The following is a 48,570-nucleotide window of genomic DNA, read 5'->3' as shown; positions in this document are numbered from 1 at the left end:
GTTCAGTTTTCAAGGTTCATGTCATCGCCCTTTTGGACAACTATTTAAATTTACCATACAACCAAGAGGTTGTCAACACTTTTTTGGAGCGGGTGATGAGAATCGAACTCACGACATCAGCTTGGAAGGCTGAGGTTTTACCATTAAACTACACCCGCATATATTTTCTTAAAAATGGCGCGCCCGGCAGGAGTCGAACCCACAACCTTCTGATCCGTAGTCAGACGCTCTATCCAATTGAGCTACGGGCGCATATGAAATTAATTAATTGACTTGGTGCGGCCGAGAGGACTTGAACCTCCACGGGGTTGCCCCCACTAGGCCCTCAACCTAGCGCGTCTGCCGTTCCGCCACGACCGCATTCAATTAGTAACTTTTTTATTATACTATGATAATTCAAAAAGTCAACTCTTTTTCTTAAAGAGATGAGCCATGAAGGACTCGAACCTTCGACCCTCTGATTAAAAGTCAGATGCTCTACCAACTGAGCTAATGGCTCGAATTAAGAAATGAATGGCTGGGGTACTAGGATTCGAACCTAGGCATGACGGAATCAAAATCCGTTGCCTTACCGCTTGGCTATACCCCAATAAGTGGCGGTCCCGACCGGGATCGAACCGGCGATCTCCTGCGTGACAGGCAGGCATGTTAACCGCTACACCACGGGACCAAAATATTATTTACATTAAATTATGAAAAATGACCCCTACGGGATTCGAACCCGTGTTACCGCCGTGAAAGGGCGGTGTCTTAACCACTTGACCAAGGGGCCATGGCTCCGAAGGCAGGACTCGAACCTGCGACAACCTGATTAACAGTCAGGTGCTACTACCAACTGAGCTACTTCGGAATAATTCATGTTATGTTGTCGTCGTTATCTTGTCGACTTTTACTATTATAGGGACAACTCAACAAAACGTCAACTATTTTTTAAACTTTTTTTACTCTACTAATTTTAATTTCCCCAAACACTTACTGCAACAATACTTTTCAACATTCATTTTTATTTTCCGTATATATAATTGGTGGCAATTGACACAAGTATATTTATAGCGTCGTCGTTGTTTTTTAACTGTAGCTTTCGGGACATGTAAAACTGCGCAAAATCGAGGGGCATCTACTTTCCTTAATAATTCTCTAAAATCTTTATCTCGATGCTGATACCCTTTACCTTCAATATGTAGGTGATAATGGCATAATTCGTGTAAAACAATACCTTGAATCTCTTTCAAACCGTATAACTCATAGGCTTTAGGATTAATCTCAATATTATGGGATTGTAAAAGATATCGTCCTCCCGTTGACCGTAATCTCGGATTAAAGTAGGCTTGATGCAGAAAAGGCCTCTGAAAGTTTTCTAAAGATAAGCGACGAACAAGCTCTTGTAATTCTTGATTGTCCACAGTAATCACCTCTAACAACAAGAATACCACACTGCGTAGTATAGACAGTGTGGCAAAAATTTAGTACTCAAACTAATGCTTGATTTTTAGGAGGAAGCATCGTTAAAGAGATACGTCCTTTCGTTACATCTATTTGTTCAACCCAGACAGTTACAATATCCCCAAGTGCCACAACTTCTAATGGATGCTTTATACGTTTATTTTGGAGTTTAGAAATATGCACAAGTCCATCTTGCTTCACGCCAATGTCAACAAATGCGCCGAAATCTACTACATTTCTTACCGTCCCCTGCAATTCCATACCTACTTTTAAATCTTCCATTTTTAATACATCAGTCTTAAGCAATGGTTGTGGGAATGCATCACGTGGGTCACGACTAGGTTTCATTAAGGTATCCACGATATCTTGAATTGTCACAACTCCTACTCCAAGCACATCACTTAATTTTTGGATTTTTAGTGCTGCAATAGCATCCTCTGCCATCTGTGTCCCTAACTCTTTTTTATCTATTTGAGCCTCTGCTAATATTTGCTCAGCAAGGGCATAGCTCTCAGGATGAATACCTGTAGCATCAAACGGATTTTTTGCTTCTGGGACACGTAGGAAACCAATAGCTTGTTCATACGTTTTGGCGCCTAACCTTGGAATCTTCTTTAATTGCGCACGTGTAGTAAATTGACCATTTTCCTCTCGCGTCTTTACGATATTCTCTGCAACAGTTTTTGATAGACCAGAAACATATTGTAAGAGTGATGATGAAGCCGTATTTACATCTACACCAACTTGGTTAACAGCTGTTTCTACTATAAAAGATAGCGATTCATTTAATTTTTTTTGAGAAACATCATGCTGATACTGACCTACACCCACAGCTTTTGGTTCAATTTTCACTAACTCTGATAAAGGATCCTGTAAGCGACGTGCAATGGAGACAGCACTACGTTGTTCAACCTGTAAATCAGGAAATTCTGTACGTGCAATTTCAGACGCTGAATAAACAGATGCCCCCGCTTCATTGACAATCACATAGGCTATGTCAGTAGTAAGTTCATTTAATACATCCGCGATAAATTGTTCTGTCTCCCGAGATGCTGTACCATTACCAATGGCAATTATACTTATTGGATACTTTGCCAAAATTCCTTTTACAATAGCTTTGGATTTTGCCACATCTGGTTTCGGTGGATGTGGGTAAATAGCTGTAACCTCAAGCATTTTCCCAGTTTCATCTACAACCGCCAGCTTGCAACCTGTACGGTAAGCTGGATCAACCCCTAAAACATATTTACCTTTCATAGGTGGTTGTAGCAATAGGTTACGTAAATTTTCAGAAAAAATATGAATAGCCTGTGCCTCAGCTTTTTCTGTAAGCTCGTTTCGTAATTCCCTTTCAATTGAAGGCTGAATTAAACGCTTGTACGAATCCTCGATTGCTAGTTTAACTTCTGCAATAGCAGGAGACGAACCAGTTGCAGGTATCCATTCTTTCCACATAATCATTAATACTCGGTCCACCGGCACATGAATAGAAACCTTTAAGATTTCTTCTTTCTCTCCTCGGTTTATTGCTAAAATACGGTGTGGTACAATGCGACTAACAGGCTCTTCATATTCGTAATACATTTCAAAAACATTTTTCTCGTCGATTTCTGTATTTTTCACAGACGTCACAAGAATTCCATCTTTCCATGAATAAGCTCGGATTTTTTCACGAATAGAGGCATCGTCCGCAAAACGTTCTGCTAATATATCTCGAGCTCCTATCAGGGCTTCTTCCGTATTAGCAACTTGTTCGTTGTCCACAAAGTCAGTTGCTAATTGCTCTAATGCATCATCACTAAATGCTAACAGGAGATCTGCAAGAGGCTCTAAACCTTTCTCTTTTGCAATCGTCGCCTTTGTACGTCGTTTTTGCTTATAAGGTCTATATAAATCCTCAACACGTTGTAAGATTGTTGCAGAAAGAATAGCCTGCTCTAATTCTGGTGTAAGCTTTTCTTGCTCTTGGATTAATCGTATAACTTCTTCTTTTCGTTGTTCAAGTTGCTGTATGTAGTGATAACGATCTTCTACAGCTTTAATTTGCACCTCATCAAGTGATCCTGTAACCTCTTTTCGATAGCGCGCAATAAATGGTACCGTATTTCCCTCTTCTAATAAGTTAATAACAGCTTCTACTTGCCCTGGTTTGACTGCTACATCCTTTGCAATGAGCTGTAACATTTGCTTTTGCTCCACATCATCACTACCTTTTTCTTTTCATTTTACCATTACACTTTACTAAAAATGCAAAAAAATAGTCTACTCAGACGAATATGAGTAGACTATTTCCATTCATTTTAAAGGTATTTTTCATTAAACACCCATGAAAGATTAGAGCGAAACACTGCCACTTGCTAGAATAGCCTCTTGTAATTTCTTTATTGCTTTCCTTTGTATCCTCGATACATGCATTTGAGAAATCCCTAATCGTTCTCCAGCTTCTTTTTGACTAAGTTGCTCTAGATATGTAAGCTGAATAATTTGTTTTTCCCTCTCATTCAACACAACCAGCGCCTCTGAAACAATCATTCGTTTATTGGTCATTTCATAGCCATCGTCTTCCCTGCCCAAAATATCGAATAACGTGACTGTACTACCGTCTGAGTCTGACTCTATCGAATGGTCCATAGAAAGAGCTTGATAACTACGGCTCATTTCCATAGCTTCTAGTACCTCTTCCTCTGCTACTTCTAATCGTTCAGCAATATCTTTAATGGATGGAGAACGCTGTAATTCAATTGTCAGCGCCTCCACAGTTGATTTAATCCTCGGCCCAAGTTCCTTTATACGTCTAGGCACATGCACATCCCATGTTTTATCACGTAAAAAACGTTTGATTTCCCCAACAATTGTTGGCACGGCAAAAGCTTCAAAACTACGACCAACATTCGGATCAAAACGTCTTATTGCACCTAACAATCCCAGCATCCCTACTTGAACAATATCATCATAATATGATTTACCATTCGAATATTTACGAGCTATAGATTCAACTAGATATCGATAATGAATCACTAAATTGGTTTGTGCTTCATCATCCTCCGTTGACTGGTACAATTCAATCCACTTAAGTACATCTTCTTTAGATGAAGATTTATGTAGTGATTCTTTCGACATTTTTCTCCACCTGCTCCCTAGTGACATACTTTGTCATGAAGACAGTTACGCCACCATCGTTATTGATCATCACCTCATCCATCAAAGTTTCCATTAAATAAAGTCCCAAACCACCTTCTCTTAGCCCTGCAATACTTTCTTCAGGATGATACGGCCCAATCTTAGACTTAATCTCTTCAAAATTAAAACTATTGCCGTAATCCGCAATCATCATTTCCATTTTATTGTCATACAGCGCACACCCGATGACAATTTCACCCTCTTCTTCGTCTTTATAAGCATGGTGAACAACATTTGTCACAGCCTCACTTGCTGCAATTTTTAAATCTTCAATATCATCATAATTAAAGCCAATCCTACTCGCTAAGCCCGAGACAGTTAATCGAATGACACTGACAAATTGCGGTTTAGCAGGAACTCTAATTTCAATATAGTCAAATTCCTTCATTATCTTAATTCCACCTTTTTATCAGTTTCGATATCCATCAAATCACTAAGACCAGTAATTTCAAATAATCTTTGTAACCTATTCGATAAACCAACGAGCTTTACTTTACCATTTTCACGTAATGCTCTTTTATAAAAGGCAACAAAAATCCCAAGTCCTGTACTATCCATGTAATTTACCTTTGATAGATCAAGCTCAATTTCTAAACCCTCTGTAATCTTTACAGCTTCTAATTCGTCTCGTAATCCTGAAGCAGTAAACGTATCAATCTCACCCTCAACAAAGCCAAATAATTTATGATCAATTTCTTTAAAATGTATCGTTACGTCCATATAGCACACCTCCACCATATTTGTTAGACTATTTTCTCTACCCTGTTCAATTTAAACTTAAACCTATTTTTTTAAAATAACTACAGTAAAATCATCAAATAGTTTAAAATTTTGCACTCTCTCTATTTCCTTATAAAGGAGCTGACACAATTGCTGGGCAGATAAATGTCTATTTTCTTTTATTAAAGTTGTGATTACCTCTCGTGAATTTAATTCTTCTTTCACTCTAAATTCTGTCACACCGTCGGTCATCATAATAATCAAATCATTCTCTTCTAACACAATTTCATGAAACGTATAGTTTGTTTCAGACAATACACCCAATAGTAAACCTTTAGCCTCTAAGGTAAAGAACTGATCGTTCTTTGCACTATAATGTAAAGCTGGTTCATGGCCTGCCGAAGCATAAGAAAAAATGTTTTGCTCTACATTTAAGCAGCCATAAAACATCGAAACAAACATACTGTCATCCACACCTTTTTCTATTACCCTATTAATAACTTCTAAAACATATGAGGGATCTTTATATGCATATACCAATGTTTCAAGTCCATATTTCACCATCGACATACATAAAGCAGCAGGAACTCCTTTACCGACAACATCTGTCACAGCCACACTCAAATATTCTTCTCCATCATGAAAAAAATGTACATAATCGCCATTCATTTTTCGAATAGGTACTGAAATCATACCTATATCAATATTTTTCATATTCGGCACATAAGTTTTCAACAATGTTTTTTGGATGTTTGTCGCTATTTTCATTTCCATTTCATATTCAGCTTGCTTTTGAAGTAAACTTTGATGCTCTCTATGTGCCATTCCATAATGCACCATTACTTCAATCAAAAAATCATAAGCAGGCTGTAATTCATTCATTTGATTCGGAAATATTTGTTCTACAGCATTTTTATGAATGCTAATAACATCCTCGGGAGAGATATTTTTTTGAATTAATTGACGTGTGAAGTTCTGAGCGATATATAAATTTCTTTCTGTTTGGTTGACCATATAATCTGCTAATATTTTTTTATACTGAGCTTCTAATTGTTTCAGTTTTCTTCACGTCCTAACGCAACCATTTTTCCGCTCTTATCGTTGTTCCCTCTCCAACGACAGATTGAATATCTAAACTATCCATCAATCGTTTAACACCTGGCAAACCAGCACCCAGCCCCCCCGAGGTGGAATAACCATCCTCCATTACTTTACGAACATCTTTAATACCAGGCCCTTGATCTGTTGCAACAACAACTATTTTTTTTTCTGTATCTGCTTCAACCCTTTCAATTGCTATGATACCTATACTTGCATATAAATAAATATTTCGTGCTAATTCACTAATTGCCGTGGTGATGCGGGCTTGATCAACAGTGCCAAATCCAAGTGCTTTTGCTTCATTGCGCCCCAGTTGTCTAGCTGCAACAATATCCCACTCTGTAATAATTTCAACCGAAGACCTATATGTCACTGCTGTCCCTCCATTTCCTTTGGAGTTATACTCTTACACTTTTGTTCAAACTGCTTGCCATCATTTAAAATGAATGAATTGCCTCTATAAATGGAATATTCTATGTAAATTTTCATATACCTTTTAAGAATTTTTTCAAAAATCTATTTTTATTAAAAATCTTGTGTATATCTTAAAGCTTTTTGTAATATTTATCAATTACACCTTGGCTTAATTATTTCAGGTACTTCATCTTTCGTAGCAAAATCGTTTGCTGAGCAAGATCTATCGTAATTCAAATTATGGTAAAGACATTTCAAGGATATAAGACAAAAAAGCATCGAGATATCATAATCTCGATGCTTCTATACACATATGTATATCAAAATTTAACTAGACCTAAACTAATCATCAACGCACCATCAACTTTTTCCATCACAGCATGATCCAGTTGCGTAATACGATCCGTCAATCTTGACTTATCAATTGTCCGCACTTGTTCTAGCAAAATAACCGAATCACGTTCAAAACCATACTTTTCAGCATTGATTTCAACGTGTGTCGGTAACTTTGCCTTTTGAATCTGTGCAGTGATAGCTGCGATGATGACAGTCGGACTAAATCGATTGCCAATATCATTTTGAATAATCAGCACCGGCCTAGTGCCTCCTTGTTCAGAACCTATTACCGGTGATAAGTCTGCAAAAAAAACGTCACCACGTTTTACATTCAAAGTGTCATCCCCCGCTAACGAGACGCTCCACCATATGTTGTGCTTCATACTCTGCATGCAAGCATTCGCTCGCAATCATTAAATTAATATGAGACATTTCAACATATCCTTTAATCATAGCTTCCCGTATTTGATTTGGTTGCTCCTGCATTAAATTTTTGCGCGCCAAAATACGCACAAAAGATTCACCTTCAATTACTTCCTTTGTTTGTAGAAATAGCCTGTCTTGAACAGCAATTGTAGCTTCTCTTAACTTTTTCTCGTACACAGCAAGCACCTCCAACGGAACCATACACTTTTCATTACTTCCCATTCTATCATTGAAAGATATTGTTGAAAAGACATGAAATGACAAAATATCTGACAATTTGAAGTACAAATTGTAAAAATATGTTGGTTGTCGAAGGTATATGCTGAATAATTATTATTGCAATGTGTTTTCAAATATGAGCCATTACTATGTTTTGGAAAAGAAATAAGTTCTCCAGTGCTAATTTATTTACCAATTTCAACTTGGAACATTGCTCATGACATTACATTGAGATTTGACTTATTCTAATGAAAGACAACTAAAGATATATTCTAGGAACTCTTGTTGTTATAATGCATGGTATTTCATAATTAATTGTTTCGAGCTTTGTTGCCCATTCATCGATCGATACTCCAGTATTTCCTTGTCGACCAATGAGTGTTACCTTCTCACCTATATCATATGCTTTTGGTAGGGCAACCATACATTGGTCCATACAAATTCGTCCAACAATCGGCATTCTTTGTCCATCAATTAAAACCTCTTGTCCACCTAACTTGCGAATCACGCCATCTGCATAGCCAATTGGAATTGTTCCTATCCACATATCTGTCGGAGCAACATATGTAGCTCCATAGCCAACTGGATCACCTGATTTTATTTGCTTTACATGAACAAGTTCACTTTCAAGCGAGAACGCTGGTAACAAGGGAAAAGGTAATATACTTTTCACATATGAAGAAGGTGATAATCCATACATCGAAATACCAAATCTAACAGCATCATATTGTAAATGCGGATCTTTTACTAATGAGGCTGCTGTATTAGATGCATGAACAAGTCGCGGCTTATTAGGTATTACAGCTAAACATTTCTCAAAAAATTGTACCTGTTGATCAAAATGTAGCGTATCCTCTTCATCAGCTGTCGCAAAGTGTGTAAATATTCCATCCAGCTCCATGTTATCTGTAGACTGTATTGTTTGATAGAGCTCTAATAATTCCTGCTCTGAGCGAATACCTATTCTACCCATTCCGCTATCTATTTTTATATGAAGTCGTAAAGGAAGCGCTTCATCCACTAAAAGAGAAGCAGCTTGCTGAATCCAATCATCGGCAAATGCCGTAAGTATAATACGTTGCTGCGCTGCATAAGGAGCAAATGAAACTGGAGATGCACCTAATATTAATATGTCTGGTTCTTCAAAATGTGCTCGAATATGTAATGCCTCATCGGGCGTTGCCACTGCAAGTACTGTGGCACCAGCTTCAAGAGCTGCCCGTGCAACGGCTACATCTCCATGACCATACGCATTTGCTTTTACTACAGCGATAATTTGAACATTAGGTCGTAAAAATTCTTTTAAGTTTTTTACATTTTGTTGAATTGCTTGTAAGTCTATTATTGCTTTTGTTGGACGAAAAAACTGCTGTGTCTTCATAAGAATACCCTCTTTATTTTTAATTAAAACATTATGTAGGACATACATATTGCAAAGTATGTCGATTTAGCTTGTACACACAAAGTTTTAGTTTTCGGATGAGCCTATACTTTATAGGTTCATTTTAATTATCAATAAGCTACAGCCTCCGTATCCCAGAAGGCTGTAGCCAGAAAAGTTACTTCATACTACTTATCGTCATAGATGTAGCAACTTCAATCATTTCTTCTCGCGTTAATTTACTTGATGCTACAAAGAATTCAACGCCATCTTTTTCCCAACTAATTGATGTATCTGTAATAGCACCAATTGTATAGCCTAAATCAACTGGATCACCAGGTGACGATACAGGTAACATTGAATTTTCCTTCATTACTGGTTGCTGCATAACAGTAAATGCCTTCTCACCATCGTATGTTAAGATTACTCGTTCCATTCCACTTTCCTGCACAACTTTTTCATTCGCTAATTGTGCCCAATTTACAACAGGATAATGTGTTTGGAATTCTTGATATTCAACTTCTGCTCCAACAGCTTCCTTATCCTCATTATCTTCTTGCCCTTCTTTTTCGGCAGGTGTAGCTTGTTCACCTTTCGTGTTATCTTTATCAGTGAATTGTTCAACTGCATACTCTTTTGCAGCATGTTGTACACCTAGCTTAATTTTCTTAAATGTGATTTTGATTTGCTCTTCTTTCACATCATTCATAATCACTACTGAGGTTGGCAATAAAGTTTTCTTATCTACTGTTATAACCTGATGTGGCATACTGTTCTTATAGCTATTTCTAGTAGCCGCTTCAAATATATATGCTTTTTCTTCTTCTTTCATGACAAGATTTTTATCTTCTGCTAAATCTTCTGCTAGTGCTCCAATTAAGTATGCCTGACTATTTTTCTTTGGCCAATCACTTTGGAATTTATACATTTTGTTTAATGTCGGTGTTACGACAAAAACACCATCAGCATTACGTACAATCATTTGAGAAACATCTTTCCCACTTTCAACTACTTCTACTCGATAGAAATCAGGTTTTGTGTGCCATACTGTTACATCATAATTTCTAGGTTCCCCACCCGATTTAATTTCCATCGATGCATTTAATTCATAACCATTCGTCTCTGCCCATTTACCATTCACTTTCTTCAACACTTTTTCCTGTGAGGCTGCACCACATGCCGACAGAAGTAATATCGTACAAAGTAAGACGAGCCATTTAACTATACGGTTGCCCACGCTTTCACCCTTTCTTCTTTCAAATCCACTACGACAATATATGAACCGTATTTGTCAGTTATGTCATTTGAAGAAAGGGCAATATATTTAAATTTACATGCAATCCTTTTAGACAAGTTAAGTACTATTCTAATAAGATTACTTGAGCAGCTGCGTATTGCTTAGAATGCGTAATACTAACAAATCCATTGACAAGTTCATCCTTAAAATATAAAACAGGATTGCCAGCTGCTCCTTTTAACACTTCCAAATCATGAAGCTTACATTGTTCCCCAAGCCCTGTTCCCAGAGCCTTCGAAAATGCTTCTTTTGCAGCAAATCGCCCAGCTAAAAATTCTATTTTGCGAGTTTCCGAATAACCATCAAATATTTTTTTTTCATTTATCGTTAAAATGCGGTCTTTAAATTTATCTGTTCGTTTCATAGCCTTTGCAATACGATCAATCTCTACAATATCGAGGCCAATTCCCTTAATCATGTGAACCTTCTCCTTTACCTATTTCCAACAAGGCATGTATAATAATTGTAAATTGAGGTGGAGCCATGTTTAGTAGAACGGAAAATTTTAAGCAATATACAAAGTATTACCCTGTTGTTTCAACTTTAATAGCAATAAATCTTACTCTTTATGTATTGTCTCTCATACCCAGCATAGGAACACTCTTGTGGAATTACGGAATCCAAGCAAATTTCCTGATTCAAAGTGGGGAATGGTGGCGTGTTTTCTCTGCCATGTTTTTACATGCAGGTTTTATGCATGTATTTTTTAATATGTTTTCCTTATATCTCTTTGGACCAGAGCTAGAAAAAATCGCAGGGAAAGCACGTTTCATTACAATTTATTTAGTATCAGGTATTGTAGGCAACATGGCAACCTATATATTCTATGATAGTAGTTATGCCAGCCTTGGTGCAAGTGGGGCTATTTTTGGAATTTTTGGTGCATTTGGGGCATTAGTTTACTATACTCGACGTACAATGCCCATGCTTCGTAAGCTCATTTTACCAATCATCGTCATCAGTGTCATTATGACCTTTCTCCAACCAAATGTGAATGTCTTTGCTCATTTAGGCGGTCTAGTAACCGGATTTATCCTTGGACTTGTCTATTTACATCCAAAAAGAATTTTAAGCTGGCGCAAACAAAAGATGGCTGGTAGACCATAACATTAAAAAGAGGAGCTGCTCACCTATAGAGCTGCTCCTCTTTCCTTACAATGACCTCCATTATAAAACCACTGTAGCTTCATTTGACATCTTTATTTTTTTCCATTCAGTTGCTGTTAAACCATAAACAACCTGATCTACGTAGTGATCATATAGCCACTCAGCATCCCTTAAACGCCCTTCTTCATGAAAGCCCAATACCTTTGGGATTGTACGACTACGAATATTACCAACTGCAACACGCACTTCTATACGATTTAACTTTAAATAATTAAAGGCAAAATCAATCAATGCTTTCATGGAATTCGTAACGAGCCCCTTTCCTACAAATTCATTCCCTAGCCAGTAGCCAATACTTGTCCATTTATGTTGCCAGTTGATTTGGTGATAACCAATAACACCCGCAAGCTTTCCATCATAGTAAATCCCTGCTTGTATGCCATTGTGATCAGCATATTGTTGCATAGCATTTTTTACGAATTGCTCAGTATCCTTTACTGTTTTGACATCATCTACAAAGGGCAACCATTCACGTAATGTATCCCTTGAACGGTCAGTTAAAGCGAATAACTCTTCTACATCACTTAAATCCAAAAGCTTTAAATAAGCGCTTTCATTAATGTCATATTTAAACAATGTCTCCACCCCTTTTGTTCTATTTATTTTATTATAAACAGCATCTCTATTTATTTATAGTTAAAAAAGCTAATCCTTCCATAAAATTGAAAGGATTAGCTTTTTAGTTCATTAATGTTCGTACCATGTTAAGATCGTCTCGGCATCTTGTTGCTCTAAGCTGGAAACACTCCCCGTTGTACCAGTTGCTCCTGACATGACGGTTGCTTTTACAGACATAACATTCTTTCTTTTTTGAAAGTACGATTGTGTACTTTCAATAGATTGAATTCGCTTCTTCTCCATGGTTAACGTAATTCGACTAAACACTCGATACTGCATAGCCAGTTGCTTGCCATCTATTTGATAGCCTGCTGTTTTATGTTGCCAAATACCAAGTAACATTGTTAATGGAATTAACAGCAACGACAATAGCCCGTATGGATAAAAGAAATAGATAGATGCACCGATAATCGGAACTAGCCAGAAAAAATCAATGCGATAAAAAAATGGTCTTGCCCTTTTTGGTGAGCGAGTAAATGTAGGCTGCCAATTCATTTCTGGGAAAAGCTGTTCTAATGTTTGCATACAATCCGGCTTCTTAATAAGTGGAAATAGCGTAATTTTTTTATCATTTCCATTTTCACCATTACCACCAGCACTTTCAACAACCACTGTAGCATAGCCTGTTAACTGACGTAGTGGATTTTCCACAATACGAATTGCCTGAATTCGATTCAACGGCAAAGTAATACGCTTTTTTTCTAACAGTCCCTTTGTGATAATCAACTTTTCTTCCTCAATGCGGACAGTGTAATCATAATAATTTATCAGTGTGATGACCACTGATACAATCCAAGCAACAATTAAAACAACCATCACCGTCAATGCCACTAAAAATGCGCCGATTTTCACGAAATCAGCTAACTCATGAAATACAGTTTCATAAGGAATAATGTCGGAAAATTGTGAAGCAACGGCTGCAAGACCTGATAACACAACACCAATTCCACCAGATGTTGTTGCTAATACTAGTAAATCTCGCATGGACATATGGTAAATCATCGGAGTTGGTATAGCTTCCTCTACAACCTGCATTTGATCCTGTTGTTGAACTGCTTCGTTTTTAGCATGACGCATTTCTAATTCAATAACATCTGCTGCTGCTTTGCGAATGGCTGTCAGCTCAACCTCAGGTTTTCCCCCTTTACTACCAGCAGTCTCCACCTGAACTTTCACTAAACCAAAAATACGATGAAAAACACCTTCATTGTAATTCAAACTTTGAATACGTTCAAAAGGGATATAACGTTTCTTTTTAACAAATAATCCATATGTCACACGCAACTCCCCATCTTCAAACCAGTAAACAAATGTCCGCCATTTTATGATTCCTCCCACGAGCGCAAGAAGTGCTGCTACTCCCCATACACCGAAAAGTAAAATGGTTTCAAAAAAATGATCACTACGAAAATTCAAAGAAAAATTAAAGCCGTTACTTATGATAATAATGGCAATTGGTAATATCATACTTTTCAATGCTTTTACACTCGTTATAATTGCAGACACTGGGTGTAAACGATTAATTTCCTTAGACATCATCTTCAGCCACCCTTGCTAAATCAGAAATACGCGCACGCAGTACGTCTGCTTCATCCATAACAAGTGCAGGAATCGTATGTACAGTTGCAGCTGTAGAAATAGAGATATTACCTAAGTCGTATTTTTTTAATATCGGCCCTTGTGTTGTATCAACATGTTGCACACGTACCATTGGAATTAATGTGCGTTTCACAACAAATAAACCATGTTGTACTTCGATTTCATGCTCTCGAACTTCATAGCGCCATCTTTCCCATCTTATTTTCGGGAAAATAAAAATAGATAATATCGCACTTAGTAAAACAATTGCACATGCTATGAAGTAAATAAATGAAGGCCATTCAAAATAATAAGTACCATAGCTTACAAGTCCTGCTACAACTAACAGCACCAATGTTTGTATGACTCCATATAAACGCCACACTGTTAGCCCTTTACGAGAAATTTGATGAATCGGTTGTGCTCTCATTGTCGTTCCCCCTCTTTCTTCATTAGGTGTATACGAATTCACTCACCTTTTTGTTTCAACTATAGCCGAAAAAAAACCTTACAGCCATCATGACTGTAAGGTTTACTATAAAAAATTAAGTGTATTTCGTCTAAAATTATCCTTCGTGACGTCTTGGAGAACGAGAACGACCTTGTCCACCTTCACGACGTCCGCCTTCACGGCGTCCACCCTCTCGACGGCTACTGCTACTGCGACGCTCTCCACTGCGAGCATTGTCACGACGTCCGCCGCCAAAGCTACGGTTACCACGGCCACGATCACCGCCACCACGGTTATTGCTAGAACGTTCACGACGCATTGGTAATGGACGTTCTTCTGTGATTGTTACTGGTGTATCGTCTGGCTCTCTCGTTAATGAACGCAGAGCAGCTGCAACAACATCAACAGCATCATGATTGTCTAATAATTCTGCTGCAAGTGTACGGTAATCACCTAAATTGTTATTAGCAATAAGACCTTCCAGTGTTTCAACAGCTAAGCGTTGTTGACCTTCTAATGCTTCGTCCGTTGTTGGTGGGCGAAGAGGTGTCATACGTTTTTTCGTAGTTTCTTCTACAATACGTAAGTAACCCATTTCACGAGGTGTTACAAATGTTACGGCAAGACCTGATTTACCTGCACGACCTGTACGTCCAATACGGTGAACATATGATTCAGGATCTTGAGGAATATCAAAGTTATAAACATGTGTTACACCAGAAATATCAAGTCCACGAGCGGCTACATCAGTCGCAACAAGGATATCGATTTTATTTTCTTTAAACTGACGTAATACTGAGATACGCTTCGCTTGGCTTAAATCACCATGAATACCTTCAGCTAAATAACCACGAATAGATAGTGCCTGTGCAAGCTCATCTACACGACGTTTTGTACGACCAAAAATAATTGCAAGCTCTGGTTGGTGTACATTTAATAAACGAGATAAAATATCGAATTTTTCACGTTCAGCAGACTTAACAAAATATTGATCAATGTTATCAACAGTTAGTTCTTTAGCTTTAATTTTTACAATCTCTGGATCACGCATAAATGTTTCTGCAATTTTACGGATTGCTGGTGGCATTGTTGCTGAGAACAGTAATGTTTGGCGCTCAGAAGGTACGTTTTCTAAGATTGAATTAATATCATCAATAAAGCCCATGTTTAACATTTCATCTGCTTCATCCAATACTAATGTTTGAACATCTTCTAATTTTAACGTACGACGATTAATATGATCAATAATACGACCTGGCGTACCAACAATGATTTGAGGTCTATTTTTCAGTGCACGAATTTGACGGCCTATTTCTTGACCACCGTATACTGATAATAATTTTACGCGTTTGTCATAGCCAATTTTATAAAGCTCTTCTGAAACTTGAATTGCTAACTCACGAGTTGGAGCAATGACTAATGCTTGAATATTAGGGTTTTTTGGATCGATTTTTTCAATTAGTGGAATCCCGAAAGCGGCAGTTTTACCAGTACCTGTTTGTGCTTGACCTAATACATCACGGCCTTCAATCGCAAAACGAATAGTACCTTCTTGGATTGGTGTTGCTTCTTCAAATCCCATACGCTTTACTGAGCGTAATGTAGATTCGCTAATATTTAATTCTGAAAAATTTGTCAAACTTCTCAATCTCCTTTTTTTCCTTTTAAGTTGACAAATGGTTACATTTTCAGATGAAGTTGTCGGCAAATTCGAGCCTGTGTAGTGGAACGTTTCCGTTACTTAAAAATTTTCTCTACATGATAGTCCATATAGAGCTCTCTTATATGAAAAGGAAAGCCCGGTCTTTACCGAGCGGTTCGATTCTGTCGTAATTTTTCACTTTAGAATAAAACCGTTGTGTTCAAAAAAAAGTACTCTTCAACCAAATATGAAGAGTCTTCGCACAAAATGTATCCATTGCTTACACTAGTCTAACATGGCTTTAAATCCTATGCAACGATAACGCATGAGTCGTAATAATCTGACTACTTTATTTACCTTTTAAAAACATTAAAACCTGTGGAAACCATTCAGAGCAATCTTCCTCAAAACATATATGGTGCTTGCCATTATCAGAAAAATACAAAACCTTGTCTGTAGAGGCTAATTCATCAAAAAGAAATTGAGCCGTATGATAAGGCACTATCCCATCCAACTTCCCCTGCACAATATATACAGGAATTTGAATATGCCGATAATACGGCTCCACCATTCTTACCAACTTCATAAATTCTACTGTTGAGGCAAGTGGCACATTGTTAAATTTCTGATGGTATCGTAGATAGAGTTCGTTATTAGTTAAATTATGGTGATAGGCTTCAGTAGCTAACATTTTAAAATCTTTGACTAGCTGTTTAGGGCTCACATACTTTGCAGCAGCACTTAGTAATACAAGCTTTTTCACTTTATAGCGTTTAGCTAAATATAGCGCTATAATTCCTCCCATTGAAAAGCCAACAACGATTACCTCGTCAACTTTTTTTGCCAACGATCGGAAAGCTAATTCGGCATCCATTAACCAGTGTTTCGCCTTAAAACCACTCATATGTAATTCTTCACCATGTCCGGACAATGTTGGCTCTTCAATTATCCAATCTGTATGTGAACGTAAATAACTTGTGAATGGCTTCACTTCATATGGTCCACCTGAAAATCCATGAATACATAGTACACCTACTGACAAATTCTTCACCTCATTTAACAAAGATAAACCTACACAAATAAATCGGTGAGCGTTTCTCTCACCGATTCATTGCTACTATGACGTAAATGCCTTTAAGATTGTCTCTAATTTCATACCACGTGAACCTTTAAGTAAAACAATAGATGATTCATTCGCTTGTTTTAGCTTTTCAATAATAGCCGTATAATCATCTTCTGTATACAATAAACGTTCAGCCTCAAAGCGCTCTTTTAATATTTTGTAAAGATATAGCATCCGAGGGCCAAACAAACAGACATAATCAATTTCATCCTCATTAATATGCTCAACCAGACCCTCATGGAAACGTTGCTCATTTGGTCCAAGCTCTAGCATATCTCCTAACACAAGCCATTTTTCAGGTCGAATAGTTGATGTAGCCATAAATTGAATGGCAGCTTTTACAGAGGTTGGAGCTGCATTATAGGCATCATTGATAAATAGAGCGCCATTCGTTCCTAGTACCTGTTGCATCCTCATATCAGTTAATACGACATGCTCTAAGGATGTACGTATTTGTTCATTGCTTAAACCTAGCTTATGAGAAATTAACATGGCCACAAGTGTATTTTTTACTTGATGCTTGCCAAGCACTGAAATAAAGAAATCACCCTCGATCATACCGTGTGTAGTGAAGTGGCTGCCATCAGCGTTAGCATGAATATTGTCAGCGTATAAAAGATTATTGGATTCTAACCCGAACGGCACTGACTGTAATTGCTGTTCTTTTGCCACTAATTCCTTGAGCAAAGGTTCATCACCATCATAAAATAATAGACCATCTTCTTGCATTCCTTGAATAATTTCAAACTTAGCTTTTGCAATACCTGCACGTGACCCCAAATCCTGCATATGGGCCTCACCAATGTTGGTAATAACCGTCATATGTGGACGAGCAAGCTTCGTTAAAAACTCAATTTCACCAAATCCACTCATGCCCATCTCAAGGACAGCCACATCTGTATCTTCATCAAGCTGTAAGATAGTAATAGGCAAGCCCAATTGATTATTAAAGTTCCCGATCGTTTTTTGTACTTTAAAGAATGGAGCTAGTGTTCCCGCTAAAATATCCTTTGTTGATGTCTTACCATTTGAACCTGTAATGCCTATAAATTTTGCTTTATGTTCATTACGATATGCTCTAGCCATTTCTTGCAAAGCTAATTCTGGATCATCCACAAACAACAACGGGTAACCTTCTGGTGGATTCGGCTCATCCTTTTGCCAAAGAGAAGCTCCAGCACCTTTCTCAAATGCCTGCATTACAAACTTATGCCCATTTGTATGCTCACCACGAAATGGAACAAATAGGTCTCCTTGTTGAATTGTTCTTGTATCAATAGAAATTCCTGACACAACAGTGTCACCCAAAGCCGCCATATCCTCATTTAACCATGCAGCTAATTGTTTTAAAGTTTTTTTCACGATAATCCCACTCAGTCTTTTTTATAGTGAAGCTGTTGTTTTTCTTCATAGCGTTCAATTGCTAGGGTAATTAAACGGTCAATCAGCTCTGGATAACTCACATCTGTATGCTGCCATAATAATGGATACATACTTACAGGCGTAAAACCTGGCATTGTGTTTACTTCATTAATGTAAACGTTATTTTCAGTTGTTACAAAAAAGTCCGCACGAACTAAGCCGCTACCATCTATAGCCTTAAATGCACGCTTTGCCAGTTCTTTTAAGCTTGCCACAGTTTCTACTGGAAGCTCAGCTGGAATAATAAGTGCTGTAGAACCGTCCTTATATTTAGAATCATAATCATAAAAATCAGTAACGGGTTTAATTTCTCCTGGCACTGATACTTCAGGATAGTCATTTCCTAACACCGCTAGTTCAACTTCACGAGCGACAATTCCCTGTTCAACAACGATTTTACGATCATATTGTAAAGCAACCTCAATTGCTTTTACCAATTGCTCGCGATCTGTTGCCTTGCTAATCCCAACACTTGACCCTAAGTTTGCAGGCTTCACAAACATTGGCCAATTCAGGTTATTTTCACAGCGTTCAATGATTGCGTGTTGCTCATTCTTCCACTCACTACGAATAAAATACGTATAGGGCACTTGAGGTAATCCAGCAATTTCAAATAATTGCTTCATTACCACTTTATCCATTCCAGCAGAGGATGCCAATACACCATTTCCTACATACGGTAAATTTAGAACCTCAAGTAAACCTTGCACTGTTCCATCCTCACCATTCGTACCATGTAACAATGGGAAAATGACATCAAACTTTACCTCATTGCCATTTTTATCAAGCAAAAAATCAGTGATATTATTTTCTAAAATTGTAGTATTATCACCAAATTGTAGTTCTTCTATTGCACTGACGGGTTTTTCTAAACGCTCTCCACGGCGCCATTCCCCGTCAGTTGTAATGAAAATCGGATATACTTCATACTCCTCGAAATTCAAAGCTCCTGTGACTGCACGTGCTGTCGATAACGACACTTCGTGCTCCGCTGACTTTCCGCCGTATAATAAACCGATTCTTTTTTTCATTTTTGTGCCCTCCACATACTTCTTGAGTACTATTAGTTTATCATGAAACGTCTTGACAAATGACATAAAAATCTCACCGTATTTTTAACGGTGAGATTTTGCGTGTACATTTCTTCGATTATGCCCCAGCATCAATACTTCCTGCTATTAAATTGTACAGGAATAATGCAACATAAATATTGTCTACCAACATCTTAGTTCTTTGATTGCGTCACCATGAAGTTTAAATAATATAGATTAATTCATCATGCTCTGTTTTTAAAATCGTATTTAAGTCATCCCAAACTTCGTCAGGAAAAGAATATTCAGACAGATTGCGAACTTCTATTCCATACGCTACTTTTGGTTTCTCAATCCGATACAAAGATAGTAACGCTCCATCTTTCGCAAAGGATCGGTAAGAACGTAAAAAATCTGGTGATATAGCAGGAATACTCGCTTTTACTTTTCGACGCCAAAATCCAGTGCTGCGTTCCTTTTCACGAATTAAACTATTAAAAACATTGGCAACCAATAAATCCGAATCACTTAAATGACGAAAATAAATTTTAGTCATTTTCTCTAAGTCTGAAGAATAATAGACGAATCTATTTTGTAATTTATTAAAAAATGCTGACGTAATTGGTTCTTTCTTGTGACTTATGTACAGCAATTCTCCTTGTTCCATCGGTGTTAAATGATCTAGCCTCTTCTCGTCCATAAAATCTACCCAGCATAATTCTTTAGATTCAGCAGATTTTTTCACAAAACGAGGAACATCTTCTTCTAATACATATTCAAATTGTGTATGCATATTAAAAGAACCGTCTTCATAGGAATGTTTTAATAACAGTAAGTGATGTAGTGGTTCAAGTGCAGCCACAAATTGCGAGAATTTTAACCCGCTAAATATAACAAATTTATCGACATCATTCATATGAACATAAATATGATACATAAAATCATCAGCTGACTTTAATTTTTTAGCCACAACCATCACCCCATTCTTCACTACATTATAAGACTAAACATGATTTTTTTGAAACATTTTATGTTAATTGTCGTCACTACTATATACGCAGGCATAAAAGTAATTTTTGCGTTATAATTAGGAATGTTAAACATGCATTTGCATATAAAGTTTAGATTACTCAATGAGTTCAAGTATTTGCTTAAAATTCCATTGACAATATTCAAAGCAAATTGCAAGCTTATCAATAGATATGAGCTATTTTCACACCACTGCTGGTTATTAATTTGCTTTCTTCTTTGACCAATTATAAACGAAATAGGGAGAATCGCATCACATTTACTCATATTGAGATACTATTTTAATTTTAGGTGGCTTTTATGGAAAATAAACGAAATTTCGCAAATCGTTTTGACTGGACACTTGCATTTATACTCTTCACTTTTCTAGTCATTAGTTTGTTAGCTATTGCATCTGCCCAAACTTCAGGACAATATGGCATTAACTACGTACCAAAACAAATGCAATGGTATGTGATTGGTGCAGTAATTATTGGTATAGTCATGTTTTTTGAGCCAGATCAATATAAAAAAATGTCATGGTATATGTATGGAGCAGGGATTGCCTTACTGGTACTGCTTATTTTTATGCCAGAAGGAGAAGGTCAAATCGGTGCACCCGTTAATGGTGCTAAAAGCTGGTATCATACGCCGATTGGAAATATTCAACCTTCTGAGTTTATGAAAACTTTTTACATTTTAGCACTAGCTCGATTAATTAGTAAGCACCATGAAATTTATTCATTACGATCAATTAAAACAGACTTTTTGCTACTAGGTAAAATCGCTATCACCTTAATCGTACCATTAGCTATTATTTTAAAGCAGCCTGACCTAGGCTCAGCACTTGTATTCTTTGCCATTACGGCAGCACTTATCATTGTAGCAGGTATTTCTTGGAAAATCATTCTACCAACATTTTTAGGTGGCATGGTAGCAGGCGGTACCCTACTGTGGATGGCACTCTATATGCAGGACTTTCTAGAAAAAACATTTGGTTTTAAGGCCTATCAATTTGCTCGTATTTATTCTTGGCTAGACCCCTATTCCTATTCATCCAGTGATGGCTATCATTTAATTACCTCTTTAAATGCCATTGGATCAGGTGAAATTTTTGGTAAGGGATTTAGAAATCGTGAAGTATATGTAGCTGAAAACCATACTGATTTCATTTTTACAGTTATCGGCGAGGAATGGGGCTTTATTGGCGCTAGTATTGTTATTTGTATTTTCTTCTTATTAATTTATCATTTAACAAAGACAACCCTATTATTGAAAGATCCCTTCTCGACCTATGTATGTGCTGGGATTATTGCTATGATTACCTTCCACGTTTTCGAAAATATTGGTATGACTATTCAATTATTACCTATCACAGGTATTCCACTTCCGTTCATTAGCTACGGAGGAAGTTCACTTATGGGGAATGCTTTAGCGATTGGGCTAGTCTTTAGTATGCGATTCCATTATCGAACATATATGTTTACCACACATGATGAAGATGAATAACTATAGAAAAAGGGAAGTCTCGCGTATTGAGACCTCCCTTTTTCTATTGGAAACGAGTTAAGCTTGAACTTGCGGAGTTTGCGTTGGTGGTGTTAGCACTTTTAAAAGTTCTAGTCGAGACTTTGTTACAGTGGCTGTTACACCCAACTTAGATAAATTCGAAACAATCTTTTTCAAATCTACTTCTTTTGTCATACATTCCACCTCAATCTTTCCTCGATTTTATATAACGTTTTATTTACGAAAAAGTTTCATTTTTCTACGAGTATGATGTCTGACAAATTTATCATACCATTTAACTTACCTTTAAAATTTTTCAATTTTGTTACATTGTAAATTTTTCACATCATCAAACTTTTCCATCAAACATATTTAAATTACCCAAAATGGCTACATTTTATTCAAAAATCAGAACATAGATTTAAAAAATCTACCTTCATTTCTTTCTTTACTAAATTGTTCCACTTTATTCAAGCTTCCCCTCCCCTATTGTTGTAATCGCAAGAACAAGAGAGGTAGAATATACATATTGAAATATCGTATGAAAGCAGGGAACAGTATGAAAAAGGCTATTTTACTATTGATGTCTGTTCAATTCCTCGTTTATCTAGGGTTCGGCATTATTATTCCCGTCTTACCAGAGGTAATTGTGCAGCAAAATTGGCATGATCTCCACGTGGGTGGTTTATTGACCGTTTATTCACTTGCAAGTTTTTTCACAGCACCGTTATGGGGTATGCTATCAGATAAGGTAGGGCGAAAACAACTAATCCTTACTGGTCTAATTGGCTTTAGCCTTAGTTTTGTTATTTTTTCGCTATTTATAGATAACCTAGCTATATTGTATGTTTCACGTATTATTGGTGGTTTATTTTCAGGTGCATTATATACAGCAGTAACAGGATTTATCGCCGATATATCTAGTGAAGAGGATCGCAATAAGTATATGGGCTTTATGGGCATGTCCATTGGTCTTGGGTTTATTTTTGGTCCAGCAATCGGGGGAATGCTAGGCCATTATAGCTTGCAGTTACCGTTTACTGCATCAGCATCATTAATTGCACTATTATTTATTTATGCAAGTTTCGTCCTAAAAGAACCTAAAAAACGAAAAGATTCAAATAAACGTGCTATAGTGCCAAAGGGTGCTGCAACAATGTTACAATTCCGTGTGCGCTATCTATTTATGTTTTCTTTTTTAGTAACTTTTATGCTAGCTGGCGTAGAGGCTACATTTCAGCTATTTCAAATCGAAAAAATTCACATTACACCATTACAAATTGGTTACTTGTTCATGTTTAGTGGATTTGTCGATGCTGCTATTCAAGGAGGGGTCGTTCGACGCATAAAAAATGGCAGTGAAACGACATGGTTAATCGGTGCACAAATTGTAACTGCTATCGGCATGCTTTTATTTACATTGACAGCTAATCTTTTTATCGCTGGGCTTGCCCTTTGTGTCTTTACAGCAGGTAATGCACTTGCAAGAACATGTGTTGTATCACTCTCCTCTAAAGAATCTGGAGGACAATATGGAACTGCCGCTGGACTGTCCTATTCAATGGATAACTTAGGACGTATTCTTGGTCCACTCTTTTTTACATGGTTATTTACCGTACAAGCAAGTCTTGGTTATTATATTTCGGCTGCAATAGCCATTTTTTCTATAAGCCTAATCTTTATATATAAGGCATCCCGTAAATCATTACGTCTTCCGTAAAATATAGTAGGTTGCATTTTATGAATTTCTAACTATTAGAGAATTACTAATTAAACCATGCGGATTATTCCTATATATCAAAGGGATAATCCTTTTCCATGCTATCTAGCCATTTCATATCTTCTTTCCGCATTTGAAGTAGGCTATACTAAGTATGTTATTAACAATACAAAGGCAGGTGTAGGAATGAGCATTTTTACAGATATAGAATATTTAGTTCCTTTAACTTTGTTTTTTAATATTTTATTAGCCATGACCATCATTTTCTTAGAACGTAAAGATGCTACCTCTACATGGGCATGGATCCTCGTGTTATTTTTCCTGCCATTAGCTGGATTTATTTTGTACTTATTACTTGGAAGACAATTACGAAGAAAGCACCTATTTCGTTGGGAAGGACGCAAGGATATTGGGATTGATAATCTGATTACCTATCAGATGGAAGCGATTCGAGATGAAACGTTTGAGTTTCGTATTGCTAATGCAGAAAATTATCAAGAGATGATTTATATGCACCTCAGAACAAACAATGCGGTGTTAACACAGGACAACCATCTGGATATTTTTGATGATGGTGCCGATAAGTTTGAGCAGCTCCTTAAAGACATTGAAGCAGCTAAAGATCACATTCACATCCAGTATTATATTTTTAGACTTGATGACTTAGGTACACGTATCGTCAATGCATTGATAAAAAAAGCAAAGCAAGGTGTTAAGGTGCGTCTTCTCTATGATGAAATGGGATCACGTAATGTTAAAAGACGCCATTTTAAAGAGTTGCTGCATGCTGGTGGTGAAGTAGAAGTTTTCTTCCCATCCATTTTGCCACTTCTTAACCCTCGTTTAAATTTTAGAAATCACCGAAAAATCGTTGTCATTGATGGTCGAATTGGCTATATTGGTGGTTTTAACGTCGGTGACGAGTATTTAGGTTTACAAAAAAAGTTTGGTTATTGGCGAGATACACACTTACGTATTGAGGGTAGTGCCGTACATCCTTTGCAAACACGCTTTTTACTCGACTGGAACCAAGCTAGTGCACAACAAAAAATGGGGTACTCTGATCGTTACTTCCCTGCCATCCCACAAAAAGGTGATGTGGGTTTACAGATTGTTTCAAGTGGACCAGACTCAGACTGGGAGCAAATAAAGATCGGTTACTTAAAGCTTATTAATATGGCTCAAAAATATATTTATATTCAAACACCATATTTCATCCCAGATGTTAGTTTTTTAGACGCCATTAAAATTGCCACCTTGTCAGGCATCGATGTACGCATAATGATTCCTAATAAGCCTGATCACATGTTTGTATATTGGGCTACTTATTCTTATGTGGGTCAATTATTACGTGCTGGAGCCAAAGTCTACATCTATGAAAAGGGCTTTATCCATGCTAAAGCTATTATTATTGATGACGAGGCTTCCTCTGTCGGAACAGCAAATATTGATGTACGAAGTTTTAGTCTAAATTTTGAAGTCAATGCCTTCATATATGATGCAAATATATCGCACCAATTGGCAGAACTGTTTGAGAAGGATATTTTTGATTGTACGGAATTAACATGGGAAATGTATAAAAACCGTTCAACACTGATTAAATTTAAAGAATCTATTTCCCGTCTATTAACACCCATTTTATAAAAATAAAAAGGAAGAGAGCCTGTTCACAGAATGGCTTCTCTCCCTTTTATTATTTTACGCCTAAATATTCTTCCAACGTAATGTTTTTCTTTGTTATCTCTTTTGCAATCTCTTTGCCCACATAACGATAGTGCCATGACTCATACATATAACCTGTTATCTCTTCTTTGTTTTGAGGGAAACGCAAAATAAAGCCATACTCCTGTGCATGTGCAAATAGCCATTGCCCTGCTGGAGTTTCCCCAAACTCTTCTGTCAGCCACACATCTTCTTTTCCACGCTCTCCTATATCAAACGCTAAGCCTGTTTGATGTTCTGAGTAGCCAGGACGAGCACTATATCGATCTGCCGCTGCCTGTCCATCACGTTTAACATAGTTATCATAAAGGGTTGTTTGATATTCAAAAGATCGGTAGCCACTAAATGCAACTAAATCAAATCCTTGCTGCTTGGCAGCTGCTAACATTTGATTTAACGCTTCTCGTGCTTCTGGATTTTCTTCAGGTGCAAAGGTAGATGGAAGCGGATAAATTTTATTAGCTAACAGAATTCCATTGATATAGGTTGGTTCCGTAGGTAATGTTTGATTTGGGAGATATCCATTTTCGTCTGGTTGTTGCTCTGGCTTTGCAGGAGTTTCAGTATTGTCTGGTTTCTCTGTTACAGTAGAATCTTGTTCAGTTGTTTTGTTTGTTTCTGTTGTTTTTGGCTGCTCATCAGATGCACTATTTACTTGATTATTTTTATAGTTATAGACTACAAAAATTGCTACAATTAACGCGATAGATATGAAAGCACCAACGATAAGCGGAAGACGATTGTTTTTCACTCTTTATACCCCTTTTAAAATATCAGGTATCTAAAAGGATATTTAAAGCATTTCACCTTGAAAATACCTATTTTATTGTATTACTAGTTATAATCTTATTTTAGCACTGTTCACATTTTCAGGTGTAAATTTCCCACGTAAATATTCAATTAATCTGTTAGAACGATGACAAATACTACTATAGATGCAATTGCGAAAAAAATTGCCATATACTGCATCCATTTTGCTTCTTTTACATAACCTTGCTCTTTAAAGCTTTTTGCTCTAAACCCATTTGATAAGGCAAACATGATCGTCATTGCAAGTACAGCAAAATTAAATTTCCCCATAATAATAAATACAAGTGCTGCAATACTAAAAATTGCGACAAGAATAGATGATAGCCATTTTTTGTTCATCTTGCTGTCCTCCTAAAAAAATCGAGGCAGCAAAGGCGCCTCGACATCAATCAATTTATTTTTTTGCTTTCTCAGGATGTTCCGAATAATATTTACGCCCAATATATGTTTGAATAATCAACAATGCACCACTGACAGACCAATACAAAGGCAGTGCTGCCATAGAAGACATGGAGATAAAGACAATCATAATTGGTGAAATATAAATAAACATTTTCATCTGCGCTTTTTGTTGCTCTGGTACCGTCCATAAAGATACACGAGCCTGGATTAGGTAAACAATCCCAGCAACAATAGTCATCACGATATCAGGTGAACCTAAGCTAAACCATAAAAACTCATGGGATTTAACATCGGCAGAATACAAGATCGAGAAATACAGACCCATAATAATCGGCATTTGAATTAACATCGGTAAACAACCCATATTAAGTGGATTAATGCCATGCTTTTGATATAGAGCCATCATTTCTTGTTGATATTGCGTTTGCTCTTCTTTTGTCTTAGCTTCCTTCATTTTTTTCTGAACGGCTTCCATTTCAGGTTTAAAAGCATCCATCTTCGTTTTCATTAATTGCTGTTGACGATAGTTTTTTAGCATAATCGGCATTAATACTAAACGAATTAGAACAGTAATCGCAATGATTGCTAAACCATAGCTCCCTGAAAAGATATCATTCCCGAAAAACTCCAATAAAAATTCCATAGGTTTTACAAAGATACTATAGAAAAAACCTTCTTTGTTTTGCACAGCTTGACAGCCACTAAGAACAAAAACGGCAATACCAAGCATTGAAAATAGCTTCAAATTTTTCATTTTTCCACCTACTATTATTTATCAACTACTGTGAAGTATACCTTATAGGGTCTCTCTTTATCAAATAGCAAGTGCTACTTATTCCTTAAGCTGGTTCCTCAGATGATTCATCAAAAAAGATGCGAGCTTTAGCAACGCTAATATGTTCGCACCTTCTCATTTTCTATGCTCAAAATCTACACATTTTGTAATTCAGCTTCTGCCATTTCAAAACGATAAAATTCATGATGAAGCTCGTCTCTAAAATGTTTTGGCGTAACTCCAGTATATTTTTTGAAAATACGAGTAAAATAACTTTGATTACAGAAATGGAATTGATCTGAGATAGAAGTAATACTTTTGTTTGTATGTCGTAAGTAGTATTGTGATTCTTCTACACGTCTAACATTTAAATACTCAACCAATGTAATGCCCACATGTTCTCTAAAAATACGTGATAAGTGACTAGTACTTATATGAAAGTTATTTGCTATACTTTCAACAGTTAAATCATTTTCAAGCTCGTCATTTATATACATTATCACTTTGTTAACAGTTTGATGTCGGAAAGTCGGTTGTTTGCGATCTGCAATAAAGTAAACAAAGAAATCAATTAAATCATCAGCAAATTGTAAAAACTCTGCGTCTTTCATTTGATTTTCTATCATATCGTTACACGCAATATTGAAAGCAAATGCTTTTTTCGAAGGTACTTGATTGTCCAGCAATTTACGAGCAACAATTGATGACAAAACAGAAAAATAACTTCGAACGATTTTAATGACCTGTTTGCCAAAACGAATTGAGAGAATATCAATTAACTCATGCAAAGATTTTTTCGCTTTTGCAGATTCTAAATGGTAAATTTCAAAAATTAATTTCGACTCAATATTAAAAAATTCTTCGACACCGATATATTGATTAATATTATCGATTTCTTGGAAGTATCTTTTGGATATCGTTTCTGACATAGAATGTTGATGTAGTTGCATAATCTTCCCCATCTTTCCTCAGAGTGCACGAATTGCATGACAATATTTGACACCAATCCCGACGAATTAAAAATAAGAAAATAGTATTTACTTATTCAATATAAGAACTGAGTCCTATTTCACAAATTTTATTAACAAATAAATCAAAAATAACCCTACTAAAACACCAGATATAAAAAAAATAGACTATACAGTGAATTTTACCATATTCTGCGATTTCCTTTCAACCACATTTTAATTGCTACTCTAGTTCTAATTTATCACATATGCATAGTAGAAACCTCGTAAACTTATTCCTAACAATTAAATTTTACCATATACATATCAAAATAAATTAGTCATTTTATAAATTTATTTACAAATTATACAAAACAACTTACATCATTCTAATGGATCATTCGACATTTTTCTATTTTATTCCTAAATCTTCTCTATATAATTTATATGAATATGTAGTAAAATAGATGATAATACTATTTTTAAAAGTTTAGACGAGGTGTTTAAAGTGGATCCAAAACAAATAGAAGAGATCATGGAAATTATTAAGGAATTCTTCCCTGAAAATACGTCCATCGCTATCTCTGATACAAATGAATATTTGTATTACCAACCAAGCAAGAAAGTTGATTTAAAAATTAAACCTGGTGACCCTATCAAAGAAGGTTCAGCCGCACACAAAGCATTAAGCTATGGTCAAAAAATCAGCTCTTATATCGAACCTGATGTCTTCGGTGTCGCTTATTATGGCATGAGTATTCCTTTAATGGAGGAAGGCGAAACAAAAGGAGCTATTACTGCTATCTTCCCGCAAAAACCATCAGCATTCTTAACTAACTACATTACAATCAAAATTGATGATTGCTGGTACCCAATCAAACATGATCAAGTTATTTATTTAGAAACACAACTCCGTAAAACATTTGTTAAAACAATGACACGTGAAGGTTATCACCGTTTAAACTTAAGTGATCTAGAGCTATTTTTAGCACCTGACTCATTTATTCGTTGTCACCGCTCTTATATCGTTAACATTGACTACATCGATGAAATTCAACCAGATTCACACTCAACGTTTTTATTAATTATGAAAGATGGTACACGTATTCCTGTTAGCCAACGCTATGCAAGCTATTTCCGTCGTTCTTTAGGTTTCTAATTTGTATGAACAGCGAGCAATTTTTATAATTGCTCGCTGTTCTTTTTTGCGCACAACTCCGCCTCATTTACCTCAACATTTAACTATTTTTGCACTATTTTTAATATAGAAAACAACTAAATTTATACAGCTCTACAATAAAACGTTTTCTCTGTCGAAAAATCATCTTAATGCTCGATTTTCCTTTTTTTACTCAATTTAATGCTAATTCTAAAGTTTTTGTGACAATTTGGTGATAGTATTATTCAAATGGTTGGAGTCATACTACAACTGAATAAACAGAAAATTCTTAAATGTTTTTTCTAGTTTTGTAATCGGTTTCCATCAAAATTATTTAGGGGAGGATTTTTTTATGGATGCAAATGTTCAAAAACGCCTAGGTTTAAAAGAACTTGAGAGTAAAATTGTAACTGCTGAAGAAGCAGCAGCACTTATTTCTAATGGTGATGTAGTTGGGATGAGTGGTTTTACTCGTGCTGGGGATGCAAAAGTTGTTCCAATGGCATTAGTTGAGCGCGCAAAAAATGAAGAATTCAAAATTGATGTATATACAGGTGCATCATTAGGACCAGAAGTAGATAAGTACTTAGCAGAAGCTGGTGCCATTCGTAAACGTGGACCATTCCAGGGTGATGCGGGTATCCGTAATTTAATTAATTCTGGGGATATCTTATATGTAGATGCTCATCTTTCTCATAATGCTGAGCTAGTACGCCAAGGAATTATCGGACCAATCAAGTATTTAATTCTTGAAGCGGTTGCTATTACTGAAGATGGTTTAATCATTCCAACAAACTCTGTAGGTAACTCACCTATCTTTGCAGAATATGCAGAAAATATTATTATCGAGTTAAATATCTCTCATCCAGAAGCTTTAATCGGTATCCATGATATTTATGTACCTGGAGAACAAGGTAAACGTGAAGCTATTCCAATGACAGATGCTATGCAACGCCTTGGTGATATTGGTATCAAAGTAGATCCAGCTAAAATTAAAGCAATTGTTATCTCTGAAGAGCCAGATGCTCCTTCATTAATCGTACCTCCAGATGAAGAAACACAAACGATGGCAAACATTTTATTAGACTTCTTCCGTGATGAAATTAAAGCGGGTCGTTTAACAAAACAATTAATGCCATTGCAATCTGGTGTAGGTTCTGTAGCAAACGCTGTACTTGATGGCTTTGCAGATTCAGAATTTGAAGATTTAATTGTTGCATCTGAAGTACTTCAAGATGCTGTATTTAACTTAATCGATGCTGGTAAAGTTAAATTCGCTGCTGCAACTTCAATCACACTTACTGAAGAATTACAGCAAAAAGTTTATGGTAATTTAGAAAAGTATGCTGATAAAATTTGCTTACGTCCACAAGAAATTTCTAACCACCCTGAGCTTATCCGTCGTTTGGGTCTAATCTCAATCAACACAGCTCTTGAGTTAGATATCTATGGTAACGTTAATTCGACACATGTTTCTGGTACTCGTATGATGAACGGTATCGGTGGTTCAGGTGACTTCGCACGTAACGCACGCCTTGGTATTTTTGTTACAAAATCATACGCAAAAGGTGGAGCAATTTCTTCTATCGTGCCAATGGTATCTCACGTTGACCATACAGAGCATGACGTTGATGTTATCGTTACAGAACAAGGTATTGCTGACTTACGTGGTCTTGCACCAAAAGAACGTGTACCTTTAATTATTGAAAACTGTGCACACCCAGATTACAAAGAACAATTATGGGATTACTATAACCGTGCAGTTGAAGCAACTGGCAACCACCAAACTCCTCATCTGTTAGAGGAAGCACTTTCTTGGCATGTAAATCTTGCTAAAAACAAAACAATGAAAAAAGAAGTTGCAAAAGCTTAATTATTAAATTCTCTACGTCTAATAAGTTAATACTTATTAGACGTTTTTTATACGTGAAAGCAAAAAACAAGTGAGAAGTATTATCGATTGGAAGATGCTATAATAGGACTATATTAATCTTATTGACTATAATGTTCTATTTCATCGGAGGAACCATGAAGAAATTTATCTATGCTATTATTTTCTTTTCGTTTTTCGACCTTTTTACCCAGCTTCCTGTTATGAGTACTTATGCTGAGTCTTTAGGTGCATCGGCATTCCTCACTGGTCTTGCAGTGGGCATGTATTCGCTTTCCAATACATTCGGTAATATCATTTCTGGCTTCTTAACGGATCGCAAAGGACCTTTCATCATACTCATAATAGGTCTTCTAACAACAGGTCTATCATTAACATTTTATAATTTAGTAGAAGAGCCCATTGCTCTATTAATTGTACGTTTTATCCATGGCCTTGTTGCAGGCTTCATTGTTCCTGCTGCCTTTACATTTCTAGCGAACGCTACAGAGCAGGAAAAAAGAGGTAAGGGCAGTGCTATTTCTGGCGCCTTTGTTGGTATTGCAGCCATTATAGGCCCTGCATTTAGTGGTATTTTAGCTAGCCGGACAAGTGTACCATTTGTTTTCAATATCACAGCAAGCTTTATGCTTCTGCTAGGTATCCTTGCGTTCTTTATATTGAAAGCAAATCAAGTAAAAAAAGAGAAGGCTAAACCAAGTAATTATATTCCGATCAGTGTCTTTTTTAATAATACAGGAACATTAAAAGCCTTTTTAGGAGCCTTTTTCTTAATGTTTTCTCAAGGGGTTATTGCGTATCTACTCCCTCTTAAAGTATATTCCTTAGGCTTCGACTCTCGTTTAAGCGGCACTTTAATGAGTACATTTGGTATTATTGCAGTTCTAGTTTTCCTATTACCTACTAATCGTATTTTTGATAAGGTTAATCCACTCAAAACATTGTCTTTTGGTATAGGTTTAATGGGAATAAGCCAGCTATTAATTAGCCAAGCAAATTATAGCTCTTTACTCTATACAGCAATGGCTTGCTATGGGATCGGATTCGGTTTCCTATTCCCTTCAGTAAATTCGCTGCTAATTGACTCTACAACTGCTGAAGTACGAGGAAAAGCTTACGGTTATTTCTACGCGTTTTTCTCTCTAGGAGTAGTTATAGGCTCTTCTTTATTAGGTTGGCTATCACTTGGTACTGTCAGTGGCTTTGCATTTACTGGCTTTGTATTATTGCTCTTTGCAGGCGCAATTCTTATCCCACACAAAAGACCTTCTCATGCTTAGATGAGAAGGTTTTTTGTTTACTTTTCCTTTTCTTGAATTTCTTCATTATAGAAATGGACACCAGTATGTCCTCCACCTTCAGCTACCATTTCATTCGAGGCAATTTTAGTTGGTGAAGTACCAGCCTCTGTTGCTACCTCTGTTGCTACACGTTCTGCAATATTGTCATGCATATCAGGACCTGTAGTAAGATACGACTCTAATTTTGCTTTCATACTATTAAACATTGTTAGTGCTTTATCACGATTCTCTTTTTTACTGAAATAAGATGCTGCTAGTCCTGCTAATCCTGCAACGACAACACCTGTTCCTTTTCGTTTTGCCATAGTTTATAACCTCCTAAAAATATAGAAACTAGCTCTGTAGTATAGTTTTTCCCTATTCTTAAAAGAATAAACATTATTTTTTTATACCCTCTAGCATATATATTAATGTATGGATAAATACTTGCCCTTTTATCTAGTAAAAACTCCGTCAATCCATTGTAGTTCGTCTAGTTTTTAATGCAGACAATCTCACTCTATTTCCTATTAAAGCCCAGTTATCGTACCCTTATTTTTAGCATTCGTCAAAATTTTGTAACTATTTATGATTATAAAAGGCAAGTAAAGGGAATTAATGAATTAATACTAAAATAGGAGAGTGGTTAAAATGAAAGATTTCGATTTAGCATACGATTGGATAGATATGGCTTCATTAATTGGCGGGGCTGGCTTCTTAACAGTACTAATTTATAGTGTCATTCTATTATAAGGAGCTATTTACATGATTTGCTCTAGCAATTAAAAGGCAATCCGCTTAATTAAAAGCAGATTGCCTTATTTTTTATTGTTTTACATCATTGTATGCATCTGACTTTTCAAATGCTGCCACCACATAGGAACAAACGGCCTTCATTTTATAACCATTTTCGCGTGCATACGATGCTGCTTGATCGAGTAATTGTTTGGCCACACCTTGACCACGGAGCTTATCAGATACATATGTGTGATCCATTACCATTACTGAGCCATTTTGCTGCCAAGTAATTTCTGCTAGTTTTTCCCCTGCTTGCTCATTCAAAAATGCAAACTTATTTTCTGCTAATTGTTGTAATTGGAATTCCATTTCTCACCACTCCTTTTATTCATAGTACCATAGCTTTTTATATTTTCACAAAATTTGTGTACGCTTCTTTTATCAAATCAGCGAAGCTATGTCCAGATATTCGGTTAGCTTTCCTATGTCGAAAACATCACACTTCAAAATCTTTCACTTGTTGCATCAAAAAAAATCTGTACACCTTCTCTAGCAAAGTGAGAAGGTATAACAGATTCCTTTCTATCAACTATAAATTTAGTTAAACCATGAAGAAATAGTATCTTTTAAATTAGCAAAAAAGCTTTTTACGCTTTCCCAGAAACCTTTATCTTCCATAAGTGAGCCGAATTTTTCTTGGATTGTATTACTGATATCATTTAATTGATCAGACCATTTACTAAAATCAATGTCCAACTTGCTTATTTTATCCATTAGATCCACTAGCAATTGACGGTCCTTTTCACTTAAATTAATTTCAAGCTTACTTAATTGCTCTTCTACAATTTTCTCCACATCTTCACGTGTTGCTGGCTTTAGCTCTGCAATTTGCTTTTTAATTTCTGTCAGTAATTCCGCAACCTTTGCATCGTCTACCCCTGCAGATTCTGCAATGGATGTTGCTACTGATAATTCTTCGTTTGCTACATCTGTACGATCAATATCCAGTGTTTCCCCTGTAGTGACCTCATATGCCTTGTAAATACCTACTAATGCTGAATGCCCTGTAACGGCTTTCGGTGCAGCTACTTGTACGGATGCATCCTGAATTCCTGCTGTTAACATCGCATTTGCGTACATCTCTGAAGTTACCTGCGTTATATTTGATGGTGTGACAATTTGTATTACTAGACCCTCTCCTGCTTCTCTGCGTGTAATCTTTGCAGAAGAGTACATACGTGAGCTTGAATTACTATCTTTAATGTATTTTACTAGATCCTCACCAGACACAGTAATTTCTTCAATTTCAGGTTCTTCGCTTACTTTTAATGATTTTTTTACAGACTCTTTTTCAGCCTCAGATAAATTTGTTCCATACACGACGATCGGTACGCCTAGTTTTTCATCAATTGCTTTTGGAGGCGTATTGTCAGATGCAAATCCTGTTGCTGGTGCCATCACTCCAAATACTAACATAGTAGCAGTTAGTATTTTAATCCATGTTTTTTTCAAATCGTGTGACCCCTTTCGCTAAAACTTCATAATTAGCAAGTATAATGTATGCCACTATACAATAATTAGTACGAAAAAAAGACGAGAAGGTTTCAAGGATGTCTCTCGTCACTTTTCCTGTTGTAAATGTTTTGCTAGCTAGTCAAACAAACCATCCTTTAAATTTCTTCAGTCCAACCGTCTTGTTGTTTCACTTTACCAGCTTTCATTAACGTTCCTAAGGCACGTTTAAATGCCCCTTTACTCATATTAAACATTTCTTGAATCTCTTCAGGAGACGATTTATCACCAAATGGCATTTTACCGCCTACATCCTGTATATACTTTAATATTTGTTGCGCATCATTTGAAAGTCGCTCATGTTTTCTTGGTAAAAGTGAGCCATTCATGGAACCATCGTCTTTTACATCAATAATACGTACAACTACATCTTGTCCTAATCGAGGCTCATTATTTCGCTCAGACTCATGCACAAAAATACGGTAAGGAACCTCTACACCTAGCAAAAATGTCCCGATCGGTAACAAACGATATGGGCGTGCTTGGATATTCTTATTGTGCATATCTTCAAATGCACCTTCATATAGCTCCGAAATTTTTTCCTCTGTGGCTAAACGACCAAATAAATCACCGTTACGATCTGTACGTAGTGTCATAAATAAATGATCGCCTGGTTCTGGCCATACCTCTTTTAATGCAGGTAAATCTTCTGCTCTTACTAATACTTCACGAGATGTACCAATATCCACAAAAGCACCTTCACGTTCCACTACTTTCAAGACACGTGCCCAGCCGTATTCACCTTGTGTAAAAGCTGGAATAGCCGTTGTTGCAGCCAAATCTCCACGACGGTCTGCAAATAAAAATACTTCAAGGCGGTCACCTACTGTTAGTGGCTCTGTTACCTCTGAAGCATTTAAAGGTAGTTCTTCAACTCCATTTGTTAAAATCCATTTTGATGCTTGTTGCTCTAATACCGTTAATGTAACGACTTCACCTGATTTTAATGCGTTCATATTGTCTCCCTTTCCTTCACACCATCATTTTAAAGATTGTGCTGTGTCTTAGATGCCTCTAATTTTTTCACGATGTCTGGATTTTCTTCCATTACTTGCACAAGATCTGCAATACGATCGATTGAATTCCAACTTAAATGATGTTCAATTCCCTCTACATCATCATAAATACGTTCTTCATCCACACCAATCATTCGTAAAAACTGCTCGAGCAATTCATGACGCTGCACAAGACGCTTTCCGAGCTTATCCCCTTTAGGCGTCAATGTCAGTCCACGGTACTTTTCATAAACTAAATAACCATCTTTATCTAATTTTTGAACCATTTTTGTAACAGAAGAAGGAAGAACAGATAATGCTTCAGCAATGTCAGACACTCTCGCATATCCCTTGTTGGCAATTAATAAGTATATTTGTTCGATATGGTCCTCCATACTAGGTGTTGGCATATCCTTTTCCCTCTCTTTCCTTTTCTTACTCTCTAGTTTACTACAAGCTTGGCTTAAAAGTTAACTGAAAATACATAGCCTAGAAAAACACTTCCTATACAACTTAAATAGAGCCTCTTCTATTAAGAAGTAGGCTCTATTTTGTGTCGAGGATACTTATTTACCACATGTAACGCATGAATAATCTCTTTATTAATACGCTCAATGTTTCCAGGAGTATTCATTTCTTTAAATGCCTCATCTCTAGCTTCCATAGATGTAACATACTTACTTGGCAATGCATTTAGTGTAAGTGCCACCGTGTCTAATTCACAGATTTCGCATTTACAAAATGTTTGATATTCTGGTCCTCGTAGTAAAAAGCTTACTAAACCACGCACAATTTCTTCTGTAACATTTACTAAAATAGGATCTGACATATTCAAACTTTCGCCTCATTTATATTTAATTGTTACATTACTCCTGAAACTATAATAGCCTTAAAAAAAGTCTTTTTCAAGAATCACAAGTAGCATCTATTCACATAAAATCCCTTGTGTCAAAGCAAGATTAATTTCCTACCTTTTCAGATTGTTCTACACCTTACTTACTACTTTTTTGCTCTAATTAGTCTTAATGAATTAAACACAACTAATAGTGTCGCACCCATATCGGCAAAAATTGCTATCCATAAAGTTAACCAACCAGGTATGACAAGTAGCAATGCAATTAATTTTAAAACTAGGGCAAATATAATATTCTCTTTAATGATACGTAATGTTTTTCTGCTCAATCCAATAGTGTAAGGAAGCTTTGTTAAATCATCACCCATTAAGGCAATATCTGCTGTCTCAAGAGCTGCATCTGTTCCTGCTCCACCCATGGCAATTCCTACATTTGCAGTGGCCAATGCTGGTGCATCGTTTACACCATCTCCAACCATTGCTACAGCACCAAATTGTTTACGTAAATCCTTAATCGCCTTTAATTTTTCTTCTGGTAACAAGCCAGCGCGCACATCTGTCATCTTTAATGAAGTAGCAATGGCTTGCGCAGTAGGCTCTGCATCGCCTGTTAACATCACCATATGCTTTACTTTTAAGGCATTTAATTTGTTCAATACATCCTTGCTTTCATGACGTAATTGATCAGCAATTGCAACCAGTCCAATAAGTTGATTATTCGAAACAGCTGCTACTACTGTTTTACCCTGTTCTTGCAGATTCTTAACCTGACTTTCTATGTTTTGATCTACAGAAGTTAATGAAGTAGCCCATTTCATGCTACCTACATAAATAATCTGATTATCAACGGTAGCATAGGCACCTTTTCCTGTTACTGATTGGAAATTTGTTGGTATTAGCTCAGATAATTTTTTATCGTGTAATCTATTTAAAATTGCTTTAGCTAAAGGGTGCTGTGACTGTTTTTCTACCGCTGCCACTAGTTGTAACACATAGTCCTCTGACCAGTTTTCAGTCGTTACGATATCTGTTACTGCTGGCTGCCCCTTCGTTAATGTTCCTGTTTTGTCAAAGGCAACAGCTTCAATATGTCCTAGCTGCTCTAAATGAACACCACCTTTGATCAGTACACCTTGCCTTGCTGCATTACCAATGGCTGTAACAATGGCGACGGGCGTAGAGACGACCAGTGCGCAAGGACATCCTACTACTAAAACAGCTAGCCCTTGGTAAATCCAATGCTGCCAATCACCTACTATTAAAGGTGGAATTACAGCTACTAAAAAAGCAATAACCATAATCGCTGGTGTATAATACTTTGCAAAGCGATCTACAAATTGCTGAGAAGGTGCCTTTTCTGCTTGTGCTTCTTCCACTAGATGAATTATTTTAGCGATAGTAGTATCTTCTACACGCTTTGTCACACGTACTTCAAGAGCACCCTCTTCATTTAAAGTCCCAGCAAATACTTCATCATTTACTGTTTTATTTACGGGAATCGACTCACCTGTAATAGCTGCCTGATTGACTGCAGACAACCCACTAATGACTATGCCATCCATCGCAATCTTTTGCCCAGGCTTTACAATCAAAATATCTCCTATTTCTATATCCTCAGTAGGTAACTCAACCTCATGGTAGTGTTCACCGTGGGCTCTTTTGATAATCGCTGTTGGTGGAGCAATATCCATTAATTGACGAATAGATTGACGTGCCTTATCCATTGAATACGCTTCAAGTGCCTCACTCACAGCAAATAAAAATACGACAACTGCCGCTTCTTCCCATTCACCGATAATAGCAGCTCCAATGATGGCGATTGTCATAAGCGTCTTCATATCAAATTCAAAGCGAACTAAATTACGGAAGCCTATTTTAAAAATACCCACTCCACCCACAAGGATAGCTATAATGAACATGGAAATCGGTAGCGGGCTCGATTCCCCATTCATACCCGCAAATAGATAACCTAGAATGACAAAAAGCAATGAAATTCCTGCTAAAACGTTTTCCTTTTTACGATAAAAAGGTGTAGTATTTTCAAGTGCTTTTGCTGCCGATTGTGTAACCTTAATGCCATCAAAGGCACCTGCTTCTTCAATTTGGTCTACACTAATAGCACCGATTACTGTAATTTTAGAAGCACCAAAATTCACTTGTGCATCCTGTACTTCTGGTATAGCCTTTACGTTTTTCTCAAACTTTGCAGCACAACTAGCGCAAGATAAATTTTGCAATCTGTATTCTTGTTTAATTGGTGTCGTTGCCATTCGCAATCCCCTCTTTCGCATGTTCGTAGGCAATTGTTACAATTTGATATACATGCTCATCCGCTAAAGAGTAATACATTTGCTTACCTTTGCGGTGTGATCTCGCTAAATTATTATCTTTCAAATATCGTAAATGATGGGATGCTGTAGCAACTGAAGAACCAATAATAGTTGCAACATCACAAACACATAGTTCATCTTCCACCGTTAAAGCATAGGCAATTTTAAGTCTAGTTTCATCAGCTAACGCTTTTAAAAATTTGGCTACACCTGATAAATCAGGCATTTGTTGTTTCACCTTTGTGACTGCCTCTTCATGTACATGCGTCACCTCACATATTTCTTTCGGCATTTTTCTCACCTCATTCAAATATTCGTTTGATTGTATTCAATGTAACATATTATCCCATCATATTCAAACGAATATTTGAATGTTAGGATGTATATCCTTAAATAAAAAAGTTAGCGCACTTTCTGTACGCTAACTCTTTTATTACTTCGCTATTAATTGTAATGTTTTCCCTTTTATCTCTTCCTGTTTAATAAATGTTTGATGGTAATCACCATTTGCCCAATCCAGCACCTGATCTTGATACCAATCAGATTTTACATGACCACTTTGACCAGGACCAACAATATGATAGGCTGAGCTTAAATCACCTACATCCACCACAAAACGCCAAGATGCACCGTGATCTACATTACCAGCTAAATCATTATCTGCTGCTTGTACGGTAACTTTTGATCCACCAATAGGAACCTTTTTAGCATTAAAATAGGCTGCAAGAATAGGCGATGCACTTCCTAGTGTATGGTCAAAAGTAAGCTGATGGTAATCACCCCATTGCCATTTCGAGGAATTTTTTCCGAATTGATCTTCTAATTGTGCAATTGTTAGCTCAAATGCCTTGTATATGGTTTCATCAATGCCACCCTGCTCCTCAATCCAAATGCTTTTCTCTCCTGAATAGGCTGTACGTAAGAGCTGGTCTGTAATATTAAACTTCCCATACATGATGCCATACATATCTTCAGGCATTTGATCTTTAAACAAAACTTCCTGTAGCTTAATCATTAATGTATGGAACACAAGTGGTGCACCTGATTCCTTTGCGTCTACCATATCCCACTTCTCTAGCATGGCAATAATCTCGGCATACTTCCCATCCTGATCTTTTTCTTTTAAAGATGTTAATAAATCAGGCAGAAATTCTCTTGCATAGAGGTTGTGCTGATCCATTTGCAAAGCCATCATATCTTCTACTGTAATCGCATCATTTGCCTCTAACACTTCTTTAATTCTTTCGAAACGATAAGGTTGCGCCCAGAAATCAGTTATGTGATAAGGGTAGTCCTCTCCTATTACTTGGTTATTTGCCGTTGCAATAAAACCTTCTTTTGGATTTACTAGAGTTGGTAATTCATCCCATGGGATAAAGCCCTCCCAGCCATAGTCACTCGAATCACCTGGGACTGGTAATTGGCCCTCACCTTGCTTACGAATAGGTATTTGACCATTAGCTTTATAGGCAATCGTACCGTCTTTTGATGCAAATACAAAATTTTGTGCTGGCGCTTTAAAGTCTTCTAATGCTTTTTCGAAATCACTCCAAGTTTTTGCCTTATTAAAACCAAGCACTGCTCTTAGTTCAGCTGTCGGTTGTAGTGCTGTCCACTGCATCGAAAATTGTGCGGTTGGCTCTGTATCTTTAAAAGCTAAATCTGTCATTATAGGGCCGTGACGTGTAACAACGACTTCAAAATCTACCGTTTCTCCATCTTTTACCTTAATTGATTCGTCGCGCACCTCTGCTTGTTCCCACTTTCCATCGTATCGAAATTGTGTTGGATTATCTGGATTTGGTATTTCAATATATAAATCCTGTACATCTGGACCCACATTGGTTACCCCCCAAGCAATTTCATCATTATGGCCTAAAATAATACCTGGAATCCCTGCAAAGATAACGCCACTAACGTTTTGCTGTGGTGATTGCAGATGCATTTGATACCAAATAGAAGGGGTGCTTAACCCTAAATGTGGGTCATCTGCTAAAATAGGCATTCCTGATTTCGTTTTATCACCTGAAACTACCCAGTTATTACTTCCGTTAAATTCGTTTGGTAGCATTTCCGCACTGAATTGCCCAGCTACTGCTATAGGATTTTGGATATTGGCCTCGATAATCGCCGAAGCATTTTCTGGATATTTAATAAATAATTCTTTTGCCTTTTCTTCATCAAAATTCTGTAGTGCCCAATGACGAAAAGCTAACGTATTCCAATTTCCACCCAGATCATAGGCCATATATTTTCCAATGGTTAAGGAATCAACAACTGTCCACTCCTCGGGTTCATAGCCTAACAAAGCGAATTCATAGCTTAGTGTATTGCTTTCCTTTGCCTGTGCAATAAAAGCATTTACTCCTTCGGCATACCATTCAAGTACTTGTTTGCTTTCGTCATCATAGGCAGCTAATGATTTCTCTGCAGCATCTCGTAAGCTAAATGTACGGAAATGTTTGTCAGTATTAATCGTTGCTTCTCCAATAATTTCAGATAGTCGACCACTTGCCTGCCTTCGTGCCAAGTCCATTTGAAATAGTCTATCCTGTGCTTGGACATAACCTTGCGCACGATACAAATCCGCATCTGTTTTGGCAAAAATATGTGGAACCCCTTTTTCATCTCTCGTAACTGTCACATCCTGATCCAGAATAGTAACAGCTAATTCACCATCAATCACCGGCTTAGATTTATTCATAAACCATGTAAATCCAATAAAAGCCACAAAAGCCAAAGCAGCTATTATCCCAGCTATGACAATTAGCCACTTTTTCCAATTAAACTTTCTCTTCCCCACTGCATAACCCCCTTTTTGCACTATATTCCCGTACTACCTTCCCAAACCCGCTTTGTAACGCAAAATTTTTTAGCGAAATTTCTTATTTTATGTATATAAAATTGTCTCTAAATACAAAATTTTATATTTATCCGCTATTAGAATAGTATAATCAATAGGAATTATGAAGGCTACTGAGTAATGTTAAAAATTCGTATGTTCATAGAGGTATAATGATTCTATAGAGTATATTTTCTTTTATCTTCTCTCGTGGAGCGGACTTATATGGTGGAAGCGGATTCCCACATGATTGGAGCGTTCTTCCCTACTTTAGGGCGGGTTCCCATGTGATTGTAGCGTCTACTCCTCACTTTGAAGGTACCCCCTGGCATTGCTAAATCTCACATTTTTAAAAGTCACCTTATTAAGTTACAAATACAAAAAATCGTATTTCCATTTAGAAAATACGATTTAAGTACTAGCATTGTAATTGCAATTCAATTGGACAATGATCACTGCCCATAATGTGTGGGTGAATTGTTGCGCTTTCAATTTGTTCCTTCAATTGATTGGATACAACAAAATAATCGATACGCCAACCAATATTACGTTCACGCACTTTATTCATATAGGACCACCATGTGTAGTGGTCAGTTTCCTCGGGATGCTTGTATCTAAAAGAATCTACAAAACCGCTTTCCAATAACGCTGAAAATTTTGCTCTCTCTTCATATGTAAAGCCCGAATTTCCAATATTAGATTTTGCATTTTTTAAATCAATTTCCGTGTGTGCAACATTTAGATCACCACAATAAACCACTGGCTTCTGACTATTTAGTTCTTGTAAATAGCTAGCTAAACGATCCTCCCATTGTAAACGTAATGGTAACCGCGCTAAATCACGCTGTGCATTTGGAGTATAAACATTTACTAAATAGAAATTCTTATATTCTAATGTTATAATTCTGCCTTCATCCTGAGAATCTTCGGCGCCCACCCCATACTTAACAGACAATGGCGTGTGTTTCGTGAAAATTGCTGTTCCAGAATACCCTTTTTTCTGCGCGTAATTCCAATACTGCTCATAACCTTCGATAGAGAGCTCAACTTGTCCAGCCTGACATTTTGTTTCTTGGATACAAAAGAAATCTGCATCTATTTGATGAAAGAACTCTAAAAAGCCTTTACCTAGACATGCTCGTATCCCATTAACATTCCATGATATAAATTTCATTTTATCCACACTCCTAAAAAAACGCCCTTCGGCTTATGCGAAGGGCATCCTATTATAGATCGTCACCAACAATTTTGACTTCCGTCTCTAATTCAATGCCAAATTTTTCTTTCACTACACGTTGAACCATTTGGATTGTCTTAATATAGTCTGAAGCAGTAGCATTTCCTTTGTTGACAATAAATCCTGCATGCTTGGTAGAGACTTCAGCATCACCAACACCTTTACCTTGTAGGCCACTATCTTGAATAAGTTTTCCAGCAAAATGACCAGGTGGGCGTTTAAATACACTTCCAGCAGATGGATATTCTAAAGGCTGTTTTGATTCACGTTGGAAGGTTAAATCAGCAATCTTCGCATCAATTTCCTCCTGTACGCCAACTGCTAATTGAAATTCAGAGGACAGCACATAATAACCCTTTTTGGCAATAATGCTTTGTCGGTATCCTAGCTCAAGGTCTTCTTTACCTAATATTAAAATGTCCCCTTCTTTTGTTAACACCTTCGATGAAACAATAATATCTTTAATCTCACCGCCATAGGCACCTGCGTTCATAGCCATTGCTCCGCCAATTGATCCAGGAATACCACATGCAAATTCAAAACCTGTTAAGGATGCTTGCGCTGATAGCTTTGATACATCTTTGATCAGTGCACCACTTTGAGCATATACATGCTCACCAGTAATACGAATCTCATCTAAGCGTGAAAATGTTACAACGATTCCTCTATGACCGCCATCTCGAACAACCATATTAGATCCGTTACCTAACATTAATAAAGGAATATTATTTATATATGCATAGCGAATAACGGATGCCGCCTCTTCTTCTGTTTCAGGAAGAACAAAAACATCTGCTTTGCCACCTAATTTTGTCATTGTGTATTGCTGTAATGATTCATTTAACTTAATATTGGCAGGATTAATACTTTTTGCTAAATCCATCGCCCATTGTTCTTTTGTCATGAGAGCTAATTCCTTTCTAACGTCCTTCTTACTCTACACCAGTATGGATTTACAACCCCAATTTGACAAGTAAAATGAAGGGTATTTTTATCTCATATTAAAAGACAGGTAAGACCTGTGCAGAGATGATGAATATTATAAAGAAAATTGACAGTCATTCCAAGTGTCGTTTTTAGGACACTATTTCATTGTATTATCTAGTAAAATAATCCATTCACCCTAGAGCCAACTACTTGCCCATGTTTCAATATTGCGGATAGCACCTTCAAGTGCCTGACCTTTATCTGTTAATGAATACTCAACGCGTACCGGTACTTCTGAATATACTTTACGTTCAACAAGCCCCTCTTTTTCAAGCTCCTTTAAACGTTCTGATAATAAACGTCCACTGACAGGTAGTGCAGATTCGATTTCATTAAAGCGCTGTGGTCCATCTAGTAATTGATATAATATTAACCCTGTCCATCGTTTTCCGATTAAATCCATTGCTTTAGCTAAACGAGGACACAAAGTTGTCTCATTCATAATTTTTCACCTCTATGTAACTATTGTAACGATTAATGCACTAAATGTAAATTTGAAGTAACTTATTTACGTAAAATAATCTATTAACTTTTATATATTTAATTACAAATAGTAACTCACAATTTCAATGTTGGACATATCTAACAAGGGAACATAAAATGTCTTAGACTAAACGCTATCTTAATAAAATGCACATATTTCCAATAATATGCCTATTCGATTTTAAATATGTTCTGTTTCATGTTCACAGATTACACTTTTATAGAGGGAAATACTTCCACATTTATAAAAAACTCATTGAATATGCGATTTGTTTACTTTATCATTCGTTGTAGAATGCTGTTTTAGGAGGTTTTCAAATGAAAAAATATGCTATTGATTTCAGTCATTCAACGATCGGGTTTTCCGTAAGACATATGATGATTTCTCGTATTCATGGTACGTTTGAATCGTACAGCGGTGAAATAGTTACATCCAATATCGAACAAATGCAGGATGCAAACATTTCTATCACGATTACAGTGGCTAGTGTCTCCACCAAGAATCATGATCGTGATGTCCACCTTGTGTCTCCTGACTTTTTTGATGCAGACGTCTATCCAAAAATAGTATTTACCTCTACATATATTGATAAACTTGATGATAAAAATTTTGCTATTCATGGGGATTTAACCATCAAAAACATAACAAGACCTATCGTATTTACAACAGTATATACAGGAAAAGGTGTGAATCCATGGGCACAAGAAGTTTTTGGCTTCCAAGCTAAAGCCCAAATTGATCGTCGTGATTTTAATCTAGTCTACAATACCTTTTTAGAAACAGGTGGTGTATTGATTAGCGATGAAATAGACGTGATAGTAGATCTTGAATTAAATCCTCTTTAAGTATTGTTTCTACCTTAAAGAAAGGGAGGAATTTATGTTTTGGTTTGATAATGATTTTTTATTTGGCTCTGCTTTTATTACCATCATCTTCTTTATTGTTTTTGGGAGCATAGCCTTTATGATTGTAAACGGTATTATCACTTGGTCTAAAAACAACCGTTCACCAATATTAACGGTACCCGCTAAGGTTGTGACAAAGCGTACGAATATACGTGGGGGATCTAACAATTCTGGGGCATCTACGTCCTACTACGTTACGTTTGAAGAGCAAAACGGAGAACGGCATGAACTAAAGATGAATGGCTACGATTATGGTCAGCTTGTAGAAGGTGATCTTGGCATTTTAACCTATCAAGGTACACGGTATCATTCATTCAACAGACATAAAAAAGGAGAGTAGCGATTATCGTTACTCTCCTTTTCCTATTCTTTTATTTAATTAAATATTTAGCAAATCCAGCTTCTGTATCTTCTAAATATTCAATACCACTACCTGCTGGTATGAACTTTTGTGCATCTTTTGCAGATAGGTAGATAACCTTTGTATTGGCTGGGAACGGTACAAATGACCAGTTATTATCCGCAGCTGGGTTAATTGTTTTATTCGCCATAATATAATCTACAACAGCTTGTCGATTTTCATAAGCATAGTTAGTTATATTAGAGCCTTCTGCATTTTTAAATGTCGCCCCATATGATCCACCAACACGATAATTGTTTGTAATGATGATGAATTCTTGTTTTAAATCGATTGGTTTACCATTATATTGTACATTCTTAATACGATTTGCCTTTTCATCAGTAAGATTACCGCGGCGGTCATATTTTGCTGGCGATGTGACATCAATTTGATATGTTAAGCCATCTAACACATCAAAGTTATAAGAACGTGCTTCTGCATCGATAATATTTTGCTCTTCTGTTTTAGTCGGATCAATTGTTGCGAAAATACCAGCAGCCATCTCTAACCACTCGATTGCTTGTGCGCCTGTCACTTTAATCGTAGCAACAGTATTGTCATAATGATAAATGTCGGCCATATTTTTAATAGCAAGCGGTCCTACAGGAATATTTGTATAATCTAATGGATTATTACGTGATCCTGCTTTGAAAGGTGCTCCTGCTGAAAGAATTGGTGTCTTTTCATCAGCCGTACCCTTTAGCTCTTGTTCGATAAACCATTTTTGAGCTTGTGTTACGATTTGAATGGATGGATCATCTTGCACCATTGAAAAATAACTATGGATTGGTGCAGTTGTTTCTCCAACAGGCTGACGGATATACGTTAATGTGCCATCATGTGCCTCTTTAATAGCCTCTAAAACCGTTGTGGATGGTTGTAAACCTTCTTGCTTGATCGATTGCAATGAACCTTTACCATCTACCACTACCCACTCAGATCCTTGTTGTTCTAGTTTTAAATCAATTACACCAAGATGACTACCATAGCTACCTGCCATAACAGTAGGAACACCATGAATTGTACCCTTTTCTTGGTCAACATCTTTCAAATCCTTATAGTCACCAGGGAATGTTAAATGAGAGTGTCCTGTAATTAAAGCATCAATACCATCAATTTCTGCTAATTGGTAACCAACATTTTCAGCACCCTTCACATAAGTATCTTCACCGATACCTGAATGTGACAGAACGACAATCACGTCTGCTCCAGCCTTTTGCATTTCTGGTACTACCTCTTTCACAGCTTCGACTGGCTCTTGCATTTCAACTTTACCTGCTAAATGAATGGCATCCCATTCAACAATTTTCGTTGGAACAATCCCTGTTACACCAACTTTAAGTGTATGTTTTTTACCTGAACTGTCTACCACTTCTTTATCAAGAATGACATAAGGTGTAAACATACGTTCTTTTGTTTTTGCATCATAGGTATTAGCATTTACGACTGGATACTTTGCATCGTTTAATACTTCATCTAAAAAGTCTAGACCATAATTAAATTCATGATTTCCTAAAGTTCCACCATCGTATTTCAATGCATTAAGTGCAGCAATAGCTGGATGAACTTCACCTGGCTTTAAAACACTTTCTAATGCTTTATATGAGCCGAGTGGTGTGCCTTGAATTAAATCACCATTATCAAATAGTAATGTGTTTGGATTTTTAGCTCTTGCTTGCTCAATTAGTGTTGCTGTATTAGCTAACCCAAGCTCTGATGATGGAGCATCTAAATAGTAATTGTAATTAGCTAAATTGGTATGAATATCTGTAGTCCCTAAAATCTGAAGATCAACTGATACACCAGTTGAAGGTGCTTTGTATTCAGCTACAAAGCGCTCCACAATACTCTCCATCTGTTCCTTTGTCACATAGTCACGAGGACGAATAGTATTATCCTCAAATGCTTGTAAAATGTTTGCTGCAACAGCATTCGCTAAATCTTGTTTATATGCCGTTGCAATTTGATCTGCATCCTTAAATTGCTCTAAAACTTTGAGGGAAGCGTTTTCACTAACAAGTCCACGAGCAGAGATAACAAATGCTTGCTGACGTGTTAATTTGTCATCTGGGCCAAATGTCGTTGCTGTTTTCCCTTTAATAAGTTTTAATTGAACAGCTTTTTCTACATAAGGTGCTAAATCCTTAGAGACATCGTTAAAGGCAAGCGAAGAGCCGTCACCCATCTCTACATCTAAATTTTCTACTAATTCTTTTACATAATCTGCGCGTGTTACATCATTGGAAGCAGCATCAGCAGAAATTCCAAATGGTATAAACGCGAAAAGGACTAGTAACGTCGCCAAGAAATTAGTTATTAATTTCTTATTCATACAACAACCTCCTTAATAATCTAGTATTTTCCTACAAATTCTATTATATTAAAACCTTTCTAATTTTTACTGAATATATAGTCCTAATTATATGTATTTTTAAAAGAATGGTTAATTACTTTC

General features: G+C 36.7%; 47 protein-coding genes and 8 tRNA genes. 9 read left to right on the top strand and 46 right to left on the bottom strand.

The genetic code is table 11. The features are described from left to right. Positions 1-84: 84 nt before the first annotated feature. The 20 genes from C7B89_RS21935 to acpS all read right to left on the bottom strand — a co-directional run bounded on the left by C7B89_RS21935 (position 85) and on the right by acpS (position 10,935). Positions 85-158: transfer RNA gene (locus C7B89_RS21935), tRNA-Gly, on the bottom strand. 17 nt (positions 159-175) lie between these two features. Next, positions 176-252, bottom strand: a tRNA-Arg gene (locus C7B89_RS21930). A 22-nt stretch (positions 253-274) separates the two neighbouring features. Next, positions 275-360: transfer RNA gene (locus tag C7B89_RS21925), tRNA-Leu, on the bottom strand. Between the two features lie 66 nt (positions 361-426). Beyond that, positions 427-499 (bottom strand) — tRNA-Lys (locus tag C7B89_RS21920). A gap of 15 nt (positions 500-514) precedes the next feature. Further along, positions 515-589, bottom strand: a tRNA-Gln gene (locus tag C7B89_RS21915). 5 nt (positions 590-594) lie between these two features. Next, positions 595-670, bottom strand: a tRNA-Asp gene (locus C7B89_RS21910). Between the two features lie 30 nt (positions 671-700). Further along, positions 701-772, bottom strand: a tRNA-Glu gene (locus C7B89_RS21905). 1 nt (position 773) lies between these two features. Beyond that, a tRNA-Asn gene (locus tag C7B89_RS21900) sits at positions 774-850 on the bottom strand. Between the two features lie 91 nt (positions 851-941). Continuing rightward, positions 942-1,403: a SprT family protein gene (locus tag C7B89_RS21895; protein WP_115674575.1), complete on the bottom strand. Its 462-nt coding sequence runs from the start codon at positions 1,401-1,403 to the stop codon at positions 942-944. A gap of 67 nt (positions 1,404-1,470) precedes the next feature. Beyond that, entirely contained in the window at positions 1,471-3,642 is a 2,172-nt protein-coding gene (locus C7B89_RS21890; protein ID WP_115674574.1) for a Tex family protein, read from the bottom strand. Between the two features lie 135 nt (positions 3,643-3,777). Then, entirely contained in the window at positions 3,778-4,563 is a 786-nt protein-coding gene (gene sigB, locus C7B89_RS21885; protein ID WP_048394290.1) for an RNA polymerase sigma factor SigB, read from the bottom strand. Further along, on the bottom strand, positions 4,541-5,011 hold the full coding sequence (gene rsbW / locus C7B89_RS21880) for an anti-sigma B factor RsbW (protein WP_016993413.1): 471 nt from the start codon (positions 5,009-5,011) through the stop codon (positions 4,541-4,543). The genes sigB and rsbW overlap by 23 nt, the downstream gene beginning before the upstream one ends. Further along, positions 5,011-5,343 (bottom strand): STAS domain-containing protein, encoded by a 333-nt coding sequence (locus tag C7B89_RS21875; RefSeq protein WP_016993414.1) that lies wholly within the window; start codon positions 5,341-5,343, stop codon positions 5,011-5,013. Before C7B89_RS21875 ends, rsbW begins: the two co-directional genes overlap by 1 nt. Positions 5,344-5,406: 63 nt before the next feature. Then, positions 5,407-6,357 (bottom strand): PP2C family protein-serine/threonine phosphatase, encoded by a 951-nt coding sequence (locus tag C7B89_RS21870; protein ID WP_244205754.1) that lies wholly within the window; start codon positions 6,355-6,357, stop codon positions 5,407-5,409. 58 nt (positions 6,358-6,415) lie between these two features. Next, a complete protein-coding gene (locus tag C7B89_RS21865; protein ID WP_048394287.1) occupies positions 6,416-6,817 on the bottom strand; it encodes an anti-sigma regulatory factor in 402 nt (133 codons plus the stop codon). 361 nt (positions 6,818-7,178) lie between these two features. After that, positions 7,179-7,529 (bottom strand): type II toxin-antitoxin system PemK/MazF family toxin, encoded by a 351-nt coding sequence (locus C7B89_RS21860; RefSeq protein WP_004232054.1) that lies wholly within the window; start codon positions 7,527-7,529, stop codon positions 7,179-7,181. A 4-nt stretch (positions 7,530-7,533) separates the two neighbouring features. After that, positions 7,534-7,797: a hypothetical protein gene (locus tag C7B89_RS21855; protein WP_004232053.1), complete on the bottom strand. Its 264-nt coding sequence runs from the start codon at positions 7,795-7,797 to the stop codon at positions 7,534-7,536. A gap of 301 nt (positions 7,798-8,098) precedes the next feature. Beyond that, positions 8,099-9,220, bottom strand: coding sequence for an alanine racemase (gene alr, locus C7B89_RS21850; RefSeq protein ID WP_115674572.1), 1,122 nt, complete (start codon positions 9,218-9,220; stop codon positions 8,099-8,101). Positions 9,221-9,398: 178 nt separating this feature from the next. Further along, positions 9,399-10,457, bottom strand: coding sequence for a LolA family protein (locus tag C7B89_RS21845; RefSeq protein ID WP_048394283.1), 1,059 nt, complete (start codon positions 10,455-10,457; stop codon positions 9,399-9,401). 124 nt (positions 10,458-10,581) lie between these two features. Next, positions 10,582-10,935, bottom strand: a complete 354-nt coding sequence (gene acpS / locus C7B89_RS21840; RefSeq protein ID WP_048394281.1) for a holo-ACP synthase — start codon at positions 10,933-10,935, stop codon at positions 10,582-10,584. 65 nt (positions 10,936-11,000) lie between these two features. On the opposite strand from acpS, the gene C7B89_RS21835 reads away from it, so the two are divergent. Continuing rightward, on the top strand, positions 11,001-11,624 hold the full coding sequence (locus C7B89_RS21835; protein WP_048394279.1) for a rhomboid family intramembrane serine protease: 624 nt from the start codon (positions 11,001-11,003) through the stop codon (positions 11,622-11,624). A 60-nt stretch (positions 11,625-11,684) separates the two neighbouring features. Here the strand turns inward: C7B89_RS21835 and C7B89_RS21830 are convergent, their stop codons facing one another. From C7B89_RS21830 to C7B89_RS21795, 8 genes are all read right to left on the bottom strand, one after another. After that, the gene (locus C7B89_RS21830; RefSeq protein ID WP_054549589.1) at positions 11,685-12,260 is read right to left on the bottom strand and encodes a GNAT family N-acetyltransferase; all 576 of its coding nucleotides are present in this window, start codon (positions 12,258-12,260) and stop codon (positions 11,685-11,687) included. A 111-nt stretch (positions 12,261-12,371) separates the two neighbouring features. After that, positions 12,372-13,838 carry a PH domain-containing protein gene (locus C7B89_RS21825; protein WP_115674571.1) on the bottom strand — a complete coding sequence of 489 codons (1,467 nt, stop codon included), beginning with the start codon at positions 13,836-13,838 and terminating at the stop codon, positions 12,372-12,374. Beyond that, the gene (locus C7B89_RS21820) at positions 13,831-14,310 is read right to left on the bottom strand and encodes a PH domain-containing protein (protein WP_004232029.1); all 480 of its coding nucleotides are present in this window, start codon (positions 14,308-14,310) and stop codon (positions 13,831-13,833) included. Before C7B89_RS21820 ends, C7B89_RS21825 begins: the two co-directional genes overlap by 8 nt. 136 nt (positions 14,311-14,446) lie before the next feature. Next, positions 14,447-15,970, bottom strand: coding sequence for a degradosome RNA helicase CshA (gene cshA, locus C7B89_RS21815; protein ID WP_054549592.1), 1,524 nt, complete (start codon positions 15,968-15,970; stop codon positions 14,447-14,449). Positions 15,971-16,322: 352 nt separating this feature from the next. Further along, positions 16,323-17,015 (bottom strand): alpha/beta hydrolase, encoded by a 693-nt coding sequence (locus tag C7B89_RS21810; protein ID WP_054549593.1) that lies wholly within the window; start codon positions 17,013-17,015, stop codon positions 16,323-16,325. Positions 17,016-17,090: 75 nt separating this feature from the next. Beyond that, positions 17,091-18,458 carry a UDP-N-acetylmuramoyl-tripeptide--D-alanyl-D-alanine ligase gene (locus C7B89_RS21805; protein ID WP_115674570.1) on the bottom strand — a complete coding sequence of 456 codons (1,368 nt, stop codon included), beginning with the start codon at positions 18,456-18,458 and terminating at the stop codon, positions 17,091-17,093. Positions 18,459-18,469: 11 nt separating this feature from the next. Further along, entirely contained in the window at positions 18,470-19,549 is a 1,080-nt protein-coding gene (locus C7B89_RS21800; RefSeq protein WP_048394267.1) for a D-alanine--D-alanine ligase, read from the bottom strand. A gap of 223 nt (positions 19,550-19,772) precedes the next feature. Further along, on the bottom strand, positions 19,773-20,525 hold the full coding sequence (locus tag C7B89_RS21795) for a hypothetical protein (RefSeq protein ID WP_048394266.1): 753 nt from the start codon (positions 20,523-20,525) through the stop codon (positions 19,773-19,775). Between the two features lie 353 nt (positions 20,526-20,878). On the opposite strand from C7B89_RS21795, the gene C7B89_RS21790 reads away from it, so the two are divergent. After that, positions 20,879-22,066, top strand: coding sequence for an FtsW/RodA/SpoVE family cell cycle protein (locus C7B89_RS21790; RefSeq protein WP_036079404.1), 1,188 nt, complete (start codon positions 20,879-20,881; stop codon positions 22,064-22,066). 57 nt (positions 22,067-22,123) lie between these two features. Here the strand turns inward: C7B89_RS21790 and C7B89_RS23140 are convergent, their stop codons facing one another. Then, positions 22,124-22,261 carry an Lmo0850 family protein gene (locus tag C7B89_RS23140; RefSeq protein ID WP_004232019.1) on the bottom strand — a complete coding sequence of 46 codons (138 nt, stop codon included), beginning with the start codon at positions 22,259-22,261 and terminating at the stop codon, positions 22,124-22,126. 364 nt (positions 22,262-22,625) lie between these two features. Between C7B89_RS23140 and C7B89_RS21785 the strand changes: the two genes are divergently transcribed. Then, on the top strand, positions 22,626-23,786 hold the full coding sequence (locus tag C7B89_RS21785) for an MFS transporter (protein ID WP_115674569.1): 1,161 nt from the start codon (positions 22,626-22,628) through the stop codon (positions 23,784-23,786). Between the two features lie 186 nt (positions 23,787-23,972). Then, positions 23,973-25,430: a cardiolipin synthase gene (gene cls / locus C7B89_RS21780; RefSeq protein WP_103119112.1), complete on the top strand. Its 1,458-nt coding sequence runs from the start codon at positions 23,973-23,975 to the stop codon at positions 25,428-25,430. A 49-nt stretch (positions 25,431-25,479) separates the two neighbouring features. Here the strand turns inward: cls and C7B89_RS21775 are convergent, their stop codons facing one another. From C7B89_RS21775 to C7B89_RS21760, 4 genes are all read right to left on the bottom strand, one after another. Continuing rightward, positions 25,480-26,259 (bottom strand): M15 family metallopeptidase, encoded by a 780-nt coding sequence (locus C7B89_RS21775; protein ID WP_115674568.1) that lies wholly within the window; start codon positions 26,257-26,259, stop codon positions 25,480-25,482. A gap of 149 nt (positions 26,260-26,408) precedes the next feature. Further along, complete coding sequence (locus C7B89_RS21770; protein ID WP_054549596.1) at positions 26,409-26,657, bottom strand: hypothetical protein; 249 nt, start codon at positions 26,655-26,657, stop codon at positions 26,409-26,411. A 55-nt stretch (positions 26,658-26,712) separates the two neighbouring features. Beyond that, a complete protein-coding gene (yidC, locus tag C7B89_RS21765) occupies positions 26,713-27,474 on the bottom strand; it encodes a membrane protein insertase YidC (protein WP_004232011.1) in 762 nt (253 codons plus the stop codon). 176 nt (positions 27,475-27,650) lie between these two features. Further along, positions 27,651-28,445, bottom strand: coding sequence for a helix-turn-helix transcriptional regulator (locus tag C7B89_RS21760; RefSeq protein ID WP_048394255.1), 795 nt, complete (start codon positions 28,443-28,445; stop codon positions 27,651-27,653). A 505-nt stretch (positions 28,446-28,950) separates the two neighbouring features. Between C7B89_RS21760 and C7B89_RS21755 the strand changes: the two genes are divergently transcribed. The 3 genes from C7B89_RS21755 (at position 28,951) to C7B89_RS21745 (ending at position 32,772) form a co-directional block, all read left to right on the top strand. Then, complete coding sequence (locus C7B89_RS21755) at positions 28,951-29,601, top strand: LytTR family DNA-binding domain-containing protein (protein WP_004232004.1); 651 nt, start codon at positions 28,951-28,953, stop codon at positions 29,599-29,601. A gap of 352 nt (positions 29,602-29,953) precedes the next feature. Beyond that, positions 29,954-31,474 (top strand): succinate CoA transferase, encoded by a 1,521-nt coding sequence (locus tag C7B89_RS21750; protein WP_016992711.1) that lies wholly within the window; start codon positions 29,954-29,956, stop codon positions 31,472-31,474. Between the two features lie 155 nt (positions 31,475-31,629). Beyond that, positions 31,630-32,772, top strand: a complete 1,143-nt coding sequence (locus C7B89_RS21745) for an MFS transporter (RefSeq protein WP_244205752.1) — start codon at positions 31,630-31,632, stop codon at positions 32,770-32,772. Between the two features lie 17 nt (positions 32,773-32,789). On the opposite strand, the gene C7B89_RS21740 is transcribed toward C7B89_RS21745, so the two are convergent. The 12 genes from C7B89_RS21740 to C7B89_RS21685 form a co-directional block, all read right to left on the bottom strand. After that, the gene (locus tag C7B89_RS21740; RefSeq protein WP_004232000.1) at positions 32,790-33,098 is read right to left on the bottom strand and encodes a hypothetical protein; all 309 of its coding nucleotides are present in this window, start codon (positions 33,096-33,098) and stop codon (positions 32,790-32,792) included. A 499-nt stretch (positions 33,099-33,597) separates the two neighbouring features. Then, on the bottom strand, positions 33,598-33,879 hold the full coding sequence (locus tag C7B89_RS21735; protein ID WP_009370656.1) for a GNAT family N-acetyltransferase: 282 nt from the start codon (positions 33,877-33,879) through the stop codon (positions 33,598-33,600). A gap of 228 nt (positions 33,880-34,107) precedes the next feature. Next, the gene (locus C7B89_RS21730; protein ID WP_115674566.1) at positions 34,108-35,022 is read right to left on the bottom strand and encodes a DUF1002 domain-containing protein; all 915 of its coding nucleotides are present in this window, start codon (positions 35,020-35,022) and stop codon (positions 34,108-34,110) included. Positions 35,023-35,180: 158 nt separating this feature from the next. After that, positions 35,181-36,038 carry a CvfB family protein gene (locus C7B89_RS21725; protein WP_048394250.1) on the bottom strand — a complete coding sequence of 286 codons (858 nt, stop codon included), beginning with the start codon at positions 36,036-36,038 and terminating at the stop codon, positions 35,181-35,183. A gap of 29 nt (positions 36,039-36,067) precedes the next feature. Continuing rightward, a complete protein-coding gene (gene mntR, locus C7B89_RS21720; protein ID WP_004231993.1) occupies positions 36,068-36,487 on the bottom strand; it encodes a transcriptional regulator MntR in 420 nt (139 codons plus the stop codon). 122 nt (positions 36,488-36,609) lie between these two features. Continuing rightward, on the bottom strand, positions 36,610-36,906 hold the full coding sequence (locus C7B89_RS21715; RefSeq protein WP_369700627.1) for a late competence development ComFB family protein: 297 nt from the start codon (positions 36,904-36,906) through the stop codon (positions 36,610-36,612). Positions 36,907-37,076: 170 nt separating this feature from the next. After that, on the bottom strand, positions 37,077-39,200 hold the full coding sequence (locus C7B89_RS21710) for a heavy metal translocating P-type ATPase (protein WP_066038024.1): 2,124 nt from the start codon (positions 39,198-39,200) through the stop codon (positions 37,077-37,079). Next, on the bottom strand, positions 39,181-39,552 hold the full coding sequence (locus C7B89_RS21705; RefSeq protein WP_048394243.1) for an ArsR/SmtB family transcription factor: 372 nt from the start codon (positions 39,550-39,552) through the stop codon (positions 39,181-39,183). Before C7B89_RS21705 ends, C7B89_RS21710 begins: the two co-directional genes overlap by 20 nt. A gap of 141 nt (positions 39,553-39,693) precedes the next feature. Continuing rightward, positions 39,694-42,063 carry a penicillin acylase family protein gene (locus tag C7B89_RS21700; RefSeq protein WP_115674565.1) on the bottom strand — a complete coding sequence of 790 codons (2,370 nt, stop codon included), beginning with the start codon at positions 42,061-42,063 and terminating at the stop codon, positions 39,694-39,696. 457 nt (positions 42,064-42,520) lie between these two features. After that, complete coding sequence (locus C7B89_RS21695; protein WP_048394240.1) at positions 42,521-43,276, bottom strand: exodeoxyribonuclease III; 756 nt, start codon at positions 43,274-43,276, stop codon at positions 42,521-42,523. A gap of 52 nt (positions 43,277-43,328) precedes the next feature. Next, entirely contained in the window at positions 43,329-44,243 is a 915-nt protein-coding gene (murB, locus tag C7B89_RS21690) for a UDP-N-acetylmuramate dehydrogenase (RefSeq protein ID WP_115674564.1), read from the bottom strand. Positions 44,244-44,462: 219 nt separating this feature from the next. Beyond that, positions 44,463-44,768: a winged helix-turn-helix transcriptional regulator gene (locus C7B89_RS21685; RefSeq protein ID WP_004231981.1), complete on the bottom strand. Its 306-nt coding sequence runs from the start codon at positions 44,766-44,768 to the stop codon at positions 44,463-44,465. A gap of 359 nt (positions 44,769-45,127) precedes the next feature. Between C7B89_RS21685 and C7B89_RS21680 the strand changes: the two genes are divergently transcribed. After that, complete coding sequence (locus C7B89_RS21680; RefSeq protein WP_048394236.1) at positions 45,128-45,655, top strand: YceI family protein; 528 nt, start codon at positions 45,128-45,130, stop codon at positions 45,653-45,655. Positions 45,656-45,689: 34 nt separating this feature from the next. Beyond that, complete coding sequence (locus C7B89_RS21675; RefSeq protein ID WP_066038021.1) at positions 45,690-46,055, top strand: DUF2500 domain-containing protein; 366 nt, start codon at positions 45,690-45,692, stop codon at positions 46,053-46,055. Between the two features lie 31 nt (positions 46,056-46,086). Here C7B89_RS21675 and C7B89_RS21670 read toward each other — a convergent pair whose 3' ends face one another. Continuing rightward, positions 46,087-48,447, bottom strand: coding sequence for a bifunctional 2',3'-cyclic-nucleotide 2'-phosphodiesterase/3'-nucleotidase (locus C7B89_RS21670; protein WP_112116763.1), 2,361 nt, complete (start codon positions 48,445-48,447; stop codon positions 46,087-46,089). Positions 48,448-48,570 lie beyond the last annotated feature (123 nt).

Origin of the sequence: Lysinibacillus capsici, from assembly GCF_003367505.1 — a bacterium.
Lineage (GTDB): Bacteria > Bacillota > Bacilli > Bacillales_A > Planococcaceae > Lysinibacillus > Lysinibacillus capsici.
The sequence above is the reverse complement of the archived record's forward strand: the minus strand, read 5'-3'. Positions and strand labels throughout refer to the sequence as shown.

What these genes read in the sequence shown, in the direction of transcription:
- sigB (WP_048394290.1), bottom strand. Translation starts at nt 4,563, where the DNA reads ATGTCGAAAGAATCACTACATAAATCTTCATCTAAAGAAGATGTACTT.
- rsbW (WP_016993413.1), bottom strand. Translation starts at nt 5,011, where the DNA reads ATGAAGGAATTTGACTATATTGAAATTAGAGTTCCTGCTAAACCGCAA.
- C7B89_RS21875 (WP_016993414.1), bottom strand. Translation starts at nt 5,343, where the DNA reads ATGGACGTAACGATACATTTTAAAGAAATTGATCATAAATTATTTGGC.
- C7B89_RS21870 (WP_244205754.1), bottom strand. Translation starts at nt 6,357, where the DNA reads ATGGTCAACCAAACAGAAAGAAATTTATATATCGCTCAGAACTTCACA.
- alr (WP_115674572.1), bottom strand. Translation starts at nt 9,220, where the DNA reads ATGAAGACACAGCAGTTTTTTCGTCCAACAAAAGCAATAATAGACTTA.
- acpS (WP_048394281.1), bottom strand. Translation starts at nt 10,935, where the DNA reads ATGATTAAGGGAATTGGCCTCGATATTGTAGAGATTGATCGTATTGCA.
- C7B89_RS21835 (WP_048394279.1), top strand. Translation starts at nt 11,001, where the DNA reads ATGTTTAGTAGAACGGAAAATTTTAAGCAATATACAAAGTATTACCCT.
- C7B89_RS21825 (WP_115674571.1), bottom strand. Translation starts at nt 13,838, where the DNA reads ATGTCTAAGGAAATTAATCGTTTACACCCAGTGTCTGCAATTATAACG.
- C7B89_RS21820 (WP_004232029.1), bottom strand. Translation starts at nt 14,310, where the DNA reads ATGAGAGCACAACCGATTCATCAAATTTCTCGTAAAGGGCTAACAGTG.
- C7B89_RS21800 (WP_048394267.1), bottom strand. Translation starts at nt 19,549, where the DNA reads ATGAAAAAAAGAATCGGTTTATTATACGGCGGAAAGTCAGCGGAGCAC.
- C7B89_RS21795 (WP_048394266.1), bottom strand. Translation starts at nt 20,525, where the DNA reads ATGGTTGTGGCTAAAAAATTAAAGTCAGCTGATGATTTTATGTATCAT.
- C7B89_RS21790 (WP_036079404.1), top strand. Translation starts at nt 20,879, where the DNA reads ATGGAAAATAAACGAAATTTCGCAAATCGTTTTGACTGGACACTTGCA.
- C7B89_RS23140 (WP_004232019.1), bottom strand. Translation starts at nt 22,261, where the DNA reads ATGACAAAAGAAGTAGATTTGAAAAAGATTGTTTCGAATTTATCTAAG.
- C7B89_RS21785 (WP_115674569.1), top strand. Translation starts at nt 22,626, where the DNA reads ATGAAAAAGGCTATTTTACTATTGATGTCTGTTCAATTCCTCGTTTAT.
- cls (WP_103119112.1), top strand. Translation starts at nt 23,973, where the DNA reads ATGAGCATTTTTACAGATATAGAATATTTAGTTCCTTTAACTTTGTTT.
- C7B89_RS21770 (WP_054549596.1), bottom strand. Translation starts at nt 26,657, where the DNA reads ATGAACAAAAAATGGCTATCATCTATTCTTGTCGCAATTTTTAGTATT.
- yidC (WP_004232011.1), bottom strand. Translation starts at nt 27,474, where the DNA reads ATGAAAAATTTGAAGCTATTTTCAATGCTTGGTATTGCCGTTTTTGTT.
- C7B89_RS21760 (WP_048394255.1), bottom strand. Translation starts at nt 28,445, where the DNA reads ATGCAACTACATCAACATTCTATGTCAGAAACGATATCCAAAAGATAC.
- C7B89_RS21750 (WP_016992711.1), top strand. Translation starts at nt 29,954, where the DNA reads ATGGATGCAAATGTTCAAAAACGCCTAGGTTTAAAAGAACTTGAGAGT.
- C7B89_RS21745 (WP_244205752.1), top strand. Translation starts at nt 31,630, where the DNA reads ATGAAGAAATTTATCTATGCTATTATTTTCTTTTCGTTTTTCGACCTT.
- C7B89_RS21740 (WP_004232000.1), bottom strand. Translation starts at nt 33,098, where the DNA reads ATGGCAAAACGAAAAGGAACAGGTGTTGTCGTTGCAGGATTAGCAGGA.
- C7B89_RS21735 (WP_009370656.1), bottom strand. Translation starts at nt 33,879, where the DNA reads ATGGAATTCCAATTACAACAATTAGCAGAAAATAAGTTTGCATTTTTG.
- C7B89_RS21725 (WP_048394250.1), bottom strand. Translation starts at nt 36,038, where the DNA reads ATGAACGCATTAAAATCAGGTGAAGTCGTTACATTAACGGTATTAGAG.
- mntR (WP_004231993.1), bottom strand. Translation starts at nt 36,487, where the DNA reads ATGCCAACACCTAGTATGGAGGACCATATCGAACAAATATACTTATTA.
- C7B89_RS21715 (WP_369700627.1), bottom strand. Translation starts at nt 36,906, where the DNA reads ATGTCAGATCCTATTTTAGTAAATGTTACAGAAGAAATTGTGCGTGGT.
- C7B89_RS21710 (WP_066038024.1), bottom strand. Translation starts at nt 39,200, where the DNA reads ATGGCAACGACACCAATTAAACAAGAATACAGATTGCAAAATTTATCT.
- C7B89_RS21705 (WP_048394243.1), bottom strand. Translation starts at nt 39,552, where the DNA reads ATGCCGAAAGAAATATGTGAGGTGACGCATGTACATGAAGAGGCAGTC.
- C7B89_RS21695 (WP_048394240.1), bottom strand. Translation starts at nt 43,276, where the DNA reads ATGAAATTTATATCATGGAATGTTAATGGGATACGAGCATGTCTAGGT.
- murB (WP_115674564.1), bottom strand. Translation starts at nt 44,243, where the DNA reads ATGACAAAAGAACAATGGGCGATGGATTTAGCAAAAAGTATTAATCCT.
- C7B89_RS21685 (WP_004231981.1), bottom strand. Translation starts at nt 44,768, where the DNA reads ATGAATGAGACAACTTTGTGTCCTCGTTTAGCTAAAGCAATGGATTTA.
- C7B89_RS21680 (WP_048394236.1), top strand. Translation starts at nt 45,128, where the DNA reads ATGAAAAAATATGCTATTGATTTCAGTCATTCAACGATCGGGTTTTCC.
- C7B89_RS21675 (WP_066038021.1), top strand. Translation starts at nt 45,690, where the DNA reads ATGTTTTGGTTTGATAATGATTTTTTATTTGGCTCTGCTTTTATTACC.
- C7B89_RS21670 (WP_112116763.1), bottom strand. Translation starts at nt 48,447, where the DNA reads ATGAATAAGAAATTAATAACTAATTTCTTGGCGACGTTACTAGTCCTT.